Here is a 51,671-nt window from a genome sequence, read left to right as displayed (position 1 = left end):
AAAGACAGACAAAGGAGCGTCCGAAAACAGCGGGAAGCCCGGAAAATCGTAAAGATGAGCGCAATATTGCATGAGAGAACCCGGCCATCAGTCGGGGTGCGGCACGGATCGATCGCGGTATACACGTGCAATTCAAGTGCCGTAGGAAGATTGCGGAAGGTCATCCATAATGGCCAACATTACTGACACTTCCGGAATCGATTTACAGGAACTGGCAAAAACATTAGTTGTGGTGTACAAAATGAGGGCGCCTGAATTATTGATCTGATAACCATCCCGAGAAAATCTTGACACATACCTTCATCTTTTTTTAATGTTTTTTTAAAATTTTTCCGTATATAATATAATAGACAAGTTTTGGACGGAGATGGAACATCATGGAAAATCATCCGCACAAAGCAGGCAAGTTCCTCTGAAAGTTTGAAACAATATCCAGTTTTTGGGCGTCTAATAGGAAGGGAAAACTATTTCCTTTGTAAAAACAAGGGGGATCAAGATGAAACAGCCGTCGCTGACAATCGTGGTACCGTGCTATAACGAAGAGGAAGTGTTTCCGACTACGCTCAGGCAGCTGAAAAATACCGTGACCCGATTAATCAAGGAAGGGTATGTGGATAGAAACAGCAAAATTTTGTTCGTCGATGACGGAAGCCGGGATTCGACGTGGGATCTGATCAAAAAGGCGTACACGGAAGACAGCATGGTCAACGGGCTGAAACTGTCGAGAAATTTCGGCCACCAACGGGCGTTGATGGCCGGCCTGGAGGAAGCTTCCCGCTATTCCGACTGCGTCATTTCCATCGACGCCGATCTCCAGGACGATATCTCCGTCATCAAGGAGTTTGTGATCAAATATTTGGAAGGTTACGATGTGGTGTACGGGGTCCGCAAACGGCGGGAAACCGATTCCTTTTTCAAGCGGACCACGGCCCAAATGTTTTACCGGCTGATGGAAAAGATGGGCCTGCCCCTCGTATACAACCATGCGGATTACCGGCTGTTGAGCCGGCGCGCCCTGAACGCCCTTCTCCAGTATAAGGAGGCGAACCTTTTTTTAAGGGGAATTGTCCCCCTTTTGGGCTTTAAATCGGCCAAGGTGTATTATGACCGGAAAGAAAGGGCGGCCGGGGAGTCGAAATATCCGTTGCCGAAAATGCTGGCCCTGGCCTTGGACGGAATCACTTCCTTCAGCGTCAAGCCGATCCGGTTGATTACGGCCATCGGCTTTATCAGTTCGCTGATCAGCTTTTTGGCGGCTGTCTACGTCCTTGTGCAAAAATTCTCCGCCGATCCCGTCGGCGGCTGGGCGTCGATCATGATTTCCCTCTGGTTTATCGGGGGCCTGCTCCTGATCAGCATCGGCCTGATCGGGGAGTATGTCGGGAAGATCTATGAAGAAGTAAAGGGGCGGCCCCGGTACATCCTGGAAGAACGGTTGCAACATTTCAGCCAAGAATATAAGCGGCCGAAACAGCAGGTGGGCAAATGAAGATCCAAAGTCCTTTCATCAAGTTTTTGGGCGTGGGCGTCATCAATACGTGCATCGGGCTTTCCGTGACCTTTCTTTGCCTGACCTTGTTCGGCCTTCCCTACTGGCCTTCCACGTTTATCGGAAATGGCGCCGGCGCATTGGCCAGCTTTTTTTTGAACCGGAGGTTTACTTTCCGAAGCGATGTCCGGGTCGGTTCCGGCCTGTTCCGCTTTATTCTCGTCATTTTCCTTTGCTATCTGCTTTCCTACAAGGCGGGCTTGGCGCTGGCCGAGGGGGCGCTGCGGCATCTGGAGACGGTGGAAAGGTATACGGAAGAATGGGCCGTCCTTTTCGGAAACGGCCTGTATACGGTCACCAATTATTTCGGACAAAAATGGTTTGTCTTCCGCAAAACGAAAACAAAGAGGGAATGGGGGGGAGAATATGGCAAGAAAATTTTGCAATAAACCGTTTTTCATCGGGATCGCCTGCCTCATCATCGGATTATGGACATCCCCCTATTTTATCCTCGGCGAAGATGCCCATATGCGGATCCATGACAACTTGGACTCGAACATCGCCTGGTATAAGGTGCTGAAAGAAAGTGGGCAGCTGTTCGCCCCCGGGGATGCGCCGATCGGACAGATCATCAACGGGGAATTGAAGCGGAATGCCTTTTATACGGAGTTTTACGCCATGATCGCTCTGTTCATGGTCTTCCCCCCGGTCATCGCCTACGGGCTCAGCCAACTGATCACCCGCCTTCTCGCGTTTATCGGCATGTATTTGCTGCTGAAGGATTTCATCGTCAAAGACGAAAGAGCCTGGTTCATTCAAATCGGGACGGCCTTGACCTTTTCCTTGATTCCCTATTGGCCTTCGGGGATGCTGAGCATTTTGGGCATGCCCCTTGCCCTGTGGGCGTTTTTGCACATCCGGGCGGGGAAGGCCAAATGGTTCCATTATTTGATATTGACGGGTCTGCCCTTTTTGTCCAGCTTCGTCCTCGGTTTTTTCTATTTTTTGACGGCGATGGGCGTTGTTTGGCTGATCGACGCCATCCGGACAAGGAAATGGAACGTCCGGTTCCTGCTTGCGATTGTTTACATGACCGGCATTTATCTGCTGATGGATCACCGTTTGGTCACTTCCATACTCCTTCCCCATGAACCGACAAACCGGGACGTTTTTTACGAATCGAAAAACAGCCTTGCGGCCACTTTCAAATTGATCTTGAAAAACTATATTTTCGCCCATAACCAGGACCGCTCGGTCCACGACAAATTGATCCTGCCCTTCTCCCTGCTGTGCCTCGTTTACGTGATCTGGAAAAAAAGATGGAAGGAAGAGAAGCTGTTTCTTTTTCTCCATTTCTTTCATCTCGCTTTGTCCACCTGGTACGCCTTCTGGTTCTACGAAGGGTGGCAGCCGCTGAAAGAACGGGTCGGCATCCTGAATTCCTTCAATTTTTCCCGTTTCCATTATTTCAGCCCGGTCGTCGTCTATGCCCTCTTCGCCTTGTCGTTAAAGATCCTGGCGGATGCGGTGAGATCATGGCCTTTTTTGGGCGGGGAGAGGACGGAACGGCTGGGGAAGGCGGCCGCCGCCGGCCTGATTTTGGCCCAGTTTCTCATCCTTGTTCCGTACAACGAGCAAATCTATTACCGCCACTCCCCGAGCTTCAAACAGTTTTACGCGGAAAAGCAGTTTCAGGAAATCAAAGCCTATATCGGAAAACCGGCGGAGGACTACCGGGTGGCCAGCATCGGCATCCATCCGGCGATCGCCCAATACAACGGCTTTTATACCCTCGATACCTATAACAATATCTATCCTTTAAGCTATAAATTGGAATTCCGCAAAATCATCGAACGGGAACTGGCGAAAGACAAAACGATCCGGGATTATTTCGACCATTGGGGCGGCCGCTGCTATATTTTCACCGCCGAGCTGGGCAAACATTATATGTTTTCGAAACGATCGGAACGGGTGATCAAAGACTTGGATTTGAACACGGAACAGTTCAAAAAAATGGGCGGGGAGTATATCCTTTCGGCGGTCCCGATCCTTAACGCGGAGGAAAACGGCCTCGCCCTGGAAAAGGTATTCGAGGACGATGATTCCTGGTGGAGGATCTATTTGTACAGGGTGAACGGATGATTTGCAAACCGGGGCATTTTAAACGGGAAGGACGCTGCGGATCGCCTGCCGGTCCGCCGCCTTCCCGCAGAAAATGGGTGAAGCCCCCGCCTGACGGCAGATTATGCTAGCTGAACCAAGTTTCGCTCAATATACGGATTCCTTGGATCATTTCATTTTCGCTTAATCCGCCGAATCCCATAAGGATTTGCGGGTAAGGCGAAGGCGGGTTGTCCATCCAATAGTTGGATGTCGGGTAAACGCGGATGCCAGCATTTTTTGCCGTTTGAATCAGATGTTCCTCCGTATCGTCGCTTTTCACCTCCAGGATGACATGGAGTCCGGAATCTTCTCCGATGATCCTCACGTTGTCTCCCATATACGTTTGAATCGTCCGGATCAGCATCATATGTTTTTTCTGATAAACATGCCTCATTTTCCGGAGATGCTTTTCCCAATAGCCTTCACGCATAAATAGGTAAAGGGTCTTTTGATGAATTTTTGAAACAGGCTGCTCATATATGGAAAAATTCATTTTATACTTCGTCATCAACGGTTTCGGCAAGATCATGTAGGCGATGCGAACGGAAGGCAATAGCGATTTGGAAAACGTGCCCAAATAGATGACCCGGCCGTGGGGATCCAATCCTTGCAAAGCCGGGATCGGTTTCCCTTTATACCGAAATTCGCTGTCGTAATCGTCTTCAATGATATATCCGTTTGCCCGCTCCGCCCACCGGATCAGCTTGATGCGGCTGGCGACGGGCATAATGAATCCAAGGGGAAATTGGTGCGAAGGGGTAACATACACGAAACGAGCTTCACTTTTTTCCAGTTTTTCCAGATGAATGCCTTGCCGATTCACCTCAATGGGGATGACCGGAAAGCCGTGATGGAGAAAGATTTCCCTCGCCCCATCATAACCCGGATTTTCAAAAGCGATCGGATGGCGTTTTGCCCCGATGATTAAACAGAGGAGGCTGAGCAGCTGCTGGATTCCTCCGCCGATGATGATCTGATCGGGAGAACATACCACTCCCCGCGATTGATACAAGTATTTCGCAAGTTCGAGGCGAAATTCGGGCTCTCCCTGCGGCTCTCCATAGGAAAAAATTTCCTTTTCCCGCATCACTTGATTGCTTAACTTTTTCCATACCGCAATGGGAAAACTTTCCCGATCAATATTCCCGTGCCGAAAATCAATCCGGATATCGGTTTTGGCTGGCATATGCCGGTTCCTCTGGTCGAATAAAGAAATCTTCTTGTGCGAATGGATGGCGGCGGACGGCCGATCTTCCATTTCGGCTGCATAATACCCGCTTTTCGGTTTGCTGATCATGTACCCTTCCGCCATTAATTGTTGATAGGCGGCTTCCACCGTGTTTTTGCTGACTCCCAGATGCCGGGCCAGTTTCCGGATGGACGGCAACCGGGTGTTGGGGGGAATCCGTCCCGCTTCCATTTCTCCCCGGATGTAATCATAAAGTTGGAAATATAGGGGTTTATCCGCGTTTTCGTCAAAGGTTGGCGTGATTTCAAACATGTGGTGACCACCCGCATTCCAATCTGTCCCTATATGATTTTCAAAAACTGTACCTTTTGTTGGGGTTAATTTGAGATTATATTAATTTTATCAAATGCCAATGGCTGGAGTAATCCCGTCGTTTGCAATAGCGGTTCCAGGGATTCAAAGCGGCCGGTTGATCCGGCAAGGTTGGAGGGGTCGGATGTTTGCGCTTTTCTTCACCCACGTATTGTTAGGTTTATCCATCGCCCTTCCCGTCGGGGCGGTGACCATCGAAATGACGAAACAAGGCTTGAAAAACGGGTTTTTCCATGGATGGTTTGTCGGACTGGGCGGGATGACGGTGGATTTGATCTTGATTACCCTTCTTTATTTTGGCTTCGCGTCCGTTCTGGCCGTGCCCGCCGTCCAAACCTTAATGTGGCTGTTCGGCTCCCTCATTTTATTGTATATCGGGATCGACAGCATCAAAAATGCGGATAAGGATATCCGTTTGGGAAATGAAAAAATAAAAAAATCATTGAAATCATCCTATTGGAATGGATTTTTGGTCGCCATTTCGCCGGGAAGCGTCGTGTTTTGGCTCGGCGTATTCGGAACGGTTTTAACCCATTCTTTTCATGCTTCGGAAAAAACCGGTTTTTTTGCCGTGGCCTCGGGAATTTTAACGGGGATTTTGCTCCATGATCTTATTTTCATGTCCATCGTGGCAGGGGCACGAAAAATCGTAAATCGGACGTTCATCAAATGGGTTTCCACCATCGCGGGATGCCTGTTGGTGGGCTTTTCCTTATTCTTTGCTTATGAGTTTTTCAAGGGGATCAATGATTTATAGGGTTTTGTTCTTTTCGAGGGCAGGCAAGAGATCTTGAATCGATTCGGGTGAGAAAGGTCCGGGAGGAAGGCGCGGGAATGGCCCTTTGGCGCTTCATCCCCTGTAAAAATCCGGCGGGCTTCCTCGGCATCGGAGGCGGCCCGCCGGTTTTATCCGTTCATCTTTTGATTGATTCCAAGAATTCTTCGGTGATGATGCCTTCGGCCACGAAATGGCCGGCGAACAATTCTCCGATTTGTCCCAGTTGCATGTCCTCATGGTTGATAAAATGGGGCAGCGCCTTTTTGATGAGCGGCACGTGTTCTTCCGGCCGTTCGGCGATCGTATTCCATGCCCGGACGGCGAGCCCCAAATCCCCGCTGAAAAGGGCGGCTTCCAATTCTTCCGGCGGGAGCGGGTCGGAAAGCGGGTCTTCCGCCTCAACAAATTCCCCGCTCAGCAAAAGCCGGGTCCATTCTTCGAAAGAATCCGCCAATGGCCGCGGTTCTCCGTCTTCCGCCACATAAACGATCTGACCGGTTTCCCGGAGGAAGGCGACCGAACCGATGGCGCAAGCCGCAAAAGGGATGACGCCGCCTTGTTCCGCCAACTCTTCCAGCGGCAAAATCCGGGTAATTTCCACCGCCCGGTCCGGAAGGAGGAAAAAGGGATGGTCGATCCGTCCGCCGTTTTGCCTGTTCATCAGTTCCCGGAAAGCCTGGGGAAAGCGGAACCCGAGGCGCCGTTCCGCCTTTTTCCATTCGCCGTCCGATGCCCCGGCCGGACCGTCTTCATCCGCCCATCCGGGATGTTCTTCGTTTCGGTAAAAATGGCGGATCCGGAAATCGGTTGCGGTGATTTCCCATTCCGTCATCGGGGAATCGAACAGGACCCCAAGCCGGAACCCGTCCCTTTCCACGTCCGTCTCCTCGTACAGCCAATACATGCCGGGAGCCAATGGGAATTCGGATCTTTCCTCCTTGATCCCCGATATTTCGATCACGGCGGCCTCGCCGTAACTGAAACTGCCGGATCCGTCCAGGGTGAGCCGCAAAACGTCCTCCCCGCGGCGGATGAAACGGATTTGGGCATCATGGAGCCCGGCGTCCGCGATTTCCGCCAAACCTTCCGGCAACTGCCCGCGGATTTTTTCCTTGTATTCCCCGGCCGCGTCGATCATCTTTTCCGCTTCTTCCTGTTTTTCTTTCAGCCAGGCCAAAACCTCGTCCCGGACCCGTTTCGGGAGTTCGGGCTGATTGATCGTCCCGTCCAGCACATAGGGGTGGAAGGTTTCGGGGAGGATCTGCAGCAGCCGGTCTTTAATGGATTCCAGCTCTCCCCGCAAATAGGCGCGGAAATCCTCGCTTTCTTCTTCGAAACCGCGGATGAAATCCGCCCATTCTTCATCGGATTCGGGGAAGGTCAAAAGATGGGGATCCTGCATAGTTTCATACCATTTTTTCGAAAAAAATTTCATCGGACGAGTCTCCTTTTCGTTCGGATTGTTGATTACTTTGATTATGAAAGACGGAGAGGATTTTGGTCAACCCTTTTTCTGCCGGGACGGTTCCGACGGGCTGTCAAAAAAAGTATGCGTAAAATATTTGTGGGCAAAACTTATCCCCTTCAATAGGTGAGTGATCGAAGACGCACGCCTATGAAGGGGGAACCAGGCGTAAGCGCGGCAGGAAAGAAAGCAACAATTAATGAAAAAGAGGGCTGCTCCTTGGCAGACTGATCGTCAGGAAAAACTCGCATATTGACATTTTCAAACATTCATATTACTATACAATCATACATAAAAATTACATATTTTCCTCGTCATTTCTTATCCAGAGAGGTGGAGGGACTGGCCCGATGAAACCTCGGCAGCGGGCTTTCGCATGAAAGCACTGTGCCAATTCCAGCAAGTCGTCTGGACGGCTTGGAAGATAAGAAATGAGACGGAGTTTTGCGAACGCATGACCCCTCTCATCTTATCTTCCTGGAGGTAAGATGAGGGGGGTTTTCATTTATCCGAAAAGGAGGGGATGCGGGGAAATTTCGATTCGTCTCTTAAACCGAGTTTTCATATCCATTTACTCGTATTTATTGGAGGTGCTCGATGATCACTTTTGAAAATGTCACCAAGGTATTTCAGACCAAGGACCGGGAAGTCGCGGCCGTCAAAGATGTAAGCCTGACCGTCAAAGAGGGAGAAATCTTCGGCATCATCGGCTTCAGCGGCGCCGGAAAAAGCACCCTCCTCCGCCTGGTCAATCTGTTGGAAAAACCGACTTCCGGGAAGATCTTCGTGAACCGGCAGGAGATCACCAAACTGTCCACCAAGGAACTGCGTAAATTGCGGCAAAATATCGGAATGATCTTCCAAAATTTTAATTTGTTCAATTCCCGGACAGTTTTTGGAAATGTGGAATATCCCTTAAAAATCGCACAGGTCCCGAAGGAGGAAAGGAAACGGATCGTTTGGGAACTGCTCCGGTTCGTCGGACTCGAGGATAAAGCGGGCGATTATCCCGAGCAGCTGTCGGGAGGCCAGAAGCAAAGGGTGGGCATTGCGAGGGCCCTGGCCACTTCCCCAAAAATTCTGATTTGTGACGAACCGACTTCGGCCCTCGATCCGGAAACCACCAACGACATTCTGAATCTGTTAAAAAAAGTGAACCGGGAGTTGAATGTGACCATCCTATTGATCACCCATGAGATGCATGTCATCCGCAAGATTTGCGATCGGGTCGCCGTGATGGAGGAGGGACGGATCATCGAAGAAGGCTCCGTCCTGGATATTTTCACCAGCCCGAAAACCCGGACGACGAAAAACTTCATCCGTTCGGTGATCCACGATTCCCTTTCCGAATCCTTGCTCGAGGAACTGAAGCGGAACGGAACGAACCATCTGTACCGCCTGACGTTCAAGGGCGATGCGACAAAACAGCCGATCTTATCGAGGATTTCAAAGCGATACAATGTGGATGTCAACATTTTGAACGGAAATATCAGCGAACTGCAGGGGCAATTATTCGGGAATCTGATTGTCGAAATCATAGGCGATGGACAGGAAGTGAAAAGGGTCATCGAAGAACTGAAAAAAGTTGTGCAAGTAAAGGAGGTCCTGTCCGATGCGGGTTGATTGGTCCACGTTTTGGCCGCGGATTGTCGAGGCGACCGGCCAGACGATTACGATGGTCGTTTTTACCTTGCTATTTTCGTCCATTATCGGAATCTTGATGGGGCTGCTTTTATATGTCACCCGAAAAGGGAATGTTTTTGAAAATCGGTTCATCTATTCCTTTTTAAACATTATCATCAACATCGTCCGTCCCATCCCGTTCATCATCTTTTTGGTCGCCATCGCCCCGTTGACCCGGGCGGTGATCGGGACGACCATCGGGACGGCTGCCGCGATTTTCCCCATGACGATCGCCGCCTCCTTTTCGGTGGCCAGGGTGGTGGAAAATAATCTCGTCTCCATCGACCCGGGGATTATCGAAGCGGCCAAGGCGATGGGCGCCGGACCCTTCCGGATCATTTTTGAAATCATCATCCCGGAAGCGATCGGACCGCTGATTTTAGGCTTGACCTTTGTCACCATCGGCTTGATCGATTTCTCGGCGATGGCGGGAACGGTCGGCGGCGGCGGTTTGGGCAACCTGGCGATGACCTACGGGTATCAGCGGTTTGATACCTCCGTCATGATCGTCACCGTCGTTATCCTCATTCTCTTGGTGCAGATCGCACAATTGATCGGGAATTATCTTTCGAGGATTTTTTTGCGTCGATAGAAAAAATTTGGCATTCAAGGAGGAAACAGAATGTACAAAAAAATAGGCTTATCGTTGATTGCGGTACTTCTTTTCGCTTTACTTTCGGCGTGCAAGGGCGAGACGGCTTCCGATGAAAAAAAGGTGGTAAAAATCGGGGTGACGGGGACCGACGGCCAGGTCTGGGACATCATCAAGGAAAAGGCGGCGAAGGAAGGCATCACCATCGAGCTGGTTGAATTTTCCGATTACACGCTGCCGAACCAGGCGCTGGCGGACAAGGAAATCGATTTGAATGCGTTCCAGCACATCGCCTTTTTGAATCAATTCAAGGAAGAACATCATCTGGATATCGTGCCGATCGGGACCACGGTCATCGCGCCGATGGGCATTTATTCCGAGAAATATAAGGACGTCTCCGAAATCCCCGACAAGGCGAAAATCGCCATCCCCGATGATCCCTCGAACCAGGCGAGGGCTTTGAAGCTGCTTCAGTCGGCCGGATTGATCAAGCTGAAGGAGGATTTCGGCTTGTTCGGCGATTTGAGCGGAATCAAGGAAAATCCCAAAAAATTGGAGATCATTCCGATGGTGGCCCAACAAACGCCGAGGGTGCTTCCGGATGTGGCCGCGTCCGTGATCAATAACGGGATTGCCGGGCAGGCCGGATTCGTTCCGAATAAAGACGCCATCTTCCTGGAAGATCCGAATGATCCGGCGGCGCAGCCGTATATCAATGTTTTTGCCGCCCGGGCGGAAGACAAAGACAATCAAACATTCAAAAAGATTGTCGAGATCTACCATGATCCTGAAGTGGTCGAGGCGATCAAAAAGGATACGAACGGCGGTTCCGTCGTGGTCGACATTCCGATTGAAGAACTGGAAGACATCATCAAATAAAAAGCGGGGGGAATTGGCGTGCCGGTTGATTTGCAGCTTCAAAGGAAGCGGATCGAGGAAAGCATCGAAAACGGAAGGGAACTGTATATTCAAACGAGCCATGAGATTCATGATCATCCGGAAATCGGAAATCAGGAATTTTTCGCATCGGAAAGGTTGACCGATCTTCTGAAAAAGGCCGGTTTTGAGGTCACGACAAACGTTGCCGGCCATGAGACGGCCTTTGTCGCGAGGAAGCCTTCCCATATCGACGGCCCGAAAATCGCCTTTCTTGCCGAGTATGATGCGCTGCCGGGACTCGGGCACGCGTGCGGGCATAATTTGATCGGGACGACGAGCGTGGCGGCGGCCATCGCCGTAGCGGAAGTCATTCATGAAACGGGCGGGGAAGTTTTCGTCTTCGGCACCCCGGCGGAGGAAGGGGGACCGAACGGTTCGGCAAAGGGCAGCTTTGTCAAACACGGTTTATTAAAAGACATCGATGTGGCTTTGATGATCCACCCCAGCGGGAAAACGAGCCTTTCCGCCCGGACGCTTGCCGTCGATCCTTTGGATTTCCACTTCTTCGGAAAAGCCGCCCATGCCTCCGGCGCCCCGGAGCAGGGGATCAATGCCCTCGATGCGGTGATCCTGTTATTCAACGGGATCAACGCGCTGCGGCAGCAGCTTCCGCGGGATATCCGCATCCACGGGATCATCACCCATGGCGGCGATGCCCCGAACATCATCCCGGATTATGCCTCCGCCCGCTTCTTTATCCGGGCGGAGACGTGGAAACGGGCCGAGGAAGTATCGGAGAAAGTCCGGAAAATCGCCGAAGGGGCGGCTTTGGCGACGGGAACGAAGGTGGAAATCGAACGGTTTCAAAATGAAGTCCTCGATTTCATTGTGAATCCGACCTTGGATGCGATCTTGGAAGAAGAATTGACCGCATTGGGGGAAGAAGTCGTGAAAAACGAGGGCGGGGGAAAAGGCTCGACGGACGCGGGAAATATCAGCCATGTGACGCCGACGGCCCATCCCCATATAAAAATCGGCCCGGATACGTTAATCGCCCACACGGAAGAGTTCCGGGAAGCGGCCCGTTCCCCCTTGGCCGACCAAGCTTTGATCAAGGGGGCGAAAGCGCTGGCCTTCACGGCGCACCGGCTGCTCACGGATGACCGGTTGCTGAAACAAGTTCGCGATGATTTTCAAAAGGCAATCCTTCCATAAGAAAAATGGAATCCATGGGGAACCCGGGCGTGTTGCCGCTCACGGGGACATCGCCTGGAATGCGGGGACGGGGGCATTTGCTTCCGTCCCCATTGTTTGTCCATCCGGCAAGCGCGCAACCGGGATCGGCGCGGGTCCCGCCGAACCGGATCGAATCGGCCTGGCCTCCGGGGGCTGATCCGCCAATACAGTAAGGATCCGAAAATGGTCCGGCTCGCCGCGCCGGGAGCTTCCGGCGGTACGGCAGCGGGCGGGATGGAGCGGGGCAGTTCCCGCGTAGTAAGGCCGAACCGATTGAAACCGCGGCCGCAGGCCGTTCGTTCGAATCGGGCGCTTCCCCGCGGGCCCGGATCGGCGCGGTGAACCATTGGGGATGCAAAGACACCGACGCTTCGATCGAGATTCCCTTTCTTCATGAAATGGCCGGACGAAAAAAATTGCCCCAACACAAAATGATTGACAACCGGTTTTTGAAGGTTTAATTTTGTATTAAGGAAACTTTTTGAATCATAACCATAAAATATGGATCTATCAAAAACAAGTATTGCGTCCATTCCATCCGTAGCCGCATTCCAGCGGTAAAATTTTTTCGCCAAAAGTTTCCCTAGGGAAACTTTTATGGCTTAAACAAAAAGGGGGAGTTTGCCTATGAAAAAAGTGATGATGGCCGTCGCGGGCATGCTGTTCGTCCTGTTGGCCGCCTGCGATGCCCGGACCGGTTCCGATCATTCCGATGGAAAACTGACGGTGACGACGACGATCGGCCAAATTGCCGATATCGTAAAAAATGTGGGCGGGGAGTATGTGGAAGTCACGGCGCTGATGGGCCCCGGCGTCGACCCGCACCTGTACAAAGCGTCGCAAGGAGATCTGAAAAAGCTGAACGAAGCGGATGTGATCTTTTACAACGGTTTGCACTTGGAAGGGAAAATGGGCGAGATTTTTGAAAAAATCGAAAAGGAAAAACCGACGGTTGCCGTCGCCGAATCGATTCCGAAAGATCGATTGCTTTCCGACCCGGCCAATCCCGGAAGTTTTGACCCGCACGTATGGTTTGATATCGATTTATGGTCCATTGCCGTAGAAACGGTAAGGGACGAATTGATCAAAATGGACGAAAAACATGCGGACGAATATAGGAAAAACGCCGAAAAATACTTGGCGAAACTGCAGGAAATCAAACAATACGCCAAGCAGCAAATATCCCAAATCCCGGAAGAAAGCCGGGTGCTGATTACCGCCCATGATGCCTTTCATTATTTCGGCCGCGCCTATGGCATGGAAGTGATGGGCCTGCAAGGATTGAGCACGGATGCGGAATACGGGCTGAAGGACGTCCAGCATTTGATCGATGTGATTGTGGAACGCAAGATCAAGGCCGTTTTTATCGAAAGCAGCATCTCCGAAAAATCCATCAAGGCGGTCGTCGAGGGGGCGAAGAAACGGGGGCAGGAAGTCAAGATCGGCGGCGAGCTGTATTCGGATGCGATGGGTCCGGAAGGGACGGAAGAAGGGACCTATGCCGGGATGTACCGCCACAATATCGACACGATCGTATCTTCGTTAAAATAGTCGCGCATAAAGGAGAGATCATGGATGAATCCGTTAATGGTGAGGAATTTGACCGTCGCTTATCATCGCAAGCCGGTTTTGCAGGAAGTCAGTTTCTCGGTTCCGGAAGGAAAACTGATCGGGATCATCGGGCCGAACGGCGCCGGCAAATCGACGCTGCTCAAGGCCATTTTACGGTTGGTCCCGGCGGCATCCGGGGAAGTGTTGATCTATGGAAAACTGTATAAAGCCCAAAGAAAACTGATCGGATATGTCCCGCAGCGCGGATCGGTCGACTGGGATTTTCCGACGAATGCCTTGGATGTCGTATTGATGGGACGATACGGCCATATCGGCTGGATCAAGCGTCCGGGGAAGGAAGATGTGAAGCTGGCGCTTTCCTGCCTGGAAAAAGTGGGAATGGAAAATTATGCGCACCGGCAAATCAACCAGCTTTCCGGCGGCCAGCAGCAGCGGGTGTTTTTGGCGCGGGCGCTCGCGCAAGACGCCACGATCTATTTTATGGATGAACCCTTTGCCGGCGTCGATGCGGCGACGGAAAAGGCCATCATTTCCTTATTGAACGAATTAAAGGCCCAGGGAAAAACGGTGCTGGTTGTCCATCATGATCTGCACACGGTTCAGGAGTATTTTGATTGGGTATTGCTGTTAAATATGCGGGTGATCGGACACGGGCCGACCGATGAGGTATTTACCGTCGAAAATTTGCAGAAAACCTACGGGGGCCGATTGACCTTCCTGGACCAGGGAAAATTGCTTGTTAAACATGAATAGGAGTGAGCGGGCATGAACCTCTTTCAACATTTGTCCGATGCGAACACGCAATGGGTGTTGGCGGGAACCCTGCTGCTGGGGATGGCAAGCGGCGTTTTGGGGAGTTTCGCCTATTTGAAAAAACAAAGCTTGATCGGGGATGCCATGGCCCATGCCGCCCTGCCGGGGATTTGTATCGCATTTCTTTTATACGGCCAAAAATCCTTGTTTTGGTTTTTTGCCGGCGCCGCATTCTCCGGATTGTTGGCCGCCTATTTTATCCAGGCCATCGTCAAAAATTCCCGCATCAAGGAAGATGCGTCCATCGCCCTCGTGCTGTCCGTCTTTTTCGGGATCGGCATCGTGCTGCTCACCTACATTAACCAAAACGGCAGCGGAAATCAAAGCGGGCTCAATAATTATATTTTCGGGCAAGCGGCATCTTTGGTAGGAAATGATGTGAAAATCATCGCGATCGTGGCGATGATCCTCCTTGCCGTTACCGCCCTCTTTTTCAAAGAATTTAAGCTGTTGACTTTCGATCCGCAATTTGCGGAAGGCATCGGTTTGCCGGTCCGATTTTTCAACGGATTGTTGATGGTCTTGATCGTTTCTGCCGTCATGATCGGTTTGCAGGCGGTCGGCGTGATCTTGATGGCCGCCATGCTGATCACCCCCGCCCTCAGCGCGCGTTATTGGACGGAAAGAATGGATCGGATGGTCGTCATCGCCGGAGGAATCGGGGCGTTATCCGGCGTGGTCGGCACGATTTTCAGCACGGCTTCCGAAGGGCTGCCGACGGGTCCTTTGATTATCCTGGCGGCAACCCTGTTTTTCCTCTTTTCCATGGTCTTCGCTCCCCGGAGGGGCTTGCTGGTGAACATCGTCAAACAGATGAAAATGCGCAGGCAAACGGCGAGAGAGAATATCATGTTGTCGATGTTTGACCTGATGGAAGAGGAGATGCGCAAACCGGCGGGCCGGCATGCAACGGGGTTCGGCGAAGAACAGATCCGGGGATTGAGGCCGGTGTCCAAACGGCTGTTTGCGCGGGTCATGAAACAGCTCATCAAGGAGAACCTGGTCTCATCTGACGGAAATCGGTATGCGTTGACCGAACAAGGGAAGGAACAGGCCCATCAGATCGCGCTGAAAAACCGTTTAATGGAAGTATATAAGATGTATGAAATGAAATTTTCCCATGAAGAAGTGGAAAAACAGGAGGACATATTCGCCCTGCCCGAACCGCTCTTGCAGGAACTGTCCCGATATTTGCAGCAATTGGGAAGGATGCCCGTCCGCTTATCCAAAACGGGTCCGGGCGAAAATCGGAGGAACAGGAACAACATCATCGGTCAAAGGGGGGCAGACAGCCGTTATGAGTTATGAAGGATGGATTTTTTTGACGGGCGCGCTTGTCGGGATCACGTGCGGGATCGTCGGCTGCTTTTTAATTTTAAGGAAAATGGCGATGCTGGCGGATGCGATCAGCCATACCGTGTTATTGGGGATCGTCGGCGCGTTTTTGGTCAGTCATTCGATGGCCGGCGTGCCGATGTTTATCGGGGCCATTATCGTCGGTTTGTTAACCGCGTTTTTCGTTCAGCTGCTCGATTCGCTCCGCGTTCAATCCGACGCGGCCATCGGTGTCGTTTTTACCTCGCTGTTCGCCTTGGGCGTCATTCTGTTGTCGCTTTTCGCCAGCAGGGTCCATCTGGACGTCGACCATGCCCTCATGGGAGAAATCGCTTTTGTCCCATGGGATACCCTTGAAATCTTTGGAAAAGAAATGGGGCCGAAGGCCGTCTGGATGTTGGGCTTCGTCCTTCTGGCGGATCTGGCCATCATCCTCCTGTTTTACAAAGAGCTGAAGATCACCTCCTTTGATCCGCAAATGGCGGCGGCTTTAGGAATTCCTGTGTTGTTGATCCATTATTTGCTGATGGGGATGCTGTCGATAACGACCGTGGCCTCCTTCGATAGTGTCGGCGCGATCCTCGTTGTCGCCATGCTGATCGTTCCTGGCGCCGCCGCCTATTTGTTGACCGACAGGCTGTCGGTCATGCTGGTTCTCAGCGCCGCGATCGGCGCATTGTCGGCGATTATCGGATATTATCTTGCCGTTTGGTTCAACGTCTCCATTTCGGGGATGATGGCGGCGGCGGCGGGCGGCATCTTCGCGGCGGTGTTTATCTTTTCCCCGAAGCATGGCTTGATCGCAAAATGGGCGGCGAACCGGAAAATTTCCAGATATTCTTGAGGGACCGCATGAAAATCCGGGTTGGCAAGTCCGTGTTAGGACTTTAAGAAGGTTCTGTATGTTTTGCATTTCATTTCGATCGGCCGCCGTAACAGGAAATGCGAAAAAGGGTTCGACGGTTTCTGTTTAAGAAAGCAGCAGTGAATTCCAAAGGATATTTTAAGATTAAAAAGAAAGGTTATACCTTAACCGTCTATGCCAAAGATAAAGCCGGCAATAAAAGCAAAAACCGATATATTAAAGTCCGATAAGCAAACACCTGCTTTCCTTTATAAATGGAATGAAAAAAGCCCTGCGCCGATGGATGCTGATATGCTCCCCATTAGGTAGACAGATGAAAAAAAATCTGTTTATCGAATGGGGAGTTTTTTATGCCAAAAAAATCATTTTCACCTGACATCAAAATCATGGCAGTTCGATATTTAGAAGAAGGCCTTTATACAGGACAAGAAATTTGCATCATCGGGCAGGGCTTTTCTTTTTTTGACTTGCCCGTTTTATGGTAGAGGATCCCCCTGTCCATCCCTTCTTTAACCCGTTCATTGGCGGCTTGTTTCACTGGATTGAACAAAGCCGGCGGCGGGGCGGCATGCGGTTTTATCGCCGCACTCCTTTCAAAAACAAAATCCGGGATGGGGATTTCATCATTATTTCTTGACCCCTTTCCTTAATGTATTTTAAAATTACATATAATTACATAATATCCTTAAAAATTCCGTTGAACGGGAGGGAACCACGTGAAGGATTTTTTTACAGTTGAGGAAGTGGCCGAATTGATCCAAATGCATCCGCGGACGATCCGCCGTTACATCAAGGAAGGAAAAATCAAGGCGGCGAAGCTCGGCAAAGAATGGCGGATCCGGCGGGAACACATCGACCATTTGCTCAGGAAAAATACCGGAAAAATTTTGGATCACTCCAATGCGGAAATCCTCCAATTTATTCAAGGGGACGCGGACGAGGCCAACGATTATCCGACATGCGCCGTTTTGGATCTCAAAATGTCCGTGGCGGATGCGGTCAATGTGTCCGGATTGTTCATTAAAATGATGAATGAAAGGAAACCGGAGGACGGAAAAGCGAAGTTCCAATATGTCTACGACCAGGAAAAGCAAAGGAGCCGTTATATCCTTTGGGGCAGCCCTGCCTTTGTCGGGAAAATGCTGACGGAAGCGGGGCGAATGCTGGAAGGAAAGAACAACGGAAAAATATGAAACGAAAGGAGAAAGGAAGTTGGCGGATATGTATGCATGGCAAGATGCGCTGGTATTGGCCGGTTCCATCCGGGAACGAATGCGGGAAGAAAGATTCCAATCCATTTGGCCGGATTTCAAGCCAAATCCCTTTGCCTTTTTTGACAGGGAGAATGTGTATTTATGCGGCCACCCCAATCCGCCCGGCCATTTTGCGGAAAAGGGAGGGGTCCATGTCGGCCCATGGGATCCCAGGTTTGTTGCCAATACATTCATTGAATTGGAAAGGGAACCGACGGCCATATTGGATTTGTCGACCGTCCGGCCGGATATGGAACCTGCAAGGCTTTTTGCCATGATTGTCCATGAAATGTTCCATGCTTATCAAAAATCGATGGATTACAGAAGATGGAGCAACGAATGGCTGTATATGGTTTATCCGCAGCTGAAGGAAAATATTGCCCATCGGATCGCGGAAAGAAGTGCCCTCCTTCGCGCATTGCTTGAAAAAAATTCGGATGAAAAACGGAACCGGGCCGCCGAATTCATCGGGCACCGCGAATATCGAAGAGCTTTAATCAAGGAATGCCTGGATTATGAACTTGGCCATGAGAGTTACGAAGGATTGGCCTTTTATGTCGAGTCTAAGGCCTTTGAACAAGAATCCGGCAAAGGGAAAGAAGCGGTTTTGGAGATCTTTTTCGAGGATTTTGAGGAACAATCCGGCACGTTGTATCATTTGCGGAGGAGCTGTTATGCCGCGGGAATGGCGATCGCCCGCCTGCTGGATGACCTTTTCCCGGGATGGCAAGGAGAATTTCTTGAAACATCCGGTTATTTATATGATTTTTTCGCCGAAAAAATCGGGAGGATGGAACCGATCTCGGACACGGATCCGGAGGCGGAAAAGCAGGCCGCGCGTCTCCTGGAACAAGAATTGACGGAGAGGGACCGGGAATTTGACCAATTTTATAGTCAGGACGGGTATCTCGTCCAAATCAAAGGGAACCTTACAATTGCCGGATTCGACCCGATGAACCTTTTGCCCAAGGGGGAGCTGCTGCTTCATAAGCGGATGCTGAAGTTTTCCTCCAATAACAAGGAATATTTTTTGGAGCAACCGGTTGTCACGATCATGAATGGAGAAAATTTGTCCTGCCGGGAGCTGCAGTTCTTTAGCCGGGGAAAACCGGAAATCAAGGATGGCAAGGCTTCGGTTCCGGGATTGACGAAGGAGCTCCTTTTAGATGGAATCACCATTGAGGCGGACCGTGAGGAGATTGAATAAAGTGTAATGTTATTGGAGTCCCTGGTGGTCGACGATGATCAACGGGTGATGCAAGCGGCCCGCGGAAGTTTGAAGCGGAAATATGCGAGTGGCTGACGGATATTTCCCTTGCTCTTTGTTCGGAAGAATCGCCAATACGCGGGACGACGTTCAACCTTTTCTGTCGGCCCAACGATGGATTGTCCGACATTTCAATCGGATGGTTCAACATCCGCAAAAAATTTTCAACAACCCATGGGACTGTTCAACATCTTCGGAGATTCGTCTATCATTTTTGGATTTATGTTCATCTTGGACAAAAATTTGTCCGACATCAAAGAAAAAATAACCATCATCCTTGAAAAAACGTCCATCATCCCAAGAAAAATGTCCATCATCGTTCAGCCGTCCATGGCCAACACCCGATTCCGTTTTTCAAACCTTGCGGAAATGAAATGGAAAAAATGTAAGTCCACAACCTATTCATTTAAAATTCGAACAGGACGGGCGCCATCGTAGTCGGGACATGATGGAACGTGCCGGAAAGCGAAGGGGAAAGCCAAGCGGGGGTGAAAGGAAGGGAAAAGAGATGGGGGAGCCGAAGGACGGGAGCCCTTTCCGGAAAAATAAACTTCCCTGGAGCAGGTGGACCGGTTCCCTATCAGTGCAGGAACCGACCTTCCGGAAAAAGAAATTCCCGTAAAGCCCTCTCAATCCCCCGAGCCCCCCGATTTATTCCCTTTCTTCCCCGTCGTACAGCCCCCGCTGGATGATCAGCTCGATCGGCTTTTGCCGGGGGATGAGGATCTCCGCATCCCGTCTTTTTTCCCGCACCTTTTGGACCAGTTCATGCCGGATCCGCTCGTTGTTTTGCAAAACCCCGCCGAGGAGCAGGAGCTTGAAGGATTTTTCCCCGATACCCGCCTTTTCCGTGACGGCCTCAACGAGAAGGAAGAGTTCGGAAGCGGCTTTTTCCAAAATCCTGCGGCTGACCGGATCCCCCAGCGTGCAGGCCTGTTCCACGATCACCGACAAGGCGCTGACCTCGTCGACGGAGTAATGGGGACCGTATGCCCAATTGTACAGCTGTTCATGGTTGTCGAAGCGGAGATGCTTAAGGACCAAGTCCGACAAAACGGTGGGTTTTTCCCGGCCATCGTGCATCCTTAGCACGGCCCGGACGGCTTCCTTGCCGATCCAATAGCCGCTTCCCTCGTCCCCGAACCGGTGGCCCCAGCCTCCGGACCGGTAAAAATTTCCTTTTCCGTCGTGGGCGAAGGCGATGGATCCGGTTCCGGCGATCAGCAGGACGCCGGGGGACTGTTTCGTTGCCCCGATCAGCGTGGACAGGGCGTCGTTTTCCACGAGCAATTCTTCAATTTGGATGCCGCTTGTTTGGACGGCTCTCCGGACAAGACCTTCCACCAGCGTTTGATCTTTGGCCGTGTCGATCCCCGCCAGGGCAAATATCCCGCGCCGAATCCGGTAATCCTTTCTGCCAAGCCCAAGCCGGTCTTCCAGGGCGGAGGCGGCTTGCCCGAGGACGCGGGCCAGCGTTTCTGCGGCGCTTTCCTCTCCCGCCGCCTGGTAGTTGGAGGCGCCGCCTTTTCCTTTCGCCAAAATTTTTCCCGTTTTATCGGTGATGACCGCATCGGTCTTCGTTCCGCCCCCGTCGACGGCCAAAAGGGGAAAAACGGCCGGGGAACGCTTTTCCGCGTAGCCGGAAAGCGGTTCCGGCATCATCTCCTGGTTCCTTTTCCCGCCGGTGCCGGGCGCATGAAGTTTCCCGCCGTCCTTGCCGGTCCGGGCGGATCCACTTTGACCGTCTTCGGGGGAGAAGAAAGGGAGGAACGGCCTACTCATTCTCCCTCACCCATTCCGCAAAAATTTGTTCGATCTGTTCCCGCTTTTCTTTCAGCCGCTTCCCTTTTTCTTCCGCCCATTTTTCCAGCTCTTCCTGTTGCCGGATCCGTTCCCGGACCGTATTTGTCATTCTTTCCGGGCTCGGTCCTCCTTCCAGCGACCGGATCCGGACGAAATGGACCGGGTCCAGGGCGTTTTTGAATTGTTCTTCAGTGATGGACAGTTTTCTTCCGATGATTTTCTCGGCGTGACGATTCAAAAGGTCGAGGTGGAAATCGTCCAGGGATTCCTTTCCTTCGGAAGACAGTTCCCTCACGGCGGCGCTTACGATTTCATGGGCCTTCCGGAAAGAAAGGCGGTCGGTTCGCACCAACGTGTCCGCCAGTTCGGTGACGTTGGCAAAGCTTTTCTTCGCCCGCTCCAGCAGTTTTTCCCGGTTCACTTCCATCGTCATTAAAACCCCGGCAAAGAGCCCGTAGACGTTTTGCAGGCAGTCGATGGCTTTCCACATATAGGGCTGCATGTCATCTTCCGTATCGACGATGTCGCCGAAGGGGGTGTTGTGGATCATCGTCAGCACCGTTTGCGCGTTGCCGGCAACGGTGGACAGCAAAGAACGGATGTGTTCGATGGATACCGGGTTCCGTTTTTGCGGCATGATGGAACTGATCTGGACAAAGGGGGAGGCCAGTTTCAGGCAGCCGAATTCCTGCGTTCCCCACAGGAGAAAATCTTGGGCGGAACGTCCCAGATTGATTCCCGCCAGTTGGACGGCGGCGGCGGTTTCCCCGATGTAGTCCGCGCCGGCGACCGCATCCCAGGCGTTGTCGATCATGTCTTCGAAGCCCAACAATTCCTGCACCCGCTTCCGGTTGATCGGGAATCCGGAAGTGGTTAACGCCGCGGCGCCCATGCTGCTTCGGTTCACCGTCTGATAGGCGGCCATCAGCCGGCGGATGTCCCGCGTCAAGACGTCGGTCATCGCGTTGAAATAGTGGGCAAGGGTCGTCGGCTGGGCCTGCTGGGTGTGGGTATACCCGATCATGACCGTGTCGATGTGTTCGGATGTGAGTTCGATCAAACATTGGCGAAAATTCAGGGCCGCCTGAATCAGGTTGAGCAGTTTTTCCCTTAACGTCATCCGGTAGATGGCGATGCCCATGTCGTTTCTGCTGCGGGCGATGTGGAGATTGCCGGCGATGTCCCCGGCTTCTTCGATCAAAAAATGTTCGATCTGGAAGAATAAATCTTCAAAAGAAGGATCATACGGATGTTTTTTCCATTCGCCGATGTCGATCTTTTTGATCGCCCGGTAAATGTTTAACGCTTCGTTTTTGGCGACGATCCGTTGTTCGACGAGCATGATCAGATGGGCCAAGTGGATCTGGATCATCGGAAGAATGAAGTTTTCCTTGGCGTGGTTGAATGCGGGCTCCAGCACCAGTTTTTTGTAGGTTTTTGCAGGGAATTCCGTTCCTTCCTTTTCAATGATTTTTTGCCGAACCTTCGAATCCATATGGAACATCCCTTTCCAGTTCTGTTATCGTTTTTCCTTTGCTTGATGCATTGGACGGCCTTTCTCCCATCCCCATCGCAAAAAAACGTTGGGTGAGCCGGGGCCGTTTCCCGCACCGGAAGGCATCGCCCGGCGGAAGGCGTCAGGTTCCGGAAATGGCCTTGCGTCCGCTCCGGAAGAACTTGTCGGCGGGAATCCGATGTGGGTGATTTACACGAAAACGGCCTCGCGTCCTTTCCGGAAGAGCCCCATGGCCACAGGAATATGGATGGGGCAGCGTCCTTCTCCTGCGGAAAGGACGAATACCGCGGCCGGGGAGACGGGGCGGCGGCCCCGGTCCTTCCGATGAACCGCCGCGGACTTCGGGGCCGGCAGGACGGCCGGCGGACTCATGCGCCTGTCCGCCTCCATGCCGGTCTTTCCTTAAGCGGGATGCCGCGTCTTTTTCAGCGGGCGGGTCGGCCCTACATCGTGCTTGCCTTTCCGCCCGTGATTTTTTGGGAGACGAACAGGACGATGATGATCAAAGCGACTTGCAATACGCCATATGCGCATGCGGTTCCGAATTTGAAGGCGTACATCTTTTGCCAAATGGCCACGGAAAGGGGCATCGTGTGGACATTGTAGATCAAAATGGATGCGACGAACTCGCCGATCCCCTGCACGAAGGCGAGCAGGGTGCCGGCCATGATGCCCGAAAAGGTGATGGGCAATACCACCCGCCGGAAGGCGTACCACCAATTGGCGCCCAGGCTCCTCGCCGCGTCTTCGATCGATTGGTCCATCTGCATGAGGCTTGCGGCGGTGTTTCGGAAGACCAAGGGCAGCTGCCTGACAAAATAGGCGAGGGGCAAAATCCAAAAGGTGCCGATTAAAACTTGATTGAAACTGAAAACGGAGGGGGTGCTGAAGGCCGCGATCAAATTGACGGCGACCACCGTTCCGGGCAACGCCCAAGGCACCATGATCAGGATGTCCATCAGCGTCTTTCCTTTGAAATTCAGGCGGACCATGGCGTAGGCGGCCGCGACGCCGAAAAGGACGTTTCCGATCACCGCGGCGGTGCTCATCTTGATGCTGTTCCAAATCGGACGCCAGGTCATCGGATCCGTGAACAGGTCGACATAATGCTGCAAGGTGTAATCGGTCGGGATGATTTGCACCGTCCACTTCCCGTCGACGGAGAAGGAGATCAGGGCGATGACGAGGATCGGCAATAACAGCACGATGACCCCGATCACGGAAAGGAACATAGAGACGTATTTCATCAGCGGGGATCGGACTTCCGTGCGGTGGACGCCGAGCCCCTTGCTTTGATTTTGGTAATTTTTCCGCCCCTGGTACCATTTCATGATGATCAAAAAGGCGATGGACACGACGGAAAGAATGGTCGATTGGGTGGCGGCCATATCCAGGTTCCCGTTGGTGCGGGAAAGGTAAATTTGCATCGTCATCGTCCGCTCCACGCCGAACATGAGCGGAGCCGTATAGGAAGCCATGGAAATCATGAAGACAAGCAAAGACGAGGCGACCATGGCCGGCGTGAGCATCGGCAGAATGACCTTCGTCCAGATCCGGAATCGGCCCGCACCCAGGCTGGTGGCCGCTTCTTCCAAGGACGGATCCAGATCCTTGATGGCGGCGGAAGCGCTCAAATAAAAATAGGTATACATCGTAAAGGTGTGAACGACGATGACCCCCCAAATCCCCCGCAGGGCAAAGGGGACTTCCGGCAAATCGAAAAGGGACTGGAACAGGCGGGGAAAAATGCCGCTTTCGCCATATAAAAACATGAAGGACAAGGAGCCGATCAACGGCGGCAAGGCCATCGGCACCAGGACGAGCACCGACAGGATTTTCCTTCCGGGAAAATCGTATCTTTCCAGCAGGAAGGCCATGGTAACGCCGACGATGGCGCAGGTGATGACGCTGACGACGGAAATCAATACGCTGTTCACCAGGGCTTCCGTGTTCGTCGTGTTTCCTTCGCCGAAAAACTTGAGATAGTTGGCGAAGGTCACATTGCCATCCTGATCGACGACGCTTTGGACAAAGGTTTTATAAAGGGGAAAAATCACGTAAGCCAACAAAACCAAAAATAAAGGCGAAATCAGGACATACACAAAATACCTGGATTGGGCGATCCTGGACCAAAGGCCCGGTTTCAGGGCGGCTGCGTCATTTCCCTTCATGGTTTCACCTCTCATCTTCCACGAAGTATATGCCGTTTTCCGGAATGTGCAGCGTGATCCTGTCCCCGATGGACGGGATGGCGGAACCGGTGTTGATCACCATGACTTTCCATTCGTGTTTCGCCGTTTTGACCAGGTAGTTGATGCTGACCCCCGAAAATTCGGTGAATTGGACGGTCCCTTGAAAACTGTTCGGCCCTTCGCCGGGCTCGATCACTTCCGGGCGGATGGAAAGAAAGATCTTTTTTCCTTTCGAAAAGGTCAGATTCGGGGAAGCGTTTTTTCTCCATCCTTGGAGGATCAGCCCGTCTTCGACCTCTACCGTTACCCGGTCATCGCCAACCTCCAGAACGGTGGCTTCCATGATGTTGGACTCGCCGATGAAGGAGGCGACGAACCGGTTGGCCGGGCGGTTGTAAATTTCCTGGGGCGTGCCGACCTGCTGGATTTTTCCCTTGTTCATGACCATGATCCGGTCGGAAAGGGACATCGCCTCATGCTGGTCATGGGTCACATAGATGGTGGTGATGCCCAGTTCCACCTGCAGGCGCTTGATTTCCACCCTCGTTTCTTCCCGCAATTTGGCGTCCAGGTTGGACAAGGGTTCATCCAACAATAAAATATCCGGCTCGATGACCAGCGCCCTGGCCAGCGCCACCCGCTGCTGCTGGCCGCCTGATAATTCGGTGATCTTCCGCGATCCGTACCCTTCCAAATGGACGAGTTTTTGCGCCCGTTCCACTTTTTCTTTGATCGTTTTTTTCGGAAGTTTGCGGACTTCCAGTCCGAAGGCGATGTTTTCAAATACGGTCATATGGGGGAAGAGGGCGTAATTTTGGAAGACCATCCCGATATTCCGCTTATTGGGTTTGACGTGGGTCACGTCCCTGTCGTCGAAATAGATTTTTCCTTTCGTCGGAAAATAAAATCCGGCAATCATCCGCAAAGTTGTCGTCTTTCCGCAGCCGCTCGGCCCCAAAAAGGTGAAAAATTCCCCGGACCGGATATGGATGTCGATATCTTCGACCCCGGTTACCTCTCCGAAGGTTTTGGTCACATGTTCCAATCGAACGCTCTTCATGAACAACACCTCTCCAGATGGAGAACAGGGTGAGCCGGGCTCACCCCATTCCGTTTCATTCTTGTTTACCCTTATGGAAAATACGGATGACGATCGGGCAGGGCTCAGTTCATGCCGTTTAATTCTTGCCCTTGATGTTTTCGTCCCAGTATTGCATCCATTCCATTTCTTTTTCGGTCAAGAGATTCCAATCGAGTTTCAGTTCCTTCAACTCCAGTTTTTTGTACCATTCGGGCATCTTTGCCGGGTCGATGTCCGTGCGGGACGGGATTTGATAGAGTTCTTCGGAAAGTTTGACGATCGTGTCCGGGTCGAACAAGAATTCATAGAAAAGTTTCGCGTTTTCCAAGTTTTTGGCCCCTTTGATCAAACCGACGGCATCCACCAGGATGGGAGCGCCGCTTTTCGGATACACGAAATCAAAGGGCTGATTGTTGGCATACTTTTGAATCAGGATATCCTGCAGGTTCCAGAGGGAGACCGTCCCTTCCTGACGGGCGAGCTTCAAGTACAGGTTGGTCGGGTCTTGGGCGTATTCCTTTGTATTCGCATCCAATTTCCGCAGCCATTCATAGCCCTTTTCCGGGTTGTTCGGATCCTGGCGGTAGATCATCGCCGAATAGATCGTCCGCATCGTTCCGGAGGGCAGCACGCCGCGGATGATGATTTTGTCCTTCCACTTCGGATCCAAAAGATCGTCCCAGTCTTGCGGCGCGGTTTCCGGGGTCAAAACGTCGCTGTTGATCATGATGACTTCCGGAAGCAGCATCTCCGCGTACCAATGCCCGTCGGGATCCTTATGCTCCGGTTTGATGGCCGAATCGAAACTCGGCTTATAGGGTTCCAACAAGCCTTCCTTCGTCGCCTGGACGAAAGCGGATTGGGTGCCGCCCCACCAGAAATCGGCGCCGGGGTTCGCTTTTTCACTGCGGACCCGTTCCAGGATTTCTTGGGCGCCCATCGTGAGGACGTTGACTTGGATGTCCGGATATTTTTCATTGAACATGGACACCACCTTGTCGACGACCGTTTGGTCGCGGGCCGTGTAAACGACCAGGCTGCCGGACGGTTTTTTGTCGCCGCCGTCATCCTTTCCGGAATTGGAAGATTCCTTGTTGCCGCATGCGGCAAGGGAGAGCAGCAGGATCAAGGAAATCAGGGAGAAAAATATCTTTTTCTTCAAACCGTATCCCTCCAAATCATGATTTGGTTTTGAAGCCGGTAATATGGAAATGGTCGAGGGCGAGATGGAAGGCTCCGTAGACGCCGGCCATCGCCCCCAGTCGGGTGATTTTCATTTCAGGCATCTTCGGAACATATTTTTCGATCATTCCCTTGAAACGTTCGAAGGATGATGCATCCAAATAGGCAAGTTCTCCCGCCAAAATGACGGCTTGCGGATCCAGGATGCTGATCATGTTGATGGCCGCCTTTGCCCAATGTTCGAGCACTTCATCCAGCAATTGGTTCACTTTTTCTTCTTTTTTATGTTCCTGGATGGCCTTTAGAATGGAATCCCCCCTTTCAATGGGAATATGGAGCGCCTTCAATCGTTCGCTGATACCCATTCGGCCGAAATTGGCCTCAAAAACGCCGAGGTTCGAATTTTTATTGTTTTCGTCGCCGATCATCATAAAACCGATTTCCCCGGCGGCGGAGTGGAAGCCTCTGTAGCATTGGCCGTTCAAAAACAGGCCGCTGCCGATCCCGTTGCCGATAAACAAATAGATGAAATGATTGATATTTTTTCCTTGACCCTTATGAAATTCGCCGATCGTCATCAGGTTCACATCGTTTTCGATGACCACATCCAGATGCAAGCGCCCGGAAAGTTCCCGTTTCAGGTCGATATCGTTCCAATGGATCGTGGGGGATGTGGTGATGCTGTTCTCCGTTTCGCCGGCGATCCCCGAAACGCCGACGGCCATGCCCAATACCCGTCTCGGATCCACCTTTTCCGCCTCCAAGAGGGACCGCACTCCTTCGGCGATCCGGTCGATGATCCATTGGCCTTCGGCGGGGGAGGTGAACTCTTTTTTGACCATGTTCACGATTTCCCCGTTCATGTCTCCCAAAGCGACAAAAATCATTTCGTTTTCGATGAAACAGCCGACGACATAGTTGGACCGGGCGTTGTATTCGAGGAGGATGGGCTTTTTGCCGCCCCTTGATGGGCCGACACCGCTTTCAAAAACGATGCCTTCTTCGATTAATTCCTTGACGATTTCGGAAACGGCGGGTTTGCTGAGACGGGTTTTCTTCGCCAAATCCGCCCGGGATTGCTTCGGATGCCGACGCAATTCATTGATGATCAATTCCCGGTTCATCAATTTCACCATGACCGCGTCGGCCTTGTTCGATTCTTTCATGGAAGAAATTCACTCCTGTTACTATGGAAGGAAAATTGAAAAATCGCCACACCGCCCGAAGGGCGATCAGGATGCAGCGCGCCCGGCATGGGAAACATGTTAAGCATGTCCAAGCAAGCGAAATCCGGGATGGAGGATGTTCTAAGTGAATCTGCTAGGTTTTAAGCCTGTTCAAGCCAGTCCCATGTTCAAGTTTCATCCAATAGGTGGGGTTTGAATGGCGGCCTGTTCCGGCAAGTGAAGGTTCAGGCGTGATCCGAACGGGTGAAAACCGGGCCGCACCTTGTTTAAGCGAGTGACAGGACATGATCCGGAAGGGGAAACCCAACCGGCCGCCCTTTGGGTTCAAGCAGGTTTGCGCAGGATCCGGGTGAAGTTCGGATTGTATCCTTTTCGGGCAAGCAGATTTAAAATTTGTGGGAACGAGATAGGTGCATTTTCTGCATGTTCAAGTTAGTAAACTTAACTAACTAATCAAGATTATAAAATGTAAGCGATTTCCGGTCAATACATTTTTAAAGTTATAAGAATAAAAAATTTTTCGGGGAAATCTCCGCCCGGGGGAGAAATTCCTTCGCAGGACGGGAAGTTTTGCTCCGGTTTGAAAATATTTTGTCATGGAAGGCCGGCGGGTCTCCGTCCGTATCCTCTTTCCGAAGACCCCGGCCGGCCGCTTCCCGGGAAGGAGATCCCGGACGGAAAAAACGCCAAAGCGGTGCAGGAGACGGCAGGGGCCGGCCCGGTTTATCCGATCGCCCTTTGGAAACGGTACAACCAAATAAGAAAGGTCACGGCAAGGGCCGCTCCGGTAACCGTGGACAGAAGGGCAAGTCCGAGGGCCAACGGGTCAGCCGGCGGAAAATCGCGCATGAGGAAAACAAGGAAGAAGTAACCGATAAAGACGGCCATGTAGATTTTGGAAAAGGTGTTGGTTTTTTTCCTCAGTTCATGCCGTTCCAGCTGGCGGGCAATGTCCAACATCATTTGAAAGAGAGAATAGATGAAAAGCAAAAAGAAAATGAAGGTGAATAAAAGCATAGGCCAGGAGGAAACTGTCCGTCAGCAACGCCGTTTCAATCCGGAAAAAGGGAAGGAGGGAAAAAACAAGGGAGATGCTTGCCCAAAGGGAAGCCTTCCCGGCCGTTTCTTTGATGGAATACTCCTTCGCCAAATCCCGAATCCCCCAGATTATCAACAAAAAAGCGGCCGGATCGGGCAAAATATCGATCCCCCACACGTAAATATCCAAAATCATCAGGATCAAACCGAAAATAATTTTTCCGAAAGGTTTTTTTCAATTTAACGACCTCGCTTTTGCGATTTTCACAAAGGGCAAAGAACCGGGATCTGTTCTTTTATTTTCTTTGCATGGGTGCTTTTCTTTAAAAGGAAAAAAGGGATCGGCGGTGCTCCTTTAAAGCAACAGTAACGGCGTCAAACGATTTTTCCCTTGGGGTCTCCCTGCCGCGGGACGGAGCGTTGCCTGTCCGGTTATCCGGGCAATCCGGAGCGGTGTTTTTTAAAAGGAGCCGGGCAAAAAGCCAGCTTAGCTGTCCCGAAGTTGTTGCTTGCGCAGTCGGATGTTGAAGATAAGATTGATGCGTATTCTGCGGTAAATTTCAATTAATAACAGTATTCCATTCCATGAAAAAATTTCCTGCAAGGCTGGATAAAATGGGTTAAAATGACATTAGGATATGGCGTTGTCAAGGTTTTCCTTCCCGAGTTTTATAGAAAAAGAGGATGAAGCCTTGATAGAGTTCCAAAACCGTCCGGGGTTCGTTTGCAAGCAGGTCAAAGGCATGGCTTTACATCCGCGAAACAAGGCTTTGGAAAGCCGGTCCCGTTTCAAGTCAAAAGCTAAAGCGATAGCTTCACGCCGGGTTTGGGGCTGTCCGCCGTTGATCTGCTTCACAAGCCGGCGTCCGGGATTTTGAAAAAGAAGCGGCATGGTTTTCGGGGTTCTGCACCAACATCAAGGGCGGGTTTCAAGATAATGGAACCACATCCCTCCTTTACGGGTGCGCGTTCTGCACGAACATCAACGGCAGATTTCTGGAGTATGAAAAAGATGCATACATCGTCTTCTTTTTCGAAGGCCTGCGTCCGCTCATAAGAAGCGCGGGAATTTATAGCAAGCGTTCGGGTTTTTCAAGGGGATCATTTTCCAGGATGGACCTTTTCTTTCCGTCAAATCCGCCTGATTTGTTTCGAAAGCTTTCCGCGAATGCGAATTCTGCCATGCAGGAGGCTGCTATGCGTTTAACCGTTCATTTTCAGCCGGAAAATGGAAAACTGATTTTACCGTTAAATTATGGCGAAATTTTGCAAGGGTTTTTGTACCGGTCCATTCATGATTTGGAGCTGGCGGATTTTTTGCACAATGAAGGATTTGCCAAGGACCGGCGGAAATTTAAATTGTTCACCTTCAGCCGCCTGACCGGAAATTACCGGATCGATGCCGGAGCCAAACAGATCCGTTTCGAAGGCCCCATCCGCTGGCAGATTTCTTCCCTGTTGGATCGGCTGATTGCGGATCTCGGCCAAAGTTTTTTATTTCGGGAAAAGTTCACGATCCACGATCAGCCCGTTCGGATGGAGGAAACTTCCGTTCATTCCTTCCGCCCGGAGAAGCGGGAATCGTACCGGATCCGGATGCTGTCGCCCCTCACCGTTTTTTCTACTTACGAAGACGCCGCCGGCAAGAAGAAAACCCATTATTACTCGCCATCCGATCTGGCCTTCTCCGACATGGTGGAGAAAAATTTTTTCCATAAATACGAGGCCTATTACGGAAGGCCCCCCGAGGAACGGCTGCGGGTCAGGCCGGTGAAGGTCAGCCCGCGGGATAAGGTGGTGACCGTGTTTAAAGGCACGCGGATCACCGCCTGGAACGGCATTTACGAGATCGTCTGCCCGCCCGATTATTTGAAATTCCTGTATGATGCCGGGATCGGGGCAAAAAATTCCCAGGGGTTCGGGATGTTTGAGAGCGTGGAGTGACCGAACTTCAACTTCAAATCCAACCCTAAGCATGACCGGGTTCGGGATGTTTGAAAAAGTGAAGTGAAGGGGCTCATGGTTTCGCGCGTGAAAAACCTTTTTATGGGCGGGGTTGCCGGCGGAGTGCGGGAAATGGCGCCTTGGAACTAAAATTTTCGTAGTTTTTGTCGATAATTCGTATTTTCTTATTTCTTTGCGTTTATGTTATATTTGTCTCGGCAAATTGTCGTCGACCCCCAATGGCGCATAAACCCCGGGGGATCGACGACAAATCAATTTCGGAAAAATAATACTTGAAATTCAGTAAAATCAATGCTTTTCCGTATATTGCATAAAAATAATCCTAAAATTATAATACAAAATAAGGAGATTGGGAATTTTTTCAATCCTTGTTTTATCAACATTTTTTTGGGTTTGTATCTTACCTTTGAGGGATTGAAACTCGACTCGATAGTCTTCCGATGTTGTGCTTGTTGTTGTTTGTATCTTACCTTTGAGGGATTGAAACACGACTTGATTGGCACGGAAAGGTTCTGCGTTAGCAACGTTTGTATCTTACCTTTGAGGGATTGAAACAAACGTTTTCGACAAAAAAATAAAAGAGAGGGCAGCGGGTTTGTATCTTACCTTTGAGGGATTGAAACAATCCAACTGATAAACCCTCCTATCATTGGTAAAAGTTTGTATCTTACCTTTGAGGGATTGAAACATGGAAGAATTGAAAGACGATCAAGAAAAGCTGAAGTTTGTATCTTACCTTTGAGGGATTGAAACTTCCTCCTTTTAGTCGAATCGATAGCCCAGTCTTCTGAGTTTGTATCTTACCTTTGAGGGATTGAAACTTCCTCTGTTGGTAGTGAGCGATATAACGTAGAACACGTTTGTATCTTACCTTTGAGGGATTGAAACGTTGTTGGGGAAGGATACAACACGCCTGCTGGAGTGGTTTGTATCTTACCTTTGAGGGATTGAAACTTTCCGTAAGGAATAATCCAGGCGTATCCAAGGTTTTGTTTGTATCTTACCTTTGAGGGATTGAAACCGCCAATAATGAGCGATTCCTGTAGAAACTGTCCTTTCCAAGTTTGTATCTTACCTTTGAGGGATTGAAACCCAAGAGAGGAACAAAAAATCACCAAACTTGTCAGAAATGTTTGTATCTTACCTTTGAGGGATTGAAACTCATAGAATGCCGCAGCGTCCGCCACTAATGTGACTGTTTGTATCTTACCTTTGAGGGATTGAAACCCGTATCCGAACCAGAAATCCCAGATGTCATCGATCGTTTGTATCTTACCTTTGAGGGATTGAACCTGACACGTGGGACGGGATAGGGCCGCCCGTGGAGGAGTTTTTATTTAACCTGTCCCGAAAACAGGGGTCAAAAAAAGCGATGAGCCATCAACCTCTTTATCACATGGTAAATATTGGCGATTGATGGCGGTTATGCGATTTGATTAATGGTTTCTAAGGTTACCTTAACCTTATACCCTTCAGATCAGGTTTCCTTATTTCTTCCCAACTTTTACAGTCATCGAAACAAAAACTCCCCGAAAACGGCGTCATGATCGCGTTTTTTGGGGAGTTCTTTATTTTTTGGTATGTAGATATGTTTTCGTCCTTTTATCTTTAAGCCCGTATGCGGGGATCTCTATTGGCCCAAACGCCTTTAGAATGCACCGCAAAATGGTTTTCCAAAGACGGGCGAGTGGTATTTACGAGCCATCAATCCGTACAGATGGCGGGATCGTTGTAAAAGGATGGGAAAGCCGCAAGAAATTCATCCGGATGGCGTGCCGGAAAGCAGGCATCTTCCAGCCGGCGGAAGGCGGAAAGCCGCCAAGAAATTTTTCCGGATGCCTTTTGGGCGCACATATCGATGGCAGGGGGATGGAAAAAAGCCTCCTTTCCTGATCGATTACAATAGCTTCGACAAAAATTCTTTCGCCCGGTCGGTTTTCGGGCTGGTGAAAAAGCTTTCCGGGTCGCCTTCTTCGACGATTTTTCCGTCGGCCAAAAAGAGAATGCGGTCGGCGGCCTCCCTCGCAAAGCGCATTTCGTGGGTGACGATGAGCATCGTCATGCCCGTTTTGACCAGATCCTTCATGACGTCGAGGACTTCCTTGACCATTTCCGGGTCGAGGGCGGAGGTGGGCTCGTCGAACAGCATGATCTCCGGTTCCATGGCCAGGGCGCGGGCGATGGCGACCCGCTGCTTTTGGCCCCCCGAAAGCTGATTCGGATAGGCGCCTTCCTTATCCGAGAGGCCGACTTTCGCCAGCAGCTGCCGCGCCTTTTCGACCGCTTCCCCCTTCTTTATCTTCTTCACCTTTTGCGGGGCGTAAGCGATGTTTTCCAGGACGGTCATATGGGGAAAGAGATGGAAATGCTGGAAGACCATGCCGATGTTTTTGCGGATTTCCGTTATATTCGTTTTCCGGTCCAAGATATTTTGCCCGTTTATGTAAATTTCGCCGGAGGTCGGAGTTTCCAGCAAATTTAAACAGCGCAAAAAGGTGGATTTCCCCGAACCGGACGGGCCGATGATGGCCACGACTTCCCCTTTTTCCACGGTAGTGCTGATCTGATCGAGCACGAGGTTTTTCCCGAAATACTTCGTCAATTGTTTAACCGATATCACTTTGTCTCAACCTCCGTTCCACTCTCCTGCCGATGGAAGTCATGATAAAGACCATCACCCAGTAGATCAGCCCGACAAAGAGGAGGGCTTCGAAATTCCGGTAAAGATTGGCGCCGACGATCTGCGCCCGGCGCATCAGATCCAAATATCCGATGGTCGACACGATCGCCGATTCCTTCGTCAGCGTGATAAATTCATTCATCAGCGCGGGCAAAATGTTTTTTACCGCCTGGGGCAGGATAATGTCGAGCATCATCGGCCGATAGGGGACGCCCAGCGCTTGGGCCGCCTCCCTTTGCCCTTTGTCGACGGCCATGATGCCGGCGCGGATGATTTCCGACACATAGGCGGCGGAATTCAAGCCGAAGGCGGCGATGGCGGCCAAAAATTCCGGCATGTCATAGCCCGTTAATTGGGGTACCCCGTAGTAAATAATGATTAATTGCAGGATTAACGGGGTTCCGCGGAAAATGGAAGTATACCCGTCGGCGAACGCCTTCAGCAGCCGGCTTTTCGAGATTTTCATTAACGCCAGCACCGTTCCCAGCAATAAACCGATCAGGGCGGAGACAAAGACAAATTTCAACGTCGTCCAAATTCCTGTCAGGATGAAAGGAACATAAGGCTGCAGTTTGCTGAAGTCCACATTCATGATCAACACCTCTTTTCCGGCGATAAGCTCACGCAAAAAACAGGAAATCGGTGGTTTTCCCTTTCCTTGCCGCAGGCAGGAACCACCGATTTTTTCCGGCATGGACCGATGGCGGATGCCGCGATTTTAGGCCGTTGTTCGCCCGGAAAAACGCATCCGGCCGGGCCCCGTATCCCGGGATCCGGATTTTGAGGAGCCGCGGGACGGACGCAGCCGGCCATCGGCTGGAGAAAGGCTTTTATTCCTCGATTTGGTCCAGTTTCCATTTATCTTTCAGCTCTTTCAATTTGCCGTTTTCCTGCAGTTCCTTCAATACCCCGTTCACCTTTTCCACCAAATCGCTTCCCTTCGGAAAGGCGACGGCCGTTCCGGGAGAGCTGGACGTCGGATCGTCGAAACCGGTGAAGCCGTGCTCTTTCATATAACCTTTCGCCACTTGTTTATCCAGATAGGCGACATCGATTTTATGGGACAACAATTCCTGCACCAAAATCATCCCGTTGTCCACCTTTTTCACTTCGAAGCCGTATTCCTTGCTCAATTCGTCGGCCCCTTCTTCCTGGATCGTTCCCAGCTGGACGCCCACCTTTTTCCCTTTCAAGTCTTCCAATTGTTTGACGGGCGAATCAGGCAGGGAGATGAACATTTCTCCGCTGCGGTGGTATTCCATGGAGAAATCCACGTTTTCCTTTCTTTCTTTCGTGGCGCTCATGCCGGCCATGACCATGTCCACCCGGCCGGACTGCAGGGCGCCGATCAGGCCGTCAAAATTCATATCCTGGATTTCCAATTGATAGCCCAGTTCGTCGGCGATGATTTTGGCCAAGTCGATGTCGAATCCGATGAAATTCCCTTTTTCATCGCGGGATTCGAAGGGAGGGAAGTCCGCCGATGTGGCCATTTTCAGCACCGGTTTTTCCTTTTCTCCTTCTTTGGCGCCGCCGTTTGCGGAATCGGATCCTCCGCTGCCGCAGGCGGAAAGAAGGAGGACCAGCATCATCATCCCGATCATTCCGGCTTTTTTCCATATGCTTTTCATTTTTATCCCCCTTTGTTTGATTGGTGAAAAATGGATTCGGCTCGCAGCCGTTTCAAAGATTCATAATGGGAAAGATTAGTAAAGTTTATTGTTCTTCCAATGGTCGAATTCATCTTTTATCGCTTGCAACAGGGAAGGGTCCGCCATGACGTCATACCCGGTCATGGCGAGGGCGAGGGCGCCTTCATAAAGGGTTTTCCTCCCCTGTTCCGTGACCGTTTTGTCGGCGAATTCCTTCGTATGGGCGGCCAGGTTCCCGTCATTCAGCCCGATGTAGGGATGGATGGCCGGGACGACGTGGCTCACGTTTCCCATGTCGATGGAGCCGTATTCCCGTTTTGCGGGAAGGACCGGCTGGCTGCTGATTTGCCTCAAGTTTTTCGTAAACGCCGCGGATAAGGCTTGGTTGGTGATCATGTTGTCGTAGCTCAATTCATAATTGGAGATTTCCAGGGAAGCGCCGGTCATCATGGCCGCGCCGCGGGCGATTTGATTGACCTTTTTCACCGTTTCGTCGACCCTTTCCCGGGTGGCGGCCCTGATATAGAATCTTGCGACCGCGTAATCCGGCACGATATTGGCCGCTTTTCCGCCTTCGGAAATGATGCCGTGGATGCGGACGTCGGAAGGCAGGTGCTGCCTCAATGCGTTGATGCCGTTGAAAAGCTGGATCACGCTGTCCAAGGCGTTGATCCCTTTTTCCGGGGACGATGCGGCGTGGGCCGCTTTTCCCGTGTAGGCATATTGCAGTGCATCCATGGCCAGGGATTGGCCGCTTTCGTGGGAGGTTCCGGCCGGATGGACCATGAGGGCAACATCGATATCGGCGAAAATGCCTTGTTCGCACATGGGCACCTTCGCTCCGTTTGTTTCCTCGGCGGGCGTCCCCAGAACGATGACGGTGCCCCCGACGGCGTCGGCCAGTTTGCTGAGAATGACCCCGGCGCCGGTGCTCATCGTCCCGATTAAATTGTGCCCGCATCCATGGCCGATTTCCGGCAGGGCGTCGTATTCCGCAAGAAAGCAGACGGCAGGGCCCGGCTTCTTGCTTTTGTACGTGGCGCGGAAGGCCGTCGGCCGGTTGACGATGCCCGTTTCCACGGCGAAACCATGACTCCTTAAAAAGCCGGTGAGCAGTTTCATCGCCTCATATTCCTGATCCCCCAATTCGGGATTTTCATAGAGCCGGAGATTCATATTCCATAGGTCCGGCATGATTTGATCCAGTTCCGCCTTCAGTTTTTCTTTCATCTCGTCATCCCCTGTATGGATTGTATAAAAATAAAGATTTATGAATATTTATACCACATATCGTTTTCGTTTTCAATAAAATTTTCTTTTCAAAATGGAGATTTTTCATAAAATATGCCGATCACATGCTGGGACTGAAAGTCCGAAGACGCTCCGGAAGAAGCGGAAGGATTGACGGGAAAGGGAAGAATGGTAAAAACAAGAGTTGAAGGAAGGCGGATGGAGAGGGGAAAATGGTGGGCGCCCGGCGGCCCGCAACGTCGAACGGGCCAAGCCGTTGCGAAAAGGAAAAACGGGGAGGGGATAAGGGGGCGGATTTCCGGCATTCTGCAGCAGAACCCCTTGATTTTGCAGGCGGGATTTATGGCAAGAGCCGATGGAAGAAATCTGCGGCCCGAATGGGGGAGCTTGGAAGGGAGGATTCATTCTTAATTTCTTTTGCAAAAAAGAAAACGTCCTGCTGGATGCCATCACAAAAGAAAACCCGCCGATCACGGCGGGTCTTCCTTTCCGTATTCATGTTTGAATCAAGACATGGCGATTGCGGTTTTTTCAGCTTCCAAGTTTCTGGAGAAAAGATTTAGAAGCCGCCCGCTCGTAGGTTTTCCGCTTCCGTATTTCCGACGGCAAGGTCAGGCATACGCCGTTCTCGGGTTTATTAATTTTCATTTTTCCAAAGCCAACATCAAGTACCCGCCGGTCGCGGTTTTTCCATGTTTCCGAAGGCAAGGTCAATAACATGGCGGTAAAGGATATTTCCGCTTCCATGCCTCCGGCGTCATGATCAAGATCCATGCCGGCCGCCCGGCATTTTTCCCTCATTGCATGGCCATAGGCGGCACTTTCCAGACCTTCGAATCGGGATCGATGCATATCCGGAAGGCAAAATCACGGCCTTGGGCTGAAAATCCGATCACCGCTTCCTCATCGGAAAGGTATTTTTCCGTAAAGGAGCTGACGGATTTGAGGTCATCATAAAATTTTTTCTCATTTTCGGCTGTTATCCCTTCCGGGTCGCTGAAATAGGTTTCTTGGTCGGGAACACCTCCGTATTTTTCATCTTTGATCAAGAGGGCGTACTGGACGTTCTTATCGCCTGATCCCATGGCGTGGATATACAATTTGAACACGTCGACCGGTTTTAACCCGTCGAGCAGACGGTCATCGAGGGTCTGGGCGTATTGATGATAGATATTTTTCAGCTTGCCGTCCAGTTCGATGGACGTATGGTAGGTTCGGCCGTCCGGGCCGTTTCCGCCGCCCGGATCCGCGTTCGGGTGCACGCCCAAGATGACGGTCGGCCGGTCCGGATCCCGTTCATACCGGATTTCCGCAACGCGCAGGGCATAGTTTGGAAAGGTCTTGATCTTCTTATCGCTGCGCCATTCCGCATAGGCTACGGATCCCGCTTGCAATTGGTCGAATTCATTTTTCAGCCTTTCCTGCACTTCCCCGGAAAAGGTGAAAAACAGTTTTTTCCCGATGTCTTCGGCGGCAATGGGAAAATCGCTTAAGGATTTTTTATCCGGAATGAACCAGAATTGATTTTGTTCGGAATACAGATCGCCGTGGATTTCGCCGTTTCCGTTTTCGCCGGTCACAAAGACGATCGTTTCCTTTCCGTCTTTTTCCGAGATGCTTTCGACGGTAAAACTCCCGACCTGGTCGCCGGGCTGCAACGTTTCCGGGTCGAAGGTGAGGAAGAGATCGTCCTCTTCCGTCAAGAGGGTATACTTGGCCTGGCCGGATTCTTCGAGGGAGCTTTGCGCCCGTTTCCCTTCTTTGCCGGGTTCGGCAGGAAAAAACTGTTCATGAATGAAATAAAATCCGATGAAGAAGGTTGCCGCGTAAAAAAGTGCGGTCAAAGCTTTCGGGAAGATCGCAGGCGGCGTTATTTTCCTCTGTTTTTTGTTAATTTTTTCCAAAATCCTTTCCCTGTCTTTTTGCGTAAAAGAAACAGGTAGGGCCTGTTCATATTCCCTTTTCAATTCCTTCAACCGTTCATCCATCCCGTTCACTCCTTTCTTCGGATAATAGCGCCCGCAATTTTTCCCTGGCCCGGTCCAGCCTTGTCCGCACCGTCCCTTCCTTCTCATGGAGCATTTCCCCGATTTCCTTCACGGAAAGATCGTGAAAATAATATAAAACGATGACTTCCCGGTATTTTACCGGCAAGCTCAGCACCCGCTCCAGCAGTTGGCTGGCTGCATGCTGTTTGATTGCCGCTTCTTCCGGGGTATCCGGATTATTCCGGAGAATCGGGAAATGGCCGAACATCTTCTCTTTCAGCCTCCGGTTCCGGAGGTTCCACTTCCGCAAATGATCTTTGCATTTGTTTGCGGCAATGGCGTAGATCCAGCTCCGCAGCATCGAGCGCCCTTGAAATTCGGGCAATTTTTCATAAACGGTGATAAACACTTCCTGGGTCACATCGTCCGTATCGGCGGGGTTTTGCATATAGGTATAAACGAACCGTTTGATTTCGTTTCCGTATAAATCCATGATCGCTTTCACCGCTTCCAGGGCTTCCATTTGCAGGATTTCCCGCTCCCGGGCGATGAGAAAAGCATCGCGAACGTCTGCCGAGGAATGCAAACCATAACCTCCTTCCCCTTTCGGTCGACAGTAAGACGCCAGGAACATAAAAAAAGTTTCAAAATTCCGGAGAAAACGAAGAAAAAAGTTCAGTCCGAAGTTTTGCGAAAAATCCCCCTTCCCGTTCCGCGGATTCGGGCATAGGCAATAGGAAGCTTTTGTCTTTTTACATAACGTATCAGAAAAAATGTCCGAAAAGAAATATGGGAAGGAAAAAATTATCGCCGCAAGGCCCGGATGAAACCTTTATGCCTTGTTTGCGTAAAAGATTTTGAGGTGAACGGTGCCATGAAAAAGCTGCTGATCGTATTTTTCGCCTGTTTTCTTCTGCTTTTCCCCGCAAAAAAGGGGCTCGCCGTCGAATTTTCCATCACCGATGCCAAGATCGACGCTTACTTGCAAAAGAACGGGGAGGTCGCGGTCAAGGAAACATTCACCTATGACTTTGACAGCAAATTCAGGGGAATTACCCGGGAAATTGTCCCGAAAAAAGGGGCGTCCATCAAAGATTTTGCCGCCTTTGAAAAAGGAAAGCCTTTGAAGGTGGAAAAGGAAGGCGACGTCTACAAAATTTACCGGAGCGGGAAAAAGGAAAAGATCACCGTTGAACTCCGTTACCGGATCACGGGCGGGATGGAAAAGTACGAGGACGGTGCCCAGTTTTATTGGCCGTTTTTCGATGAAAGAAACGAATCGGACTATTTGCGCATGACCATTGCCGTCCATCCCCCGGAAGCGGCGGATCAGGTCCTCGCTTTGGGCTATGATGAGGCTTACGGCAAGGAAGACATCCGGGATGACGGAACCGTCGTCTTTCGGCTCGGAGAGGTTCCGGCCCGGGAAAACGGGGACATCCGGGTGATTTACGAGCCGGAGCTGTTTCCGGGAATGGGGATGATGGCGGGTACCATCCGGGAAAAAGTGCTCAAAGAAAAGGAACATCTTGCCGAAAAGGCGAAAAAATACGCGGAAACCCGGGATGCGCTGCGGAAGGCGGGAAACGGGCTCATTCCTGCGATGCTGGTCTTCTTTGCCGTTTTGTTTCCGGCTGCATTCCTCTCTTCCCGGCGAAAGAAACGATTGGTCGAGGAGCATTTGGAGCGCCTGCAATTCCATGTTCCGGAAGAAAAATTGAGCATCCCCGCCACCATTTATTTCACCAGCGGCTGCATCTTCAATCCGGAAACGGCCGCGGCCGCCCTCTATGATTTGCTCCGAAAGGGATATGTAAAGCAGGAGACGGAAGACCGTTTTGTCCTGGTCAACGGGCGGACGGAACATCCCCATGAGAGGAAATTGATCCGGTTCTTGTTCGAACAGGTGGGGAACGGGAAGGAATTTTCCTTGAAAGAGCTGAAAAAATTCACAAATAATAGGAAAAACTTGGAAATCTATCAATCGGAAATGATGGAATGGAAGCGGAAGATTGCGGAGGAAGTGAAGCAAGCGGGATTATACGAAACGAAAGCCGGACTCCGGTGGGGCGTGGCGGCCGTCGGGGTTTTGCTGGGGATATCCGCGGTTTTCTTCGGGATTTATGAGCTTTATGTCCCGTTCATAGGGACCCTGCTGGGATCCGCCGCTGCCTTGCTTTTTGCGATTTTTTACCATCCGAAAAGCGATAAGGGGCTGGAAATCCTTCTGGAATGGCAACGTCTGCGGGAGAGGCTGCGGCATTTCACGAAGGATCAGTGGGACCTGCTTTCCGATGGGGAAAAGCAACGGCTGATCGCCTACGGGATCGGCGTGGACAACGCCCCGTTCAAAAAGGCGTTCAACGCTTTTCTGGAAGCGGAAAAACGGTCCTTCCCGGAAGGAACCGGATTTTTATACAATCCGGCGTATACCGTGGCCATCTTTACGGCGGCGGACAGCCGGGCGGGTGCCTTTACAGGCGGCGCTTCCGGTTCCTCCGGCGGAGGAGTCGGCGGAGGGGGAGGCGGCTCCGGCGCTTTTTAATCGGATGGACGGATGCCGAATTCATCGCTTTTCTGCGGCAAGCGATGGATTCGGCTTTTTTCGTTCGGGGAGTTCTGCCTCATATGCAAGATTTCCAATAATTGATCGATGTGATCGGTAAAAATCCCGTCCACGCCGTAATCGATATACTGTTCCATCGTTTTTTTATCATTGATCGTGTACACGTGGACATCGAGGCCGTAGGAATGCAGCCGATCTATTTCTTTTTTTGTCACGGACCGGTAGGGGAGCCCCACTCCGCTGGCGTAGGTCTGCAATTCTTTGATCGCATCATCGGTTAAGGAGGCAAAATCCTTTTCATTGAAAAGCCGGATCAGCGGAAGGCCGGGTTCCATTCTTTGAACGGATTTCAGGCTTTTTGGGCTGAAGGATTGGATGATCACTTTCGGAAGGCCGTTTTTGTCCTTTTTATGCAGGAGTTGGAATTTCTTTAACGCATCGATCAACGCCTTTTCCATCCCGGGATTATCGGCCGGGTTTTTGATTTCAATATAATAATTTACCGAATCCCCGAAACGCTCGAGGACTTCCTCGAGGGTCGGAATTTTCACATGGACGTATCGTTTTCGTTCGCGGCCGGCAAAGGAATGGCCGGCGTCGAGCCGCTTCAGCTCTTTTAAGGTGTATGAAGCCACTTCTCCCTGTCCGCCGGTCGTCCGTCCGACGGTTTTATCATGGATGGAGACGAGGACCCCGTCCTTGGTCATTTGCAAGTCGAGTTCGATATAATCGGCGCCCAAACCGGCGGCGATTTCATAGGATGGGATGGTATGTTCCGGAGCGAAAAAAGGAGCTCCTCGATGGGCGATGGAAATGACCCCGGTTTCAATTGGAGGCGCTCCGGTTTCCTTGCCCGATTCGCCCGCGTATTCAGAACCCTCTTTGATTCCTGAATTCGTTTCCCCTTTACCCCCGATGCCTGCCTTATGAACGCCGTTTTGGCACCCCGCCAAAATGATTGTCAGTAAGATCGTGAAAGAAAGCAGGAAGTTTTTTATATTCCCCATTTTTTCCTCCTTCAGGGCGGCAAAAATACCTTTTATTTGGGAAGTGACCCCATATCCTTTCCGCCCGGAAACGGAACAGGGGCAAATATGGAATACACCCCCGGTTCCAAGAAATAAACATGGTAATGGAAAGCGCGTTTTGTGCGGAAACCCGCTGCAATGATCGTAACCCGCGGATATGTCCGTCATGCCGAGGACTTCTCTTCTGAAATCCCTGGATGTCTTCTGTACTTATCCATAAGATCCGCCCCTTTCGGATATTAGTGAAAAAGCCTTTGAATCCCGGGATACGGATCGGACCCAATTTCATTCGCAGGCCCTCACCCGTGGGATGTGGAAGGGCAGCTGTCTCTCGCGCGATCTTTTTAAATTTATGATCGGGAATGTAAATGCTTTCATTAATAATTGCGGGTCTTGTTTTTCCGGAAGCTTCCGGAATAATCATTGCACAACGGTTTTAAGGACATGTAAAGCCCCTTTGAAGAAGCGGTAAAAAAATTAAAGGAAAATATAATGTATTGTAAAGATTTTATGGAATCGGCATATTCGGAATTTTTCTGTGGTTAAATAGATTGCGGGAGGGAAAGGGATGCAGGAGTCAATCATTGTGGAAATGATCCGTGTTTCCAAATCCTATGACAAACAAAAAAATGTGATTAAGGAGATGGATTTAACAATCAGGGAAGGGGAATTCTTCGTCCTTGTCGGTCCTTCCGGTTCGGGGAAAAGCACCCTCTTGAGGATGATCGCCGGGCTTGAGGACATCACCGGCGGCATATTAAAAATCGGCGGAAGGGTCGTCAATCATCTGCCGCCCAAAGATCGGAACATCTCCATGGTTTTTCAAAACTACGCCTTATATCCTCATTTGAACGTGGAAGAAAACATTTTGTTCGGTTTGAAGGCAAAAAAGGTGGACAAAGCGGAAAGGCAAAGAAGGCTTCAGGAGGCGGCGGAGATGTTGGGGCTGGAAAGGCTTTTGAAACGGAAGCCGAAAGAGCTGTCCGGCGGCCAGCGGCAGCGGGTGGCACTGGCGCGGGCGATTGTCAGCCGGGCTCCTCTTTGCTTAATGGATGAGCCTTTGTCCAATTTGGACGCCAAGCTCCGGGCGAACATGCGGATGGAGATCCGCCGCCTGCAGCAGCGGCTCGGGCTGACGACGATTTACGTCACCCACGATCAAGTGGAGGCGATGACGATGGGGGACCGGATCATGGTCCTGCACGACGGCAAAATCCAGCAAGTCGGGGAACCGATCCGTTTATACAACGAACCGGCGAACACCTTCGTCGCTTCCTTTATCGGAACGCCAAAGATGAATATGGGGAATGCCCGCTATTTTCCGGAAAAGAGGGAACTTGTGGTAGAAAACCGGCTCTCTTTGCCGGCGGATCCCGCGGGTTTGGATATTTCCCCGGATCGGAACGTCATCGTCGGTATCCGGCCGGAACATATCCGTCCGGGTACGGCGGAAGACAGGACCTCCGAACTGGAAGTGATCAATGTGGAACAGCTTGGAAATGAAACCCTTCTTTCCTTTGAAGTCGGAAAAGAGATTTGGACGGCGAAATGGCCCGGCCAATGGAAGGTGAAAGCGGGGGAAAGGGTTCCGGTCCACATCCCCATCCCTTTCTTGCACTTTTTTGACCGGGAAACGGGGTTATTGATCAAACCCGCCCAAAGCGCCCACATGCGCGAGGTGGAAAAGGTATGACGGAAGGAAAGTTCAATGGGGAGATGACGTACGCGGCAGTGGTTCGGGCGGGGACGGAACCCGGAACCGTGGAAATTCCGGAAACGGATTTTGCCAAAATCAAAAGAAAGCGGGAAATCAGAAATTTCTTCAAAGGCCAATTGTACCTTCTTCCTTCGATCCTGCTTTTTGCCGTCTTCCTGTTTTATCCTTTGTTCCGGACGATTTATTTAAGTTTTTTTCTCACCGATTCGGCCGGAACGCCCACCGTCTTTGTCGGGTTGGACAATTTCCGGAAAATCTTTACCTCGCCGGTCTTTTTGCAGAGTTTGCAGTCCACCGTGCTTTTCGTCCTGTACACGGTTCCGGGCACCGTTTTCATCGCCCTGGTTTTGGCGGTTCTCGCCAATGAAAAAATGAAAGGGATCGGTTTTTTCCGTACCATCTTTTCTTCCACGATGGGCGTCTCCGTCGCCGCCGGGTCCGTATTTTGGATGTTTTTGTTTCATCCGACCATCGGCTGGCTGAATCAGCTTCTGAAAATGTTCGGGCTCGATCCCGTCGGTTGGCTCACCGATCCGAAATGGGCCCTCCTTTCCGTATCCGTCACGACCATCTGGATGAATCTCGGCTTTACCTTTCTCGTTCTGCTCGGCGGGCTGCAGTCGATCGACGACTATTTGTATGAAAGCGCGGAGATCGACGGCGCCGGATATTTTTACAAAATAAGAAGGATCACGATCCCGCTGCTTTCGCCCACCCTGTTTTTCGTGATTACCGTATCCTTGATCAACGCCTTCCAAACCTTCGGGCAGATCGACATGCTGACGCGGGGCGGGCCGCAAAACGAAACGAATTTGATCGTCTACATGATCTATCAGGAGGCGTTTATGAATTATCAGTACGGTTCCGGAAGCGCCTTGGCCATCATCCTGTTTGTCATCGTTTTGCTTCTGACCGTTCTGCAATTCAAACTGGTCGAAAAGAGGGTGCATTACCAATGAGAATCCCTTTGGGCCGAAAGATCCTGTTTTATTTCCTGTTGGCCTTGTTTGCCGCGGTGATCTTTGCTCCTGCCGTCATCGCCTTTTTGATGAGCTTCATGACCAATCAGGAAATTTTCGCCGGAAAACTGTTCCCCCATTCCTTCAGCTGGGACAATTATGCCAGGCTGTTCGAACGTTTTCCGATCATCCATTATTTGACGAACAGCCTCGTTGTTTCCCTTCTCATCATGGCCGGCCAATTGATCCTGTCCAGTTTGGCGGCCTACGCCTTTGCCTTTTTGTCGTTTAAAGGAAGGGACGCGATCTTCTTCCTGTTTATTGCCACGATGATGATCCCCTTCGAAACGTCCATCATACCGAACTTTCAAACCATCCGTAATCTCGGGCTGCTGGATACCTATGCCGGCATGACTCTTCCCTTTTTTGCCACGGCATTCGGAACCTTTTTGTTGCGGCAAAATTTTAAACAGATTCCCAGGGAACTGAAAGAAGCGAGCGAGATCGCGGGAATGGGGGATTTTAAATTTTTCCTGACGGTGGCCCTGCCGATGGCGAGAACTAGCCTGGTCACTTTGGGACTATATGCCTTTCTCACTTCCTGGAACATGTATTTATGGCCGCTGTTGGCGACGACGAATGAAAGGGTGCGCACCGTCCAAATCGGCCTGCGCCAGCTGCAGAGCCAGGAACAGGTGAACGAGTGGGGAATGATTATGGCGGGTGCGGTCATCGTCGTCGTGCCCACCTTGATCCTGTTGTTCCTCGGCCAAAAGCGGCTGCAGCGGGGATTGACGGAAGGGGCTTTTAAGTGATGCCGACGTGCAAACAAGGTTTTTCGCCGTCAGACGAAAAATGGAGAAGAGGTGTGAAAGGGATGAGAAAATTTTCTGCTTGTTTGATTCTGCTTTGCCTTGTTCTTTTCGCCGCCGCCTGCCAGGGCAAAACGGAAAACCGTTCGGAGAATGATTCCGCTTCCGGGAAAACCGTCATCACTTTTTGGCATTCCATGGGCGGGGCGGGACTTAACGCATTGAACGAAATTGTCGACGATTTTAACCGATCGCAAGAGAAGATTCAAGTCAATGCCGAATTTCAAGGCACCTATGACGAGGCGCTGACCAAGTTCCACAGCGTGGCGGGGACGGGAAGCACGCCCCATATCATGCAAGTGTTCGAGATCGGCACCATGTCCATGATCAACAGCGGGCAAATCGTCCCGATCCAAACCTTTATTGACGCCGACGGATATGACATGGGCATTTTGGAAAAAAACATCATCAATTATTACAAGATTGACGGCAAGTTTTATTCGATGCCCTTCAATTCTTCCACCCCCGTCATGTATTACAATAAGGACGCCTTCAAGAAGGCGGGCCTCGATCCGGACAATCCGCCGCAAACCTTCGAGGAAATCATCGAGGCGGGGAAAGCGATCAAAAAAGCGAATCCGAAAATGAAAGGCTTCGCTTTACAGGCTTACGGCTGGCTGTTTGAAGAGCTGCTGGCGAACCAAGGGGCGCTGTTGATGAACAATAATAACGGCCGGAGCGGGACCCCGACGGAAATCGGATTTAAGGAGGAAGAAGGAAAGTCCGTCTTCCGTTGGGTGGAACAGATGGTGAAGGATGGGACCTTCGCCAATTACGGCACGAACGGGGATAACATGATCGCGGGATTTTTGGCCGGAGATGTGGCGATGTTCCTCCAATCTTCGGCCAACGCCAGAAACGTGATCGACAACGCGCCCTTTGAAGTGGGAATCGCCTTTCTCCCCCATCCGGCGAATAAGGAAAGGCAAGGGGTGATCATCGGCGGGGCCAGCCTGTGGATGATCGCCGGCAAACCGGAAGCGGAACAAAAAGCCGCCTGGGAGTTCATGAAATACCTGCAAACGCCTGAAGTGCAGGCGAAGTGGCATATCGGCACCGGCTATTTCGCCGTCAACCCGGCTGCCTATGAGGAAGAAACGGTCAAAGAGGCTTATGAGAAAATGCCCCAATTGAAGGTGACCGTCCATCAGCTCCAAACCACCAAACCTTCCTACGCCACCCAAGGTGCGCTGATGGACATGATCCCCGAAGGAAGAAGGATCATCGAGTCGGCACTGGAGACGGTATTTAACGGCGGGGATGTGGATCAGACTTATGACACGATGGTAAAACAATTGAACGACGCCATTCAACAGGCCAATGCGGCAAGGAAAAAATGAAAGGAGGTGATCCGAGAGGACGAAAGGAGAAAGGCGATTTTCCGTTTTTAGGCGGGCGATCAGTTTTTGCAACCGCAGCCGGATCAATATAAACTCTCGCACATTTCCCCTTTTTGTCGAGGGACTTTGCCCCTCATCTTTAAAGATCCTCCTTTGAAATATATCTTTTCGCCGGGAAGCTGCCGCGCCCTCTTTCGGGAAGGGCTTCCCGGTCTACGCGCTACTTTCCGTAAGGATAGGGATAGGGGTATGGTGCAATTGGCCGGAAACCGGTATAGAACGGTTTGGATTCCGATACGGTGCACCTTTCGCGGAAAAGATTTTCAATAAAAAGTAAATCGACCGGAATTTTCGTTCCGGTCTAAATTCAAAACGATCCTGGCCAGGATCCGTTCGGATTCCCATGGCCGAAAACGCGACGGGCGGATCCGCCCGCGAAGGACATCAACGAGGTTAGCGGGCGGAAGCCGCGGGGAGCCTCCGGAGTTTTTTCCGCTGGTTGGAATCGGACGATTTTCCATGAATAAGGATTCGGGAGCCTTCCGGATCTTTTTTTGTGCTTCCCACGGCGTTAACGGAAACCGCCTGCCAATTCCAACAAATTTTCCCCGATCAGTTGGATGATCAGTCCGAGGGTCACCAGCCGAAGAATCACCAGGACGGTCCGGGCCTTCAATTTTTCCGCCAGCCGGACCCCGATTTGCGCGCCGGCAAGGGATCCCGCCAGCAGGCAAAGGGTCAGGGGCCAGATCATTTGCCCGGCGGCAATATAAGTCACCGCCGCGCCGAAACAGCTGGAAAAGGTGGCCAATCGGACTCCCGCCACGGCCCGAATGTAGGAAACCTTTAACGCCCCGAACAAATACAGCATGAACGTCCCCTGGCCGGGACCGATCATCCCGTCGTAAATGCCGATGGCATACAGACCGGGAAAACTGAATTTGTTAAAGCGGATTTCCCCTTCCCCGGAAAATTGTCCCTGTTTAAAAAAAGAAGCGGCAAAGGCAAAGAGGAGCAGGACGATGGCGGCCGCCTCCATGTATTCCTCGTTCATGCGCGAAGCGATCACCCCGCCGGTGACGCCGCCCGCGAGACTGACGGGTACGATCCAATAAACCTCTTTAAACGAGATTTTTTTGTTCCTGTATAAATAAAGAAAGCTGGAGAAGGAACTGATCGTATTGGCGGCCTTATTTGCGCCGACGGCCGATTGGACGGGGATGCCCAACAGCATCATGACCGGAAGGCTGATGAATCCTCCGCCTCCCGCTAAAGTTCCGGCCGTGGTTGCCAAAATGCCGGTTAAACCGATAAGCAAATATTCCATTTTCCGACACCACCTTCAAAACTAGTATACAACGCACATTTCGATAGGAAAATTATATGATTTTAATGAAAATCAATAAGTGTTTCTTATAATATTCATGCGGAACGGGGATTTTCGGATGATTCGTTCCGTTCGATAAACGTCCGATATCCCCGGGTACCGTGAAGGCGAGACATTCCAGCGGGGGAATGGGATAAATAAAAAATTCTATATATTTGAAAAAAACAGGATACACAAAAGATTAATAAGGTTTATAATAGTTATTGAAAGAACCAAAATCTGGATTTTCTTGGGGAGGGAGAAGTTTGTTAAAAAGAAGGTATTGGTTTCTGTTTGCGGCCCTGTTCATTTTTTTGTTTGTAAGCGGTTGCATCAATGAGAAGGAAACGGGGCAGACGGAATCCAAGAACAATCTCATCCTTATCACGGGGGACACCGTTTCCGAAAAGGGGGGTTGTGTCCTGGCCAGCCGGTTCGCTCCCGGGGACAAAATCGTTTTCCGGATGAATGCCATCAATCCCGATACCGGGCTGCAAATGGAGAACGCGAAACTGCAGGTGCACCTTTCGACGGGCGAAGTTTTGGATATGGTGTACGGGGAACATCCGCCTGGCGTGGAAAACGCGGCGAAATTTTGGACCGCGGCTTATCCGGTGACCAAAGATACCCCGAAGGGAAAGCTGGAATATTTTGTGACGGCGGAAGCGGGGGACCGGAAAGGGGAGTTCCGGCCTTTCAATGTCGAGCCTTCCCTGCTGATGATCGTGGATGAAAAGGCCGCCGGATCGGGAAGTCAAGGTCAGCAGCAAGGTAACGCCAACCAGAGCGGAAATAATAACGGCGGTTCGCAGGAAGCGAATCTGGAACCGAACAATGTGGTGAACGTCGAGGCCGTCAACTTCGCCTTTAATAAAGACAAATATTATGTAAAGGCGGGAAAAGAGGTAACCATTCATTTGACTTCGAAGGAAGGAAGCCATGGCATCGCCATTCCCGATTTGAACGTTTCCATCGACGAGCCGAACGGAACCGTAAAATTTACACCGACGAAACCCGGAGAATACGAGATGGTCTGCAGCGTCTTTTGCGGCGCGGGCCACGGCGACATGAAGGCGACATTGGTGGTCGTCGAATAAGGGGATCCCAATGATGAAAAGCTATCCGTCCATCGCAAAGATCTTCGCAGTCATTGCCGTCGCCGCCCTTTTGTTCGCCTGCAGCAAAGACGAGGGAACGCCGGAGGTTTCCGGCGGTCAAACATCGAAGAGCGGGAAAAATACCGAGCAAAAGCAGCAGTTAAAAAACAACATAAACTTGTCGAAAAGCAGGGGATATATCGGGGATCAGGTGGAATTTACCGTCGATGAATTGGAAGCGAATCAGGATGTGGAGCTCGTCTGGATCGCTTATGATGGCAGCTACGAAATTAAAAATATGTATGAAATGGTCGGACCGAAATTTAAAGAGAAGGAAGTCGTTCTGGCGAAAGGGAAAAGCGACGGAAACGGAATCTGGAAAGGCGCTTTCACCGTTCCGGATGGGTTCGGCGGAGACCATACCCTTTTCGTCCGTTCGAAGGACGTCAAAATCGGGCAAACCGCTTTTACGGTGGACCCTAAGTTTTCCATGTATCCCGCATCCGGTCCCGTCGGCACGGAGATTACGATAAAAGCGGAGGGTCTGGGCTGGAGCACCTATATGCGGAATTGGCAGTTGACCTATGATAACAAATACACCGGTTTGATCTCGGCCGTGGCCACAAACGGCAAGGCGGAGGCAAAAATCCGCGCGGCGGGACCGCCGGGAAAACATTTTATCCGGATCCGGACCGGCTATCTCGGCATGCCGTACATTAACTACCAGCAATCTCCCTATCCGGACAAACCGGCGCCCGAATTCATGTTCGAGGTGACGGAGGAACCGCCGCTGGATCAGGCCTATGTGGAGCCCGTTCCGGAAAAGGCGGGAAACGGTCTTGAAATGCCGGAATTAAAGAATAAGCCCGGCGTGAAAATCGCCCTGGACAAACACGAAGGAACCGTCGGGGAACCGGTTCGCTTGCGCGCGAGCGGACTGCCGGAAAATAAGCGGGCGGAAATCATTTGGAATACGATGCGGGGAAGCCGCGTATCGGGATCGGGGTTCGGGGAAGAAACGGCGGTCTTGGCTGCCGTGGATACGGATGAAAGCGGACAATTATCCTATGATTTTAATATTCCGGACGATCTGGGCGGCATTCCCCACCGGATCGACGTAAAAATTGACGGCGAGATCTATGGACAGGAGTACTTGCGGATCTTGCCCTCCATCGTGAACCTGTCCCCCAAATCGGGACCTGCGGGCACAAAGATCCGGATCACCATCAAGGGCGGGGGCTGGACCGAGTTTGACAACGCCTATTATTTAACCTATGACAATGCCTACGCCGGCTACATGTGCGCCTTCAACAGCGAAGGCGATCTCACCTTCGACGTCGTTGCCACCGGCGAACCCGGCTATCACATCATCGACCTCTATCCGGGCATCTACCGGCAAAAGGATAAGGATACGGATATGTCGCTCATTCCGCAGCTGACTTACGCGACGGATCACCCCGGATCGAAGATGCCCGCCATCCGAATGGGATTCTGGGTGACGGAAAAATAATCAAGGAAAGCATGGGTTGGACCGGCATCCGATTTTCCAGCGGTCATATTGATCGTTTTTTATGGAATTTCCAGCGGAATCTTGGTTTGAAATTTTGTCGTCGACCCCCGATAGCGTCAAAATCCCGGGGGATCGACGACAAATCTTTTTTTGGCACCAGATTGTGTTAAATCCCGTAATATCAACATTTTTCCTCATATTGATCAAACGTTTACAATCAATTATAATAAAAATCAAACCGATTAGGAAATTTTTCCAAACTCTGATTTATCAACATTTTTTTGGGTTTGTATCTTACCTATGAGGGATTGAAACCATCGGTTTAGATTTAAACGGAACCGTCGAGTATGTTCGTTTGTATCTTACCTATGAGGGATTGAAACATCCGATCACCATGGGCCGAATTGAGCAAACCTATCCGTTTGTATCTTACCTATGAGGGATTGAAACTCTTGATTAAACTCATCATTTACCATATTCACTAAACGTTTGTATCTTACCTATGAGGGATTGAAACTCCAGAAGATGGGCCACGGCGACCAGCACAAAGATCGTTTGTATCTTACCTATGAGGGATTGAAACAGCTCCGGGTTCCAAACCCGAAACCTAATAATCTCTCGTTTGTATCTTACCTATGAGGGATTGAAACTTTTGATAATGTTTCAGCAACAACGCCAGGCAAAGCGGTTTGTATCTTACCTATGAGGGATTGAAACAGNANATGGTCGC

42 protein-coding genes, 2 CRISPR repeat arrays and 1 riboswitch (1 of these 45 running past the window's edge) are annotated in these 51,671 nt (G+C 51.1%); of the genes, 25 read left to right on the top strand and 17 right to left on the bottom strand.

Annotation, left to right across the window (positions count from 1 at the left end):
* The first annotated feature begins 496 nt into the window (after nt 1-496).
* Genes A3EQ_RS0119620 through A3EQ_RS0119610 form a run of 3 tightly spaced genes read left to right on the top strand, consistent with a single transcriptional unit; the run spans nt 497 to nt 3,631 of the window.
* A complete protein-coding gene (locus tag A3EQ_RS0119620; protein ID WP_020156847.1) occupies nt 497-1,489 on the top strand; it encodes a glycosyltransferase in 993 nt (330 codons plus the stop codon).
* Nucleotides 1,486-1,938 (top strand): GtrA family protein, encoded by a 453-nt coding sequence (locus A3EQ_RS0119615; RefSeq protein WP_020156846.1) that lies wholly within the window; start codon nt 1,486-1,488, stop codon nt 1,936-1,938. Before A3EQ_RS0119620 ends, A3EQ_RS0119615 begins: the two co-directional genes overlap by 4 nt.
* A complete protein-coding gene (locus A3EQ_RS0119610) occupies nt 1,916-3,631 on the top strand; it encodes a DUF6044 family protein (protein WP_020156845.1) in 1,716 nt (571 codons plus the stop codon). The genes A3EQ_RS0119615 and A3EQ_RS0119610 overlap by 23 nt, the downstream gene beginning before the upstream one ends.
* Nucleotides 3,632-3,737: 106 nt before the next feature.
* On the opposite strand, the gene pdxR is transcribed toward A3EQ_RS0119610, so the two are convergent.
* Nucleotides 3,738-5,153: a MocR-like pyridoxine biosynthesis transcription factor PdxR gene (gene pdxR, locus A3EQ_RS0119605; protein WP_020156844.1), complete on the bottom strand. Its 1,416-nt coding sequence runs from the start codon at nt 5,151-5,153 to the stop codon at nt 3,738-3,740.
* Between the two features lie 184 nt (nt 5,154-5,337).
* Here pdxR and A3EQ_RS0119600 point away from each other — a divergent pair, with 184 nt between their 5' ends.
* Nucleotides 5,338-5,970: a LysE family translocator gene (locus A3EQ_RS0119600; RefSeq protein ID WP_020156843.1), complete on the top strand. Its 633-nt coding sequence runs from the start codon at nt 5,338-5,340 to the stop codon at nt 5,968-5,970.
* Nucleotides 5,971-6,127: 157 nt separating this feature from the next.
* On the opposite strand, the gene A3EQ_RS0119595 is transcribed toward A3EQ_RS0119600, so the two are convergent.
* Nucleotides 6,128-7,426, bottom strand: a complete 1,299-nt coding sequence (locus tag A3EQ_RS0119595; RefSeq protein ID WP_020156842.1) for a DUF4085 family protein — start codon at nt 7,424-7,426, stop codon at nt 6,128-6,130.
* 348 nt (nt 7,427-7,774) lie between these two features.
* Nucleotides 7,775-7,887, top strand: a riboswitch (SAM riboswitch).
* Nucleotides 7,888-8,053: 166 nt separating this feature from the next.
* On the opposite strand from A3EQ_RS0119595, the gene A3EQ_RS0119590 reads away from it, so the two are divergent.
* From A3EQ_RS0119590 to A3EQ_RS0119525, 10 genes are all read left to right on the top strand, one after another.
* Entirely contained in the window at nt 8,054-9,079 is a 1,026-nt protein-coding gene (locus A3EQ_RS0119590) for a methionine ABC transporter ATP-binding protein (RefSeq protein ID WP_020156841.1), read from the top strand.
* Complete coding sequence (locus tag A3EQ_RS0119585) at nt 9,069-9,731, top strand: methionine ABC transporter permease (RefSeq protein WP_020156840.1); 663 nt, start codon at nt 9,069-9,071, stop codon at nt 9,729-9,731. The genes A3EQ_RS0119590 and A3EQ_RS0119585 overlap by 11 nt, the downstream gene beginning before the upstream one ends.
* 30 nt (nt 9,732-9,761) lie before the next feature.
* Nucleotides 9,762-10,610, top strand: a complete 849-nt coding sequence (locus A3EQ_RS0119580) for a MetQ/NlpA family ABC transporter substrate-binding protein (protein ID WP_020156839.1) — start codon at nt 9,762-9,764, stop codon at nt 10,608-10,610.
* A gap of 18 nt (nt 10,611-10,628) precedes the next feature.
* Nucleotides 10,629-11,825 (top strand): M20 family metallopeptidase, encoded by a 1,197-nt coding sequence (locus tag A3EQ_RS0119575; protein ID WP_020156838.1) that lies wholly within the window; start codon nt 10,629-10,631, stop codon nt 11,823-11,825.
* Between the two features lie 648 nt (nt 11,826-12,473).
* The gene (locus A3EQ_RS0119560) at nt 12,474-13,397 is read left to right on the top strand and encodes a metal ABC transporter solute-binding protein, Zn/Mn family (RefSeq protein ID WP_020156835.1); all 924 of its coding nucleotides are present in this window, start codon (nt 12,474-12,476) and stop codon (nt 13,395-13,397) included.
* A 24-nt stretch (nt 13,398-13,421) separates the two neighbouring features.
* Nucleotides 13,422-14,171: a metal ABC transporter ATP-binding protein gene (locus A3EQ_RS0119555; RefSeq protein ID WP_020156834.1), complete on the top strand. Its 750-nt coding sequence runs from the start codon at nt 13,422-13,424 to the stop codon at nt 14,169-14,171.
* A 12-nt stretch (nt 14,172-14,183) separates the two neighbouring features.
* On the top strand, nt 14,184-15,539 hold the full coding sequence (locus tag A3EQ_RS0119550; RefSeq protein ID WP_020156833.1) for a metal ABC transporter permease: 1,356 nt from the start codon (nt 14,184-14,186) through the stop codon (nt 15,537-15,539).
* Nucleotides 15,529-16,410, top strand: a complete 882-nt coding sequence (locus A3EQ_RS0119545) for a metal ABC transporter permease (protein WP_020156832.1) — start codon at nt 15,529-15,531, stop codon at nt 16,408-16,410. Before A3EQ_RS0119550 ends, A3EQ_RS0119545 begins: the two co-directional genes overlap by 11 nt.
* Before the next feature lie 737 nt (nt 16,411-17,147).
* Complete coding sequence (locus A3EQ_RS0119530; RefSeq protein ID WP_020156829.1) at nt 17,148-17,624, top strand: helix-turn-helix domain-containing protein; 477 nt, start codon at nt 17,148-17,150, stop codon at nt 17,622-17,624.
* A gap of 28 nt (nt 17,625-17,652) precedes the next feature.
* Nucleotides 17,653-18,891: a YEATS domain-containing protein gene (locus A3EQ_RS0119525; protein ID WP_154652932.1), complete on the top strand. Its 1,239-nt coding sequence runs from the start codon at nt 17,653-17,655 to the stop codon at nt 18,889-18,891.
* Nucleotides 18,892-19,602: 711 nt separating this feature from the next.
* Here A3EQ_RS0119525 and A3EQ_RS0119510 read toward each other — a convergent pair.
* The 6 genes from A3EQ_RS0119510 to A3EQ_RS0119480 all read right to left on the bottom strand — a co-directional run bounded on the left by A3EQ_RS0119510 (nt 19,603) and on the right by A3EQ_RS0119480 (nt 27,891).
* Entirely contained in the window at nt 19,603-20,613 is a 1,011-nt protein-coding gene (locus tag A3EQ_RS0119510; protein WP_244874606.1) for an N-acetylglucosamine kinase, read from the bottom strand.
* A 112-nt stretch (nt 20,614-20,725) separates the two neighbouring features.
* Complete coding sequence (gene argH, locus A3EQ_RS0119505) at nt 20,726-22,249, bottom strand: argininosuccinate lyase (protein WP_020156824.1); 1,524 nt, start codon at nt 22,247-22,249, stop codon at nt 20,726-20,728.
* Between the two features lie 464 nt (nt 22,250-22,713).
* Nucleotides 22,714-24,441, bottom strand: a complete 1,728-nt coding sequence (locus A3EQ_RS0119495; protein ID WP_020156822.1) for an ABC transporter permease — start codon at nt 24,439-24,441, stop codon at nt 22,714-22,716.
* A 4-nt stretch (nt 24,442-24,445) separates the two neighbouring features.
* Nucleotides 24,446-25,522, bottom strand: coding sequence for an ABC transporter ATP-binding protein (locus tag A3EQ_RS0119490; RefSeq protein WP_020156821.1), 1,077 nt, complete (start codon nt 25,520-25,522; stop codon nt 24,446-24,448).
* 118 nt (nt 25,523-25,640) lie between these two features.
* Entirely contained in the window at nt 25,641-26,705 is a 1,065-nt protein-coding gene (locus tag A3EQ_RS0119485) for an extracellular solute-binding protein (RefSeq protein WP_020156820.1), read from the bottom strand.
* 16 nt (nt 26,706-26,721) lie between these two features.
* Nucleotides 26,722-27,891 (bottom strand): ROK family transcriptional regulator, encoded by a 1,170-nt coding sequence (locus tag A3EQ_RS0119480; RefSeq protein WP_020156819.1) that lies wholly within the window; start codon nt 27,889-27,891, stop codon nt 26,722-26,724.
* 591 nt (nt 27,892-28,482) lie between these two features.
* On the opposite strand from A3EQ_RS0119480, the gene A3EQ_RS22675 reads away from it, so the two are divergent.
* The 3 genes from A3EQ_RS22675 (at nt 28,483) to cas6 (ending at nt 30,894) form a co-directional block, all read left to right on the top strand.
* On the top strand, nt 28,483-28,923 hold the full coding sequence (locus A3EQ_RS22675) for a hypothetical protein (RefSeq protein WP_154652931.1): 441 nt from the start codon (nt 28,483-28,485) through the stop codon (nt 28,921-28,923).
* Entirely contained in the window at nt 28,892-29,194 is a 303-nt protein-coding gene (locus tag A3EQ_RS22670; protein ID WP_026500095.1) for a hypothetical protein, read from the top strand. Before A3EQ_RS22675 ends, A3EQ_RS22670 begins: the two co-directional genes overlap by 32 nt.
* 953 nt (nt 29,195-30,147) lie before the next feature.
* On the top strand, nt 30,148-30,894 hold the full coding sequence (gene cas6, locus A3EQ_RS0119460; RefSeq protein WP_020156815.1) for a CRISPR-associated endoribonuclease Cas6: 747 nt from the start codon (nt 30,148-30,150) through the stop codon (nt 30,892-30,894).
* A gap of 412 nt (nt 30,895-31,306) precedes the next feature.
* Nucleotides 31,307-32,208: a CRISPR direct-repeat array (repeat unit 30 nt; unit sequence GTTTGTATCTTACCTTTGAGGGATTGAAAC).
* Between the two features lie 604 nt (nt 32,209-32,812).
* Here cas6 and A3EQ_RS0119445 read toward each other — a convergent pair.
* The 4 genes from A3EQ_RS0119445 to A3EQ_RS0119430 form a co-directional block, all read right to left on the bottom strand.
* Nucleotides 32,813-33,535 (bottom strand): amino acid ABC transporter ATP-binding protein, encoded by a 723-nt coding sequence (locus A3EQ_RS0119445; RefSeq protein WP_020156813.1) that lies wholly within the window; start codon nt 33,533-33,535, stop codon nt 32,813-32,815.
* A complete protein-coding gene (locus tag A3EQ_RS0119440; RefSeq protein ID WP_026500094.1) occupies nt 33,522-34,187 on the bottom strand; it encodes an amino acid ABC transporter permease in 666 nt (221 codons plus the stop codon). The genes A3EQ_RS0119445 and A3EQ_RS0119440 overlap by 14 nt, the downstream gene beginning before the upstream one ends.
* Nucleotides 34,188-34,425: 238 nt before the next feature.
* Nucleotides 34,426-35,226 (bottom strand): transporter substrate-binding domain-containing protein, encoded by an 801-nt coding sequence (locus tag A3EQ_RS0119435; RefSeq protein WP_020156811.1) that lies wholly within the window; start codon nt 35,224-35,226, stop codon nt 34,426-34,428.
* A 75-nt stretch (nt 35,227-35,301) separates the two neighbouring features.
* Nucleotides 35,302-36,477: a M20 family metallopeptidase gene (locus A3EQ_RS0119430; RefSeq protein ID WP_020156810.1), complete on the bottom strand. Its 1,176-nt coding sequence runs from the start codon at nt 36,475-36,477 to the stop codon at nt 35,302-35,304.
* A gap of 376 nt (nt 36,478-36,853) precedes the next feature.
* Between A3EQ_RS0119430 and A3EQ_RS22665 the strand changes: the two genes are divergently transcribed.
* Nucleotides 36,854-37,003 (top strand): hypothetical protein, encoded by a 150-nt coding sequence (locus A3EQ_RS22665; RefSeq protein WP_020156808.1) that lies wholly within the window; start codon nt 36,854-36,856, stop codon nt 37,001-37,003.
* Nucleotides 37,004-37,029: 26 nt separating this feature from the next.
* Here the strand turns inward: A3EQ_RS22665 and A3EQ_RS0119415 are convergent, their stop codons facing one another.
* Genes A3EQ_RS0119415 through A3EQ_RS0119405 form a run of 3 tightly spaced genes read right to left on the bottom strand, consistent with a single transcriptional unit; the run spans nt 37,030 to nt 39,072 of the window.
* On the bottom strand, nt 37,030-37,245 hold the full coding sequence (locus A3EQ_RS0119415; protein WP_154652930.1) for a hypothetical protein: 216 nt from the start codon (nt 37,243-37,245) through the stop codon (nt 37,030-37,032).
* Between the two features lie 50 nt (nt 37,246-37,295).
* Complete coding sequence (locus tag A3EQ_RS0119410) at nt 37,296-38,486, bottom strand: hypothetical protein (protein WP_020156806.1); 1,191 nt, start codon at nt 38,484-38,486, stop codon at nt 37,296-37,298.
* A complete protein-coding gene (locus A3EQ_RS0119405) occupies nt 38,479-39,072 on the bottom strand; it encodes a sigma-70 family RNA polymerase sigma factor (RefSeq protein WP_020156805.1) in 594 nt (197 codons plus the stop codon). Before A3EQ_RS0119405 ends, A3EQ_RS0119410 begins: the two co-directional genes overlap by 8 nt.
* A 288-nt stretch (nt 39,073-39,360) precedes the next feature.
* Here A3EQ_RS0119405 and A3EQ_RS0119395 point away from each other — a divergent pair, with 288 nt between their 5' ends.
* The gene (locus tag A3EQ_RS0119395; protein ID WP_169382737.1) at nt 39,361-41,031 is read left to right on the top strand and encodes a DUF2207 domain-containing protein; all 1,671 of its coding nucleotides are present in this window, start codon (nt 39,361-39,363) and stop codon (nt 41,029-41,031) included.
* On the opposite strand, the gene A3EQ_RS21945 is transcribed toward A3EQ_RS0119395, so the two are convergent.
* Nucleotides 41,028-42,059 carry a glycerophosphodiester phosphodiesterase family protein gene (locus tag A3EQ_RS21945; protein WP_169382735.1) on the bottom strand — a complete coding sequence of 344 codons (1,032 nt, stop codon included), beginning with the start codon at nt 42,057-42,059 and terminating at the stop codon, nt 41,028-41,030. The genes A3EQ_RS0119395 and A3EQ_RS21945 overlap by 4 nt on opposite strands.
* Nucleotides 42,060-42,648: 589 nt before the next feature.
* Here A3EQ_RS21945 and A3EQ_RS0119385 point away from each other — a divergent pair.
* The 4 genes from A3EQ_RS0119385 to A3EQ_RS0119370 all read left to right on the top strand — a co-directional run bounded on the left by A3EQ_RS0119385 (nt 42,649) and on the right by A3EQ_RS0119370 (nt 46,968).
* The gene (locus A3EQ_RS0119385) at nt 42,649-43,773 is read left to right on the top strand and encodes an ABC transporter ATP-binding protein (RefSeq protein ID WP_020156802.1); all 1,125 of its coding nucleotides are present in this window, start codon (nt 42,649-42,651) and stop codon (nt 43,771-43,773) included.
* Complete coding sequence (locus A3EQ_RS0119380) at nt 43,770-44,756, top strand: carbohydrate ABC transporter permease (RefSeq protein WP_020156801.1); 987 nt, start codon at nt 43,770-43,772, stop codon at nt 44,754-44,756. The genes A3EQ_RS0119385 and A3EQ_RS0119380 overlap by 4 nt, the downstream gene beginning before the upstream one ends.
* Nucleotides 44,753-45,571, top strand: coding sequence for a carbohydrate ABC transporter permease (locus A3EQ_RS0119375; RefSeq protein ID WP_020156800.1), 819 nt, complete (start codon nt 44,753-44,755; stop codon nt 45,569-45,571). The genes A3EQ_RS0119380 and A3EQ_RS0119375 overlap by 4 nt, the downstream gene beginning before the upstream one ends.
* Before the next feature lie 62 nt (nt 45,572-45,633).
* Nucleotides 45,634-46,968, top strand: a complete 1,335-nt coding sequence (locus tag A3EQ_RS0119370) for an ABC transporter substrate-binding protein (RefSeq protein WP_020156799.1) — start codon at nt 45,634-45,636, stop codon at nt 46,966-46,968.
* Between the two features lie 571 nt (nt 46,969-47,539).
* Here the strand turns inward: A3EQ_RS0119370 and A3EQ_RS0119360 are convergent.
* The gene (locus tag A3EQ_RS0119360; protein WP_020156797.1) at nt 47,540-48,295 is read right to left on the bottom strand and encodes a sulfite exporter TauE/SafE family protein; all 756 of its coding nucleotides are present in this window, start codon (nt 48,293-48,295) and stop codon (nt 47,540-47,542) included.
* Nucleotides 48,296-48,600: 305 nt separating this feature from the next.
* Between A3EQ_RS0119360 and A3EQ_RS21940 the strand changes: the two genes are divergently transcribed.
* On the top strand, nt 48,601-49,431 hold the full coding sequence (locus A3EQ_RS21940) for a cupredoxin domain-containing protein (protein ID WP_020156796.1): 831 nt from the start codon (nt 48,601-48,603) through the stop codon (nt 49,429-49,431).
* A 13-nt stretch (nt 49,432-49,444) separates the two neighbouring features.
* Nucleotides 49,445-50,941: a hypothetical protein gene (locus tag A3EQ_RS0119350; protein ID WP_154652929.1), complete on the top strand. Its 1,497-nt coding sequence runs from the start codon at nt 49,445-49,447 to the stop codon at nt 50,939-50,941.
* A gap of 285 nt (nt 50,942-51,226) precedes the next feature.
* Nucleotides 51,227-51,671: direct repeats of the CRISPR family, unit length 30 nt; unit sequence GTTTGTATCTTACCTATGAGGGATTGAAAC; it runs 253 nt beyond the window's last position.

Source organism: Caldibacillus debilis DSM 16016 (genome assembly GCF_000383875.1).
In the GTDB taxonomy this organism is placed as follows: domain Bacteria; phylum Bacillota; class Bacilli; order Bacillales; family Caldibacillaceae; genus Caldibacillus; species Caldibacillus debilis.
The sequence above is the reverse complement of the archived record's forward strand: the minus strand, read 5'-3'. Positions and strand labels throughout refer to the sequence as shown.

What these genes read in the sequence shown, in the direction of transcription:
- A3EQ_RS0119440 (WP_026500094.1), bottom strand. Translation starts at nt 34,187, where the DNA reads ATGAATGTGGACTTCAGCAAACTGCAGCCTTATGTTCCTTTCATCCTG.
- A3EQ_RS0119385 (WP_020156802.1), top strand. Translation starts at nt 42,649, where the DNA reads ATGCAGGAGTCAATCATTGTGGAAATGATCCGTGTTTCCAAATCCTAT.
- A3EQ_RS0119375 (WP_020156800.1), top strand. Translation starts at nt 44,753, where the DNA reads ATGAGAATCCCTTTGGGCCGAAAGATCCTGTTTTATTTCCTGTTGGCC.
- A3EQ_RS0119610 (WP_020156845.1), top strand. Translation starts at nt 1,916, where the DNA reads ATGGCAAGAAAATTTTGCAATAAACCGTTTTTCATCGGGATCGCCTGC.
- A3EQ_RS0119585 (WP_020156840.1), top strand. Translation starts at nt 9,069, where the DNA reads ATGCGGGTTGATTGGTCCACGTTTTGGCCGCGGATTGTCGAGGCGACC.
- A3EQ_RS0119490 (WP_020156821.1), bottom strand. Translation starts at nt 25,522, where the DNA reads ATGAAGAGCGTTCGATTGGAACATGTGACCAAAACCTTCGGAGAGGTA.
- A3EQ_RS0119395 (WP_169382737.1), top strand. Translation starts at nt 39,361, where the DNA reads ATGAAAAAGCTGCTGATCGTATTTTTCGCCTGTTTTCTTCTGCTTTTC.
- A3EQ_RS0119615 (WP_020156846.1), top strand. Translation starts at nt 1,486, where the DNA reads ATGAAGATCCAAAGTCCTTTCATCAAGTTTTTGGGCGTGGGCGTCATC.
- A3EQ_RS22665 (WP_020156808.1), top strand. Translation starts at nt 36,854, where the DNA reads ATGGAAGAAATCTGCGGCCCGAATGGGGGAGCTTGGAAGGGAGGATTC.
- A3EQ_RS0119590 (WP_020156841.1), top strand. Translation starts at nt 8,054, where the DNA reads ATGATCACTTTTGAAAATGTCACCAAGGTATTTCAGACCAAGGACCGG.
- A3EQ_RS0119370 (WP_020156799.1), top strand. Translation starts at nt 45,634, where the DNA reads ATGAGAAAATTTTCTGCTTGTTTGATTCTGCTTTGCCTTGTTCTTTTC.
- A3EQ_RS0119560 (WP_020156835.1), top strand. Translation starts at nt 12,474, where the DNA reads ATGAAAAAAGTGATGATGGCCGTCGCGGGCATGCTGTTCGTCCTGTTG.
- A3EQ_RS0119510 (WP_244874606.1), bottom strand. Translation starts at nt 20,613, where the DNA reads ATGATGCCGGAACCGCTTTCCGGCTACGCGGAAAAGCGTTCCCCGGCC.
- A3EQ_RS0119525 (WP_154652932.1), top strand. Translation starts at nt 17,653, where the DNA reads ATGTATGCATGGCAAGATGCGCTGGTATTGGCCGGTTCCATCCGGGAA.
- cas6 (WP_020156815.1), top strand. Translation starts at nt 30,148, where the DNA reads ATGCGTTTAACCGTTCATTTTCAGCCGGAAAATGGAAAACTGATTTTA.
- A3EQ_RS0119595 (WP_020156842.1), bottom strand. Translation starts at nt 7,426, where the DNA reads ATGAAATTTTTTTCGAAAAAATGGTATGAAACTATGCAGGATCCCCAT.
- A3EQ_RS0119555 (WP_020156834.1), top strand. Translation starts at nt 13,422, where the DNA reads ATGAATCCGTTAATGGTGAGGAATTTGACCGTCGCTTATCATCGCAAG.
- A3EQ_RS21945 (WP_169382735.1), bottom strand. Translation starts at nt 42,059, where the DNA reads ATGGGGAATATAAAAAACTTCCTGCTTTCTTTCACGATCTTACTGACA.
- A3EQ_RS0119545 (WP_020156832.1), top strand. Translation starts at nt 15,529, where the DNA reads ATGAGTTATGAAGGATGGATTTTTTTGACGGGCGCGCTTGTCGGGATC.
- A3EQ_RS0119435 (WP_020156811.1), bottom strand. Translation starts at nt 35,226, where the DNA reads ATGAAAAGCATATGGAAAAAAGCCGGAATGATCGGGATGATGATGCTG.
- A3EQ_RS0119430 (WP_020156810.1), bottom strand. Translation starts at nt 36,477, where the DNA reads ATGAAAGAAAAACTGAAGGCGGAACTGGATCAAATCATGCCGGACCTA.
- argH (WP_020156824.1), bottom strand. Translation starts at nt 22,249, where the DNA reads ATGGATTCGAAGGTTCGGCAAAAAATCATTGAAAAGGAAGGAACGGAA.
- A3EQ_RS0119550 (WP_020156833.1), top strand. Translation starts at nt 14,184, where the DNA reads ATGAACCTCTTTCAACATTTGTCCGATGCGAACACGCAATGGGTGTTG.
- A3EQ_RS0119415 (WP_154652930.1), bottom strand. Translation starts at nt 37,245, where the DNA reads ATGGAAGCGGAAATATCCTTTACCGCCATGTTATTGACCTTGCCTTCG.
- A3EQ_RS0119495 (WP_020156822.1), bottom strand. Translation starts at nt 24,441, where the DNA reads ATGAAGGGAAATGACGCAGCCGCCCTGAAACCGGGCCTTTGGTCCAGG.
- A3EQ_RS0119360 (WP_020156797.1), bottom strand. Translation starts at nt 48,295, where the DNA reads ATGGAATATTTGCTTATCGGTTTAACCGGCATTTTGGCAACCACGGCC.
- A3EQ_RS0119620 (WP_020156847.1), top strand. Translation starts at nt 497, where the DNA reads ATGAAACAGCCGTCGCTGACAATCGTGGTACCGTGCTATAACGAAGAG.
- A3EQ_RS0119600 (WP_020156843.1), top strand. Translation starts at nt 5,338, where the DNA reads ATGTTTGCGCTTTTCTTCACCCACGTATTGTTAGGTTTATCCATCGCC.
- A3EQ_RS0119410 (WP_020156806.1), bottom strand. Translation starts at nt 38,486, where the DNA reads ATGGATGAACGGTTGAAGGAATTGAAAAGGGAATATGAACAGGCCCTA.
- A3EQ_RS0119580 (WP_020156839.1), top strand. Translation starts at nt 9,762, where the DNA reads ATGTACAAAAAAATAGGCTTATCGTTGATTGCGGTACTTCTTTTCGCT.
- A3EQ_RS0119380 (WP_020156801.1), top strand. Translation starts at nt 43,770, where the DNA reads ATGACGGAAGGAAAGTTCAATGGGGAGATGACGTACGCGGCAGTGGTT.
- A3EQ_RS22670 (WP_026500095.1), top strand. Translation starts at nt 28,892, where the DNA reads ATGAAAAGCAAAAAGAAAATGAAGGTGAATAAAAGCATAGGCCAGGAG.
- pdxR (WP_020156844.1), bottom strand. Translation starts at nt 5,153, where the DNA reads ATGTTTGAAATCACGCCAACCTTTGACGAAAACGCGGATAAACCCCTA.
- A3EQ_RS0119350 (WP_154652929.1), top strand. Translation starts at nt 49,445, where the DNA reads ATGAAAAGCTATCCGTCCATCGCAAAGATCTTCGCAGTCATTGCCGTC.
- A3EQ_RS0119480 (WP_020156819.1), bottom strand. Translation starts at nt 27,891, where the DNA reads ATGAAAGAATCGAACAAGGCCGACGCGGTCATGGTGAAATTGATGAAC.